Origin of the sequence: Cedecea sp. AS113 (genome assembly GCF_037152415.1) — a bacterium.
Lineage (GTDB): Bacteria > Pseudomonadota > Gammaproteobacteria > Enterobacterales > Enterobacteriaceae > Cedecea.
The window spans coordinates 224,021-281,691 of record NZ_JBBCMI010000006.1; the positions used below are offsets into that span (position 1 = coordinate 224,021).

At 55.0% G+C, this 57,671-nt stretch carries 51 protein-coding genes (2 of these 51 running past the window's edge); 30 read left to right on the forward strand and 21 right to left on the reverse strand.

From position 1 onward, the window contains the following. A protein-coding gene (gene fumC, locus WFN87_RS09730) for a class II fumarate hydratase (RefSeq protein WP_008456388.1) crosses the window boundary here: on the forward strand, window positions 1-252 show its 3' portion. It extends 1,146 nt beyond the left edge of the window; 252 of the gene's 1,398 nt are visible here — the last part of the coding sequence; its start codon lies beyond the left edge, outside the window; it ends in the stop codon at window positions 250-252. Window positions 253-255: 3 nt separating this feature from the next. Here the strand turns inward: fumC and tus are convergent, their stop codons facing one another. The 6 genes from tus to ydgH form a co-directional block, all read right to left on the reverse strand. Then, the gene (tus, locus tag WFN87_RS09735; protein ID WP_336982679.1) at window positions 256-1,185 is read right to left on the reverse strand and encodes a DNA replication terminus site-binding protein; all 930 of its coding nucleotides are present in this window, start codon (window positions 1,183-1,185) and stop codon (window positions 256-258) included. A gap of 128 nt (window positions 1,186-1,313) precedes the next feature. Further along, window positions 1,314-2,609: a two-component system sensor histidine kinase RstB gene (rstB, locus tag WFN87_RS09740; RefSeq protein WP_008456385.1), complete on the reverse strand. Its 1,296-nt coding sequence runs from the start codon at window positions 2,607-2,609 to the stop codon at window positions 1,314-1,316. A gap of 28 nt (window positions 2,610-2,637) precedes the next feature. Next, entirely contained in the window at window positions 2,638-3,366 is a 729-nt protein-coding gene (gene rstA, locus WFN87_RS09745; protein WP_008456384.1) for a two-component system response regulator RstA, read from the reverse strand. A 77-nt stretch (window positions 3,367-3,443) separates the two neighbouring features. Continuing rightward, the gene (gene folM, locus WFN87_RS09750) at window positions 3,444-4,175 is read right to left on the reverse strand and encodes a dihydromonapterin reductase (protein WP_336982733.1); all 732 of its coding nucleotides are present in this window, start codon (window positions 4,173-4,175) and stop codon (window positions 3,444-3,446) included. A gap of 24 nt (window positions 4,176-4,199) precedes the next feature. After that, window positions 4,200-5,582: an amino acid permease gene (locus WFN87_RS09755; protein ID WP_008456382.1), complete on the reverse strand. Its 1,383-nt coding sequence runs from the start codon at window positions 5,580-5,582 to the stop codon at window positions 4,200-4,202. Between the two features lie 188 nt (window positions 5,583-5,770). Continuing rightward, complete coding sequence (gene ydgH / locus WFN87_RS09760) at window positions 5,771-6,715, reverse strand: DUF1471 family protein YdgH (protein ID WP_008456381.1); 945 nt, start codon at window positions 6,713-6,715, stop codon at window positions 5,771-5,773. Window positions 6,716-7,259: 544 nt separating this feature from the next. On the opposite strand from ydgH, the gene pntA reads away from it, so the two are divergent. From pntA to potE, 4 genes are all read left to right on the forward strand, one after another. Beyond that, the gene (pntA, locus tag WFN87_RS09765) at window positions 7,260-8,789 is read left to right on the forward strand and encodes a Re/Si-specific NAD(P)(+) transhydrogenase subunit alpha (protein WP_336982682.1); all 1,530 of its coding nucleotides are present in this window, start codon (window positions 7,260-7,262) and stop codon (window positions 8,787-8,789) included. Window positions 8,790-8,799: 10 nt separating this feature from the next. Beyond that, on the forward strand, window positions 8,800-10,188 hold the full coding sequence (pntB, locus tag WFN87_RS09770; RefSeq protein WP_008456379.1) for a Re/Si-specific NAD(P)(+) transhydrogenase subunit beta: 1,389 nt from the start codon (window positions 8,800-8,802) through the stop codon (window positions 10,186-10,188). A gap of 499 nt (window positions 10,189-10,687) precedes the next feature. Beyond that, the gene (locus WFN87_RS09775; protein WP_336982684.1) at window positions 10,688-12,991 is read left to right on the forward strand and encodes an Orn/Lys/Arg decarboxylase N-terminal domain-containing protein; all 2,304 of its coding nucleotides are present in this window, start codon (window positions 10,688-10,690) and stop codon (window positions 12,989-12,991) included. 31 nt (window positions 12,992-13,022) lie between these two features. Then, window positions 13,023-14,447: a putrescine-ornithine antiporter gene (gene potE, locus WFN87_RS09780; protein WP_008456377.1), complete on the forward strand. Its 1,425-nt coding sequence runs from the start codon at window positions 13,023-13,025 to the stop codon at window positions 14,445-14,447. A gap of 111 nt (window positions 14,448-14,558) precedes the next feature. On the opposite strand, the gene uspE is transcribed toward potE, so the two are convergent. The 3 genes from uspE to ogt all read right to left on the reverse strand — a co-directional run bounded on the left by uspE (window position 14,559) and on the right by ogt (window position 17,103). Further along, on the reverse strand, window positions 14,559-15,509 hold the full coding sequence (uspE, locus tag WFN87_RS09785) for a universal stress protein UspE (protein WP_008456376.1): 951 nt from the start codon (window positions 15,507-15,509) through the stop codon (window positions 14,559-14,561). A 133-nt stretch (window positions 15,510-15,642) separates the two neighbouring features. After that, window positions 15,643-16,395: a fumarate/nitrate reduction transcriptional regulator Fnr gene (gene fnr, locus WFN87_RS09790; RefSeq protein ID WP_008456375.1), complete on the reverse strand. Its 753-nt coding sequence runs from the start codon at window positions 16,393-16,395 to the stop codon at window positions 15,643-15,645. Between the two features lie 192 nt (window positions 16,396-16,587). Continuing rightward, window positions 16,588-17,103 (reverse strand): methylated-DNA--[protein]-cysteine S-methyltransferase, encoded by a 516-nt coding sequence (gene ogt, locus WFN87_RS09795; protein WP_166874640.1) that lies wholly within the window; start codon window positions 17,101-17,103, stop codon window positions 16,588-16,590. 438 nt (window positions 17,104-17,541) lie between these two features. Here ogt and smrA point away from each other — a divergent pair, with 438 nt between their 5' ends. Continuing rightward, window positions 17,542-18,105 carry a DNA endonuclease SmrA gene (gene smrA, locus WFN87_RS09800; protein ID WP_336982686.1) on the forward strand — a complete coding sequence of 188 codons (564 nt, stop codon included), beginning with the start codon at window positions 17,542-17,544 and terminating at the stop codon, window positions 18,103-18,105. Window positions 18,106-18,129: 24 nt separating this feature from the next. On the opposite strand, the gene WFN87_RS09805 is transcribed toward smrA, so the two are convergent. After that, a complete protein-coding gene (locus WFN87_RS09805; RefSeq protein WP_039302512.1) occupies window positions 18,130-19,053 on the reverse strand; it encodes a LysR substrate-binding domain-containing protein in 924 nt (307 codons plus the stop codon). 378 nt (window positions 19,054-19,431) lie between these two features. On the opposite strand from WFN87_RS09805, the gene hglS reads away from it, so the two are divergent. Continuing rightward, window positions 19,432-20,775: a 2-oxoadipate dioxygenase/decarboxylase HglS gene (gene hglS / locus WFN87_RS09810; RefSeq protein ID WP_008456371.1), complete on the forward strand. Its 1,344-nt coding sequence runs from the start codon at window positions 19,432-19,434 to the stop codon at window positions 20,773-20,775. 41 nt (window positions 20,776-20,816) lie between these two features. Then, entirely contained in the window at window positions 20,817-22,319 is a 1,503-nt protein-coding gene (locus WFN87_RS09815) for a carboxylesterase family protein (protein WP_166994196.1), read from the forward strand. On the opposite strand, the gene WFN87_RS09820 is transcribed toward WFN87_RS09815, so the two are convergent. Further along, on the reverse strand, window positions 22,306-23,160 hold the full coding sequence (locus WFN87_RS09820; RefSeq protein ID WP_336982688.1) for a LysR family transcriptional regulator: 855 nt from the start codon (window positions 23,158-23,160) through the stop codon (window positions 22,306-22,308). The two genes, WFN87_RS09815 and WFN87_RS09820, sit on opposite strands and share 14 nt — an antisense overlap. Before the next feature lie 118 nt (window positions 23,161-23,278). Here WFN87_RS09820 and WFN87_RS09825 point away from each other — a divergent pair, with 118 nt between their 5' ends. From WFN87_RS09825 to rimL, 4 genes are all read left to right on the forward strand, one after another. Next, on the forward strand, window positions 23,279-24,448 hold the full coding sequence (locus tag WFN87_RS09825; RefSeq protein ID WP_336982690.1) for a pyridoxal phosphate-dependent aminotransferase: 1,170 nt from the start codon (window positions 23,279-23,281) through the stop codon (window positions 24,446-24,448). A 12-nt stretch (window positions 24,449-24,460) separates the two neighbouring features. Beyond that, entirely contained in the window at window positions 24,461-25,237 is a 777-nt protein-coding gene (locus WFN87_RS09830) for a transporter substrate-binding domain-containing protein (protein ID WP_166994236.1), read from the forward strand. Between the two features lie 254 nt (window positions 25,238-25,491). Beyond that, a complete protein-coding gene (locus WFN87_RS09835) occupies window positions 25,492-27,147 on the forward strand; it encodes a glucan biosynthesis protein D (RefSeq protein WP_336982692.1) in 1,656 nt (551 codons plus the stop codon). A 194-nt stretch (window positions 27,148-27,341) separates the two neighbouring features. Further along, window positions 27,342-27,896, forward strand: a complete 555-nt coding sequence (rimL, locus tag WFN87_RS09840; protein ID WP_336982693.1) for a 50S ribosomal protein L7/L12-serine acetyltransferase — start codon at window positions 27,342-27,344, stop codon at window positions 27,894-27,896. Here the strand turns inward: rimL and ydcK are convergent. Then, complete coding sequence (gene ydcK, locus WFN87_RS09845) at window positions 27,893-28,819, reverse strand: YdcK family protein (RefSeq protein WP_336982695.1); 927 nt, start codon at window positions 28,817-28,819, stop codon at window positions 27,893-27,895. The two genes, rimL and ydcK, sit on opposite strands and share 4 nt — an antisense overlap. Before the next feature lie 113 nt (window positions 28,820-28,932). On the opposite strand from ydcK, the gene tehA reads away from it, so the two are divergent. Next, entirely contained in the window at window positions 28,933-29,925 is a 993-nt protein-coding gene (gene tehA, locus WFN87_RS09850; RefSeq protein WP_336982696.1) for a dicarboxylate transporter/tellurite-resistance protein TehA, read from the forward strand. Next, window positions 29,922-30,515 carry a tellurite resistance methyltransferase TehB gene (tehB, locus tag WFN87_RS09855; RefSeq protein ID WP_336982698.1) on the forward strand — a complete coding sequence of 198 codons (594 nt, stop codon included), beginning with the start codon at window positions 29,922-29,924 and terminating at the stop codon, window positions 30,513-30,515. The genes tehA and tehB overlap by 4 nt, the downstream gene beginning before the upstream one ends. A gap of 173 nt (window positions 30,516-30,688) precedes the next feature. Here tehB and pepT read toward each other — a convergent pair whose 3' ends face one another. Further along, window positions 30,689-31,918: a peptidase T gene (gene pepT / locus WFN87_RS09860; RefSeq protein WP_336982700.1), complete on the reverse strand. Its 1,230-nt coding sequence runs from the start codon at window positions 31,916-31,918 to the stop codon at window positions 30,689-30,691. A gap of 119 nt (window positions 31,919-32,037) precedes the next feature. Between pepT and WFN87_RS09865 the strand changes: the two genes are divergently transcribed. Next, window positions 32,038-33,633: an ABC transporter substrate-binding protein gene (locus tag WFN87_RS09865; protein ID WP_172741887.1), complete on the forward strand. Its 1,596-nt coding sequence runs from the start codon at window positions 32,038-32,040 to the stop codon at window positions 33,631-33,633. A 658-nt stretch (window positions 33,634-34,291) separates the two neighbouring features. Here the strand turns inward: WFN87_RS09865 and celB are convergent. The 3 genes from celB to WFN87_RS09880 form a co-directional block, all read right to left on the reverse strand. Beyond that, window positions 34,292-35,659, reverse strand: a complete 1,368-nt coding sequence (celB, locus tag WFN87_RS09870; protein ID WP_008460739.1) for a PTS cellobiose transporter subunit IIC — start codon at window positions 35,657-35,659, stop codon at window positions 34,292-34,294. 91 nt (window positions 35,660-35,750) lie between these two features. Further along, window positions 35,751-37,052 (reverse strand): 6-phospho-beta-glucosidase, encoded by a 1,302-nt coding sequence (locus tag WFN87_RS09875; protein ID WP_336982703.1) that lies wholly within the window; start codon window positions 37,050-37,052, stop codon window positions 35,751-35,753. A 16-nt stretch (window positions 37,053-37,068) separates the two neighbouring features. Continuing rightward, window positions 37,069-37,374, reverse strand: a complete 306-nt coding sequence (locus WFN87_RS09880) for a PTS sugar transporter subunit IIB (RefSeq protein WP_008460736.1) — start codon at window positions 37,372-37,374, stop codon at window positions 37,069-37,071. Between the two features lie 249 nt (window positions 37,375-37,623). Between WFN87_RS09880 and WFN87_RS09885 the strand changes: the two genes are divergently transcribed. Both WFN87_RS09885 and WFN87_RS09890 read left to right on the forward strand, forming a co-directional pair. Further along, window positions 37,624-38,739 carry an SIS domain-containing protein gene (locus tag WFN87_RS09885; protein WP_166994216.1) on the forward strand — a complete coding sequence of 372 codons (1,116 nt, stop codon included), beginning with the start codon at window positions 37,624-37,626 and terminating at the stop codon, window positions 38,737-38,739. Between the two features lie 88 nt (window positions 38,740-38,827). After that, window positions 38,828-39,496, forward strand: a complete 669-nt coding sequence (locus WFN87_RS09890) for a DUF3313 domain-containing protein (RefSeq protein WP_336982705.1) — start codon at window positions 38,828-38,830, stop codon at window positions 39,494-39,496. 49 nt (window positions 39,497-39,545) lie between these two features. On the opposite strand, the gene WFN87_RS09895 is transcribed toward WFN87_RS09890, so the two are convergent. Next, entirely contained in the window at window positions 39,546-40,445 is a 900-nt protein-coding gene (locus WFN87_RS09895) for a DMT family transporter (RefSeq protein ID WP_336982707.1), read from the reverse strand. A 172-nt stretch (window positions 40,446-40,617) separates the two neighbouring features. Here WFN87_RS09895 and WFN87_RS09900 point away from each other — a divergent pair, with 172 nt between their 5' ends. Then, on the forward strand, window positions 40,618-41,490 hold the full coding sequence (locus tag WFN87_RS09900) for a helix-turn-helix domain-containing protein (protein WP_166994219.1): 873 nt from the start codon (window positions 40,618-40,620) through the stop codon (window positions 41,488-41,490). Here the strand turns inward: WFN87_RS09900 and WFN87_RS09905 are convergent. After that, window positions 41,470-42,636 (reverse strand): benzoate/H(+) symporter BenE family transporter, encoded by a 1,167-nt coding sequence (locus WFN87_RS09905; protein WP_336982708.1) that lies wholly within the window; start codon window positions 42,634-42,636, stop codon window positions 41,470-41,472. The two genes, WFN87_RS09900 and WFN87_RS09905, sit on opposite strands and share 21 nt — an antisense overlap. A gap of 94 nt (window positions 42,637-42,730) precedes the next feature. Here WFN87_RS09905 and WFN87_RS09910 point away from each other — a divergent pair, with 94 nt between their 5' ends. The 11 genes from WFN87_RS09910 (at window position 42,731) to WFN87_RS09960 (ending at window position 53,934) form a co-directional block, all read left to right on the forward strand. Next, window positions 42,731-43,270 (forward strand): helix-turn-helix domain-containing protein, encoded by a 540-nt coding sequence (locus tag WFN87_RS09910; protein ID WP_336982709.1) that lies wholly within the window; start codon window positions 42,731-42,733, stop codon window positions 43,268-43,270. A gap of 71 nt (window positions 43,271-43,341) precedes the next feature. Further along, window positions 43,342-45,306 (forward strand): peptidase U32 family protein, encoded by a 1,965-nt coding sequence (locus WFN87_RS09915; RefSeq protein ID WP_336982711.1) that lies wholly within the window; start codon window positions 43,342-43,344, stop codon window positions 45,304-45,306. 368 nt (window positions 45,307-45,674) lie between these two features. Beyond that, window positions 45,675-46,814 carry a UDP-4-amino-4-deoxy-L-arabinose aminotransferase gene (gene arnB, locus WFN87_RS09920; protein WP_008460726.1) on the forward strand — a complete coding sequence of 380 codons (1,140 nt, stop codon included), beginning with the start codon at window positions 45,675-45,677 and terminating at the stop codon, window positions 46,812-46,814. A 1-nt stretch (window position 46,815) separates the two neighbouring features. Beyond that, the gene (gene arnC, locus WFN87_RS09925) at window positions 46,816-47,796 is read left to right on the forward strand and encodes an undecaprenyl-phosphate 4-deoxy-4-formamido-L-arabinose transferase (protein WP_008460725.1); all 981 of its coding nucleotides are present in this window, start codon (window positions 46,816-46,818) and stop codon (window positions 47,794-47,796) included. Continuing rightward, window positions 47,796-49,778 (forward strand): bifunctional UDP-4-amino-4-deoxy-L-arabinose formyltransferase/UDP-glucuronic acid oxidase ArnA, encoded by a 1,983-nt coding sequence (gene arnA / locus WFN87_RS09930; protein ID WP_008460722.1) that lies wholly within the window; start codon window positions 47,796-47,798, stop codon window positions 49,776-49,778. Before arnC ends, arnA begins: the two co-directional genes overlap by 1 nt. Next, complete coding sequence (arnD, locus tag WFN87_RS09935; RefSeq protein ID WP_336982714.1) at window positions 49,775-50,671, forward strand: 4-deoxy-4-formamido-L-arabinose-phosphoundecaprenol deformylase; 897 nt, start codon at window positions 49,775-49,777, stop codon at window positions 50,669-50,671. Before arnA ends, arnD begins: the two co-directional genes overlap by 4 nt. 4 nt (window positions 50,672-50,675) lie before the next feature. Continuing rightward, the gene (gene arnT, locus WFN87_RS09940; protein ID WP_008460717.1) at window positions 50,676-52,337 is read left to right on the forward strand and encodes a lipid IV(A) 4-amino-4-deoxy-L-arabinosyltransferase; all 1,662 of its coding nucleotides are present in this window, start codon (window positions 50,676-50,678) and stop codon (window positions 52,335-52,337) included. Continuing rightward, window positions 52,334-52,657, forward strand: coding sequence for a 4-amino-4-deoxy-L-arabinose-phosphoundecaprenol flippase subunit ArnE (gene arnE / locus WFN87_RS09945; protein ID WP_008460715.1), 324 nt, complete (start codon window positions 52,334-52,336; stop codon window positions 52,655-52,657). Before arnT ends, arnE begins: the two co-directional genes overlap by 4 nt. Beyond that, window positions 52,657-53,052: a 4-amino-4-deoxy-L-arabinose-phosphoundecaprenol flippase subunit ArnF gene (gene arnF, locus WFN87_RS09950; RefSeq protein WP_008460713.1), complete on the forward strand. Its 396-nt coding sequence runs from the start codon at window positions 52,657-52,659 to the stop codon at window positions 53,050-53,052. Before arnE ends, arnF begins: the two co-directional genes overlap by 1 nt. Window positions 53,053-53,107: 55 nt before the next feature. Next, window positions 53,108-53,695, forward strand: a complete 588-nt coding sequence (locus tag WFN87_RS09955; protein WP_166994226.1) for a flavin reductase — start codon at window positions 53,108-53,110, stop codon at window positions 53,693-53,695. Next, window positions 53,692-53,934, forward strand: a complete 243-nt coding sequence (locus tag WFN87_RS09960; protein ID WP_008460710.1) for a DUF2164 domain-containing protein — start codon at window positions 53,692-53,694, stop codon at window positions 53,932-53,934. Before WFN87_RS09955 ends, WFN87_RS09960 begins: the two co-directional genes overlap by 4 nt. 62 nt (window positions 53,935-53,996) lie before the next feature. Here WFN87_RS09960 and WFN87_RS09965 read toward each other — a convergent pair whose 3' ends face one another. The 3 genes from WFN87_RS09965 to WFN87_RS09975 form a co-directional block, all read right to left on the reverse strand. After that, window positions 53,997-54,812 (reverse strand): MetQ/NlpA family ABC transporter substrate-binding protein, encoded by an 816-nt coding sequence (locus tag WFN87_RS09965; protein WP_008460708.1) that lies wholly within the window; start codon window positions 54,810-54,812, stop codon window positions 53,997-53,999. 95 nt (window positions 54,813-54,907) lie between these two features. Then, window positions 54,908-55,576, reverse strand: coding sequence for a methionine ABC transporter permease (locus tag WFN87_RS09970; RefSeq protein WP_336982716.1), 669 nt, complete (start codon window positions 55,574-55,576; stop codon window positions 54,908-54,910). After that, the gene (locus WFN87_RS09975; protein ID WP_336982718.1) at window positions 55,569-56,591 is read right to left on the reverse strand and encodes a methionine ABC transporter ATP-binding protein; all 1,023 of its coding nucleotides are present in this window, start codon (window positions 56,589-56,591) and stop codon (window positions 55,569-55,571) included. The genes WFN87_RS09970 and WFN87_RS09975 overlap by 8 nt, the downstream gene beginning before the upstream one ends. A 505-nt stretch (window positions 56,592-57,096) precedes the next feature. Between WFN87_RS09975 and WFN87_RS09980 the strand changes: the two genes are divergently transcribed. Next, a protein-coding gene (locus tag WFN87_RS09980) for a sensor histidine kinase (RefSeq protein WP_336982720.1) crosses the window boundary here: on the forward strand, window positions 57,097-57,671 show its beginning. 1,114 nt of this gene lie beyond the right edge of the window; 575 of the gene's 1,689 nt are visible here — the first part of the coding sequence; it begins with the start codon at window positions 57,097-57,099; its stop codon lies off the right edge, out of view.

Consider the following 57,671-nt stretch of genomic DNA (forward strand, 5'->3'; position numbering starts at 1 on the left):
TTCAACGAGCACTGCGCAGTGGGCATTGAGCCTAATCGCGATCGCATCAGCCAGTTGCTGAACGAGTCGCTGATGCTGGTGACCGCGCTCAATACCCATATTGGCTATGACAAGGCGGCAGAAATTGCCAAAAAGGCCCATAAAGAAGGGCTGACCCTTAAAGCATCGGCACTGAAGCTCGGTTATCTGACCGAGGATGAGTTTGACGCCTGGGTTCGCCCTGAGGATATGGTCGGCAGCATGAAATCGTAAGTTTTACGTTTCGCAGTACAGATGCAGCCGCGGGATAATCAGTCTCAGCGGCTGCGCTTGAGGCTTATAGCGGTGCTGAATGTTTTCGGCATCGTAATTCAGCAGTTCGCCTAAATCGGGCGAGGTTTCACCACTTTCCTGCTTACACAACACAATCAGCGGAGAAGGGCAGGCATACTGCACCTGTTTCTGCTGCGCCTGATACCACACGCGGGCCACGGGCTGAACCTTCACCGGGCGCTTGATTTTCAGCCGTGCGTTTTCCGGCAGCCTTTGCACTTCATCCATTTCCTGCCTCACGCGCTCGGACCACTGTTCCTTCGTCCACGGCGGCACGGCTCGACCGGCATTCAGGCTTTTTTCCAGCATCTCCAGCACCTGCTGGCGGCTAAGGTTTTTGACAATCTGTTTATTCGCCCAGCCAAAACGCACGGTGTCCGGCGTTTCAAGCAGGGTAATGGCGCGGTATGCGTTCAGGGTAAGCAGGCCGGGAATATGGCGGTGAACCCATTCAAAACGCTGGGCGGAGGGAAGCGCCGACTCGACGCTGATAATCTGCTCCAGAGCGTGTTTCAACTGATTGATGTTTTCCAGGAGCCCCGAAGTTTGCTGGTATTGCTCTTCGCTGACCGAATAACAGAGCGCGCCGGGTAGGCGCACGGCGGCCTTGGTGCTGATTTTTTCCGACTGCTGCTGGATAAACAGCCGCGTAAAGTGGGCGACGGCGGCGTGATGCGCCTCCAGCCCGACGCGCTGGGTGACTTCAATCTTAGAGAGCGGATCGTGCTCTTTGCTTTTTTCTATCTCCGGCAGCGTAAAGACCCGCCCGCTGAGCAGTCGAAGCTGACCGAGCTTTGCCCTGAGCACAGCCAGGTGCTGCTCCAGCTCCCGGCAGGTGGACGTTAAACGTTCAATAAGATCGTAGCGTGGCATAGCGACTCACATTAGTTACAACATACTTATGAACTGTAGCAACGGGAGACCGCATCAGCAACTATGAACGTGGCGCTTAACAGGGAAAAATCGCCCGGTAGGGGTTACCGGGCTGGCGAATTCAGGATTCAGGAAAGGTACGTGGTATTGACCGGCCATGAAAAGCGGAAGCTGGCGCCGCCCAAAGAGCTGCTTTCAATGGTGACGTGTCCACCCATCGCCACGGCAATAGAATGGACTATCGCCAGGCCAAGCCCGCAGCCGCCGGTTGCCCTGTCCCGACTGGGGTCGAGGCGAACAAAAGGCTCGAATACGCGGGCGCGCTCTTCCTCAGGAATGCCCGGGCCGTCATCTTCTACCTGCAAATGGGCGATATCATCTTCACGCCACAGGCTGACGCGCAGCTGTTGCTCACTGTAGCGCAGGGCGTTATTGATCAGGTTGTCCGTGACGCGTTCCATGAGGCGCAGATCCAGCGCGCCATAGTCAATGGCGGTGAGGGTATCTGTCTCCAGGCTAATCCGGCGCTGACGGTGAATGAGCTGTACGTCGGCAATATGCGTTTCCATCCAACTGGCAAATTTGACGTGCGCCAGATGAAGCTCGGTCTGCGGGCGGTCGAGGCGTGCGTAGGTCAGCAGTTCGTCAATCAGCGCTTCTAGCTGGCCAATATCCCGATTGAGCGCCAGAGATTCCTCTTCGCTGAGGTTGTCGCTCATTTCAAGACGGTAACGCAGGCGAACGAGCGGCGTACGCAGCTCGTGGGCAATGCCGTCAATCAGCTGCTTCTTGCTGGCAATCAGGGCGTTGATGTTATCGGCCATTTGGTTAAAGGCGATGCCCAACCGTTCAAAGCTTGAGGCGTTATCAAAATGGATGTGCTCATCCAGATGCCCTTTACCAAATCGCTGGGCGGCGCTTTCGAGTTTGAGCATGTCCTGCCAGTGCGGGCGCATCCAGATGAACACGGGGAAAGCGAGCGAAATGGCGATAAATGCGATCAGGCCAATATCCAGCAGCCGCATCTGATGCAGATAAAAGAGATACGGAATTGGGCCGACGGCCAGAACGTAGTGGCTGCGTGGAATGCGCTGGATGAATGTATATTCTTCGTCCAGCGCCACAATCTCGCCTTCTCGCAGGTGGCGAGCGGCAACGTCATCGAGTTTGAACTTGCTCATCGGCTCAATATTGAGCTTGAAGGAGAGGTTCAGGTCGAGATCGTTGATCGTTTTATTCCAGTCCCGCGGCGGAATTTCACGTAGCTCGCTGCGCATCAGGTACAGCGAACTTTTCATTAAGTCATCGAGCGACTGTCGTCCCGCCCGCTCGGCGGTGAACTTATACACCAGCCCGACCAGCATGGTCATCACCAGGAAGCAGACAAACAACAAAAGATAAAACTGTACAAACAGCTTTTTCATTTAGCGTTACCGTCAAATCCGTATTTCATTAAGCTTCGCTTTCCCAGGCGTGAGGGGCAAATAAATAGCCTTTGTTGCGCACGGTTTTGATACGGAAGGGCTCAGTCGCATTATCCAGCAGCTTTTTACGCAGGCGGGAGATGGCCACGTCCACGCTGCGATCCATGCCGTCATAGGTCACACCGCGCAGATTTTTTAATAAGGCATCACGGTCCATTATCTGGCCTGCGTGGGTGGCTAGCTCCCACAACAGATCGAAATCCGCAGTCGACAGCACAACGTTTTCATCCCCAAGCGTGACCTGGCGGTTCAGCGGGTCAATACACAGCGTGCCAAAACGTATAGCTTTATGCGGCTTGAGGTTACTGGCCGTTGTGTCTGCCGTTTGTTGGGCTGAAACACGTTGACGGAGGTGTAACCGTAAACGCGCCAGCAGCACCGCAGGCGGCGTTGTTTTTAAAATGTAGTCATTTGCGCCCATTTCCAGCGACAGAATATGGTTCATGTCGCTGTCCAGAGATGTCAGCAGAACAATCGGGCCGTCCCACTGTGGGCGAAGGTCGCGGCATAGCGTCATCCCGTCTTTCCCTGGCAGCATAATATCCAGCAAAACCAAATCCGGCTGCTGCTGCTGGATAACCGCTTCGGCGCGGTCACCGCGGGTTTCAACGATAACGTCAATGTCATGTTTCCCGAGATAGGCGGCTATCAGGCCGCCAACTTCCGGGTCGTCTTCCACGTAAACTATTTTGCTCATAATCCGCCGCGTCGGCTTTTAAAATTTGAACATACAATGATGCAATAGATTACACCATTAATGGTTGGTAAACAGTGTTAGCGTAGGTGCCGGCCACCGTCTACGGCATGGCTTCTGCCGGTGACATAGCGGCTGGTCAACAGATACTCAACCAGACGCACAATTTCCTGTTCACCCGGGGCGATTTTCATCAGCGATTTGTTAAGCGAGCGCTGGCGGTAGTCGGCATCGTCGTCGGTGTTAAACATGATCAGGGCAGGCGCGATGGCGTTGACCTTGACTTCCGGAGCCAGTTTAAGCGCAAAAGAGAGCGTCATATTTTCCAGTGCCGCTTTACTGGCGGCGTAAGCGATATGTTTGTCGCTGCCGCGCTCCGCCACGTAATCGGTCAGATGGATGATATCGCTGCCCGCCTGACCGTGTCCGCGCAGCAAACTCTCCAGCTCATGGTTAAGTAAGTAGGGCGTGGCAACATGAACCTGCATCATTGCCTGTAGCGTATCGCACAGGGCCGTGTCGCGGGTTTCTGGCTTCCATTCGCTGGCATTATGAATGATGGCGCGCAGTGCGGGCGTGAGTGACTTCACCCCTTCAGCGAATTCAAGGATACCTTCGTTCGTTGAAAAGTCGGCGTACAGGCAAGTGACACCGGCCTGTTCAAGTTTATCGACAGCGGGATGGCGAGTGCGATAGCTGACAATTACCGGCTGAGATTTAGCCAGAAAATGCTGAGCCAGTGCCAGGCCAATACGCTGGCCTGCACCGGTGATAAGAATAGGTCGGTTAATAGCTTGGCTCCCCTCATCCAGAATAGTTGCCGGGGAAAGGATTCGTTACCCCACCAGCATCCACGTTGCCGGAAATGCTGCCAGCAGCATCAGGCAAATCATCGTTCTTTCTTTTAAATTTAGCGACTTTTCGTGCGTATGGGTACGACGCGCGTAAATAAAGACTAATAATCCAGGCGCATACAATACGACCGAAAGCAGCAGATGCATCGGGCCTGACGCATAAAGCAGCCACAAACCGTAAAGGCAGGCTCCAAAACCAATCGCCTTGTGTAGAGGGCGGGTCGCGATTTTTAGCAGGTATGCACCCACCAGGAAATAAGGCACCAGAATCATTTCTGAGGCGATGGTTAGCAGCGTGTTGTAGTCCGACCCGGTCAGCCAGATCAGCACGAGGCACACCTGCACGCTAATATTCGTCAGCCAAAGAGAAGCCGACGGTGCGTTGTTTTTGTTCTGACGGGCAAACATTTTGGGGAAAGCTTTATGGGTTGCCGCCAGCAATGGCACTTCTGCAGCCATAATTGTCCAGCTCAGGTACGCGCCGCACACGGAAACAATCAATCCGGCAGCAATAATCACTTCCCCCCATGGGCCCATCATTTCGACCATCAGGCCAGCCATCGACGGATTGCGCATTGCAGCAAGCTCAGGGCGAGCAACTACGCCGAGTGAAAGTAGCGTGACCAGCAGGTAGACGCTGAGTGCGGCAATGACAGCCAGAAGCGTTGCTCTGCCAACGTCTTTTTTATTTCTTGCTCGTGCGGATACCACCACGGCCCCTTCCACGCCGATAAAGACCCAAAGGGTAATCAGCATGGTGTTTTTCACCTGTTCCCAGACGGGAACGCCGAGTTTAATACCGGTAAAATCGAGAGAGAAGGTGGATAGCTTAAAAGCAACTGCCGCCAGTACCACAAACATCCCCAAAGGCAGCAGCTTCGCAAGCGTTGCGACCAGGTTGATGCTGGCCGCCGTTTGTACGCCTCGCAGCACCAGCCAGTGCACCATCCATAACAGAACGGATGCGCCAACAATGGATTGCCAGGTATTGCCGTCGCCGAACAGACGCAGCTCAGGCGTGTCGGTAAAGAAGCTAAGGGCGGAGAAAACAATGACCAGGTAAGAAACGTTGGCGATCACCGCGCACAGCCAGTAACCCCAGGCCGAGAAAAAGCCGATAAGCTCCCCAAAGCCCTCACGCGCGTAGGTGAATATTCCGCCGTCCAGGTCGGGGCGGAGTCGGGTAAGCACCAGCATCGCCAAAGCCAGCAGGAGAATACCTACGCCAGTGATCGCCCAGCCGATCAGCAACGCAGCCGGACTCGCAACGCTTGCCATATTTTGCGGCAAGCTAAACACGCCTGCGCCGAGCATGGAGCTTAATACCAGCGCGGTGAGCGCTGCGAGGCCAAGTTTCTTTTCCATACGCATCCTGTTGAGGTCAGAAGTGTTCCAGCATAATTATTATGCTTTTTCGCATATAAATGGAGGATCACGCTAAGGCGCGGGATTTTACGGAGTGTGCACACTGCTTGCAATGCGTGTGGTGCGATAAAATGATTTGAGTGCAAAAAAAAGGGCAGCGGAAGCTGCCCTTTGATTGATGGTGTATCTTATTTAAACAGGTCTGCGCTGACGGTTAAGTTGTTACCTTGTTCCTGCCACTGGCGAGTGATGTGGTAGAACTTAGCCCCTTTATCAGCTGCACGCTTCGCAACCTGGTAGGAAACTTCGGTCATGCTGCTGAAGTTACCGGTGAACTTAATGCTGTCAAATGGCACCATTTGAGCAGCCGTTATCTTGTTGACTTCCTGTACTTTGGTGCCGTTTGGTAGCGTTACGGTATAACGTGAACCCTGAGATGACTGGGTTTCAAAGAAACGGCCAACGTCGGAAGACGGCGTTTCTGAAGAAGCAACACCTGGAATTTCCACATTTTTGGCAGCAGCGCCGCCCGCGGCTAGCGCGGCTTTACCTGCTTCGGAGTTTGCTGGCAGCAGGTCCGGACTTTGCACAACGCGTTTTTTAGCGTCAGCTTTATAGATAAACGCCGTTACGCGCTGGTTGCCGCCCTGGTTGGTATCGACCTGGCGCACGATAAAGAAGGAGGCAGCCCCTTTTTCGCGTGCAGCTTTAGTAATGGCATCATTAACGTCCGGTTGGGTACGGAAGAAACCCTGAACGGTGACGGTATCAAAGGGTTCCAGTCGATAAGCCTGGTCTTTCGGCAGCTCCATCACGCCATTGATGACGCGGTTCTTAGGCGCATCGGCTTTAGGTGCATCATTCTTATAAACATCAGCCACGACGCGGGAGTTGCCGCTTTCGCCCATTGCGCTGGTGTCCAGCACGTAGAAAGAAGCGGCCCCGATAGCATCTGCGCGGCGAGATACGGCGGCCACGGCATCGCCGATAGCATTAAAGCGGCCTGTGATAGTGATTCGATCGTACGGCTTAAGTGCGGCCGCCTGCTCTGGTGTCAGTTCGGTCGCCGCCTGAGCGGACAGCGAGGTGACGGAAATAAGAGCTGACGCCAGAAGGGTGTTCTTGAGATTCATAAAAATAATCCTTCGCCTTGCGCAAAATGAATACAGGTACTTCTCTGATTAGGACCGATTAGATGCCGATTATGGCTGGAAATAACGTCCTTGTCTGCGGCATTTTTCGCGCCTTGTGCCTTCCCGGCGATGAATAACCGCGACAAACGTTATTAAGTTAAAAAAAGAGGCATTCACCGCTAAAACTGATAAAGCTTATGACTTATTTGGTTAAAATGTTGTTAAAATTGGTTTTTGTTGCGGCGTAGAATCATGTCTTATCGTCTCGGTTAAGCGTATTATCAGGCCTCGGCGTGTAAATAAAGATTAAAACAACTGTCTGAGCGCCTGATGACTGAATTTTTGCGATAAAAATAGAAATACCAGGATGCGGATGTAGATCACAGTCGTTATTTTCAGTAGGTTATAAAAAGTTTGTTACAGATGTATTTTTTGTTGAAGTGGTAATGGAACAGATATCTGCCTGCGCGTGCGGGCGGATGCTTGCGTCTGGCCATGGCAAGGTCTGGCAAACCATCATCAAAAACAGATGGAAGGGAATACTATGCGTATTGGTGTACCAACAGAGCGGTTGGCCAATGAAACCCGTGTAGCCGCCACGCCGAAAACGGTAGAGCAGCTGATTAAACTGGGGTTCACTGTCGCCGTTGAAAGCGATGCGGGGAAACTGGCAAGTTTTGACGACGAAGCGTTTGAGCGCGCGGGGGCGATCGTTGCCAGCGGCGCGGATGTCTGGCAGTCGGACATTATCCTTAAAGTGAACGCCCCGCTGGATAACGAAATTGAGCTTGCTCGTGAAGGTTCGACGCTGGTCAGCTTTATCTGGCCGGCGCAAAACCCGGAGCTGCTTGAAAAACTGGCGGCGCGGAACATCACCGTTATGGCGATGGACTCAGTGCCGCGTATTTCACGTGCGCAGTCGCTGGACGCGCTTAGCTCCATGGCTAACATCGCCGGTTACCGTGCGATTGTCGAAGCCGCACATGAGTTTGGCAGGTTCTTCACCGGGCAAATCACCGCCGCAGGTAAAGTCCCGCCAGCTAAAGTGATGGTTATCGGCGCGGGTGTTGCGGGCCTGGCGGCGATTGGCGCGGCCAACAGCCTCGGGGCAATTGTTCGTGCGTTTGATACCCGGCCTGAAGTGAAAGAGCAGGTGCAAAGCATGGGCGCCGAATTCCTGGAGCTGGACTTCAAAGAAGAAGCCGGCAGCGGGGATGGCTATGCGAAGGTGATGTCCGAAGCCTTTATCAAAGCCGAAATGGCGCTGTTTGCGGCTCAGGCGAAAGAGGTGGATATCATCGTCACTACGGCGCTGATTCCGGGTAAACCTGCACCGAAGCTGATTACCCATGAAATGGTGGATTCCATGCAGCCGGGCAGCGTGATTGTCGATCTGGCGGCACAAAACGGCGGCAACTGCGAATACACCGTTGCGAACCAGGTCACCGTGACGCCTAACGGGGTGAAGGTCATTGGTTATACCGATCTGCCGGGTCGTTTGCCGACCCAGTCCTCCCAGCTTTACGGCACTAACCTCGTCAACCTGCTCAAGCTGCTGTGTAAGGAAAAAGACGGCAATATCACCGTTGATTTTGATGATGTGGTTGTGCGCGGCGTGACCGTTATTCGCGAAGGTGAAGTCACCTGGCCTGCGCCGCCGATTCAGGTTTCCGCTCAGCCGCAGGCCGCTGCAAAACCAGCTGCTGAGCCGGTCGAAGAGAAAAAACCAACGTCTCCGTGGTTTAAATATGGCCTGATGGCGCTGGCAATTATTCTGTTTGGCTGGTTCGCAAGTGTGGCGCCAAAAGAGTTCCTTGGTCACTTCACCGTCTTTGCGCTGGCCTGCGTGGTTGGCTACTACGTGGTATGGAACGTCTCCCATGCTTTGCATACGCCGCTCATGTCGGTGACGAATGCTATTTCAGGGATAATCGTGGTAGGTGCGCTGCTGCAGATTGGCCACGGTGGCTGGGTCAGCTTCCTGAGCTTCATTGCGGTACTGATCGCCAGTATCAATATTTTTGGTGGTTTCACCGTCACTCAGCGCATGCTGAAAATGTTCCGGAAGAACTAAGGGGTAACACATGTCTGGTGGATTAGTTACAGCTGCATACATTGTTGCCGCGATCCTGTTTATTTTTAGCCTGGCTGGCCTGTCGAAACACGAAACCTCAAAGCAGGGTAACCTGTTTGGTATCGCGGGGATGGCGATTGCGCTGGTGGCGACCATTTTTGGCCCGGAAACTGGCAATGTCGTATGGATTATCATCGCGATGGTGATCGGCGGGGCGATTGGTATTCACCTGGCGAAGAAAGTCGAAATGACCGAAATGCCGGAGCTGGTTGCCGTGCTGCACAGCTTTGTGGGCCTGGCGGCGGTGCTGGTTGGTTTTAACAGCTACCTCGATCACGGTCCGGGCCTTGAGCCGATCATGGAGAATATCCACTTAACGGAAGTCTTCATCGGGATCTTCATCGGGGCAGTGACTTTTACCGGCTCTATTGTCGCCTTTGGCAAGCTGCGCGGTAAAATTTCGTCTAAACCGCTGATGCTGCCAAATCGTCATAAGCTCAATCTGGCGGCGCTGGTGGTTTCCTTCGCGCTGCTGCTGGTGTTTGTGCGTACCGAAAGCGTTGGTATGCAGGTTCTGGCCGTGCTGGTGATGACTATCATTGCGCTGGCGTTTGGCTGGCACCTGGTGGCGTCCATCGGCGGGGCAGACATGCCGGTTGTGGTGTCGATGCTTAACTCTTACTCCGGCTGGGCCGCAGCGGCTGCGGGCTTTATGCTCAGCAATGACCTGCTTATTGTCACTGGTGCGCTGGTGGGGTCTTCTGGTGCCATCCTCTCCTACATTATGTGTAAGGCGATGAACCGCTCGTTTATCAGCGTGATTGCCGGCGGTTTTGGAACAGACGGTTCTTCAACCGGTGAAACGGAAGAAGCGGGTGAACACCGTGAAATCAGCGCGGAAGAAACGGCTGAAATGCTGAAGAACTCCACGTCGGTGATCATCACCCCAGGCTACGGCATGGCGGTGGCCCAGGCGCAGTATCCGGTGGCGGAAATTACCGAAAAACTGCGTGCCCGCGGAGTCAAAGTACGTTTTGGTATTCACCCTGTCGCGGGGCGTCTGCCGGGCCACATGAACGTACTGCTGGCTGAAGCGCGAGTGCCCTACGACGTCGTGCTGGAAATGGACGAGATCAATGACGACTTCGCCGACACCGACACCGTGCTGGTTATCGGGGCGAACGACACCGTTAACCCGGCTGCTCAGGACGATCCGCGCAGTCCAATCGCCGGTATGCCGGTGCTGGAAGTGTGGAAAGCGCAGAACGTGATTGTGTTTAAGCGCTCAATGAATACCGGTTACGCAGGCGTGCAGAACCCGCTGTTCTTTAAAGAGAACACCCAGATGCTGTTTGGTGATGCCAAAGCCAGCGTCGAAGCGATTCTGAAAGCGCTGTAAGCGTTAGCCGTCTTGTGAATGCCGCCCAAATGGGCGGCTTTTTTTTTGGGGACGGGACAGGAACGAAAACGCAGGTTCAGGCGAAATCAGAGCGAAGCCGCAGCGTGTGATATTTTACAAAACAAACAGATCTGGAGGACGAAGGTATTGAGAGGATCTCAAGAAGATATTTTTAGTTTTAGAAATAAACAATCACGCCATTTGTCATCATCCTGTAAAAATATTGATTTCAGCGAATTGGGTTATCGTCGGGAAAAATTGTCTGTATATCCTGAAAGCCACTAAGTTTATTCAGGCCTTTCTACGAGGCTGTTAAACATCCCATAGCTGTAGATGTGAAAATACGCAAGAAATGATTTGAGCATTTCTGTTAACGCTATCTGATCCAGCATGGTCTATATTGGAGAGTGGTATACGATAAAGGTGATTCAACATTTCATTTTGAATATAAATTGTCTGTTTTTATTGAAAATAAAATCGCACAATCCCGGAGGTTACTATGGATATTCGCAGTGAAAGGATAATATCGCTAAAGGCGTTAATTGTTCATAATTCTGCCTGTCATGTTAGCGTAGTCAATGATTCTATTTCTAATCTTATTAATGCGTTAAACAGTAAGGATGTCGCCACTGTTTTTGCCGATTCTGCTGATGACGCCGCCGCGGTTTTAAATAATGATGAAACCATTGAGCTCGTACTCCTCGATTGGGTAATGAGTGACAGTGAGCAGAATAATGAATCGGCAAAGAGAGTAATACAATCTCTTCGACGTAAAAATCAGTCCATCCCTTTATTTCTATTATTAGATAATCGACAGGCTGAGAATTTAAATCATGAAATAATGCGTGAAACTGATGAGTTAATTTGGGTTCAAGAAGACACGCCTTTTTTCCTGGCAGGTAGGATTCATTCGGCTATTTTAGCTTATCGGGATAAAATTGTTCCGCCGCTGACTCGTGCAATTTTTGAGTTTGCGGAAAAATATGAATATTCATGGCATACCCCAGGCCATGCCGGGGGGACGGCATTCATGAAATCGGCCGTTGGCCGGGCATTCCATGATTATTTTGGGGAAAATCTTTTGCGCTCCGATCTTTCTATTTCCGTCGGAGAATTAGGGTCTCTGCTGGATCATAGCGGTCCGATTGGTGATAGCGAAAAATTCTGTGCCCGGGTATTTGGCGCGGACAGGGCCTATACCGTTACCAATGGATCTTCTATGTCCAACAGGGTCATTATGATGTCTTCCGTAGCCCGTGACGACTATGCCCTGTGCGACCGCAACGCCCATAAATCTACGGAACAGGCCCTGACGATGACGGGGGTCATCCCAACGTATTTAATGCCTTCGAGAAACTACCTCGGCATTATTGGGCCGGTATATGCCCGTCAACTGAGTGGTGATGCAGTGAAAGAAGCTATCGCCTCAAACCCTCTCGCCACAGATAAGAATAAAAAACCGCTGCACAGCATTATCACAAATTCGACCTATGATGGCCTGACCTACCATGTGCCTACGGTTATTAAGCAGCTCAATAGCAGCGTCGATCGTATTCATTTTGATGAGGCATGGTACGGCTATGCGCGATTTAACCCCCTCTACGCAGAACGTTTTGGCATGTATGGAGAACCCGATGATTATCCAAGGGATCTGCCGACAATTTTCACTACAACCTCAACGCACAAGCTGTTAGCTGCACTTTCGCAGGCATCGCTGATTGGGGTGCGGGATGGACGAAATTCGGTTCCTCATGAACGCTTCAACGAAGCTTATATGATGCATGCCTCGACGTCGCCGCTGTATCCGATAATTATGGCTAACGAAGTTTCGGCTGAAATGATGCGGGAGCAAAGTGGTCAGCACCTTACCACAGAATCAATTACTGAAGCGGTTCGTTTTCGCCAGGCCGTCAGGCGTATTCGAAGAGAACTTCAGGAAAATGATGACTGGTTTTTCTCCACCTGGAATGCAGACTTCGTTCCCGACCCGGAGTCCGGAAAGAAAATTTCTTTTGAAGATGCGCCCCTGTCTCTTTTAGTTACCGACCCTCGTTGCTGGGAATTGCGAGAGGGTGATATATGGCACGGTTTTAAGGGAATCGAAGACAGCTACTGTATGCTGGATCCGATAAAAGTGTCCGTCGTGATGCCTGGCGTGGCGACGGATGGCTCACTTGAGAACGCCGGCATTCCTGCTGCACTGGTGACGGCTTTTCTTAGCCAGAAAGGCATTCAAGTTGAAAAGACCACTGATTTTACCATTCTGTTTCTTTTCTCCCTTGGTATTACCAAAGGGAAATACGGAACATTGATCAATGCATTACTCAAATTTAAAGATGCATACGATAACAATATTCCGGTCAAACACCTCCTTTATGCACATGAAAACGAATGCCCTGAGGCGTTCAAAAATAAAGGATTGAAAGATCTTGCTAATGAAATGTTCCTCTTTTTCAAAGAAACAGATCTCATAAAGGTTCAGGAGAAAGCGTTCACCATATTACCGAAACCGGTACTCACTCCAGCCGAGGCTTATATCAGGCTCGTACACAACGATATTGAAACAGTTAGCGTGGATGATCTTTACAACCGCACTCTTGCGACCGGTGTTGTTCCTTATCCGCCTGGAATTCCAATGATCATGCCAGGCGAGAACGCGGGAGATAAAGATAGCCCATACATCAAATATTTGCAGATTCTGCAATTATGGGATCGGCGATTCCCTGGTTTTGGCCATGATATCCATGGTGTAGAGAATAAAAATGGGGTTTATTACGTTCAATGCCTAAAAGAAAGCATCTAACGGTAACCCAGTTAGCTGCAGGAGAGTGAATATGGCAATTAAGAAAATGAGTGTCACTCAGCTAACAATGTTGACTGCCATCAACATGTTAGGATCGGGAATAATATTACTACCCACTAAGCTGGCTCAAGTCGGGAATATTTCGATAGTATCCTGGGTGATTACTGCCGTGGGTTCAATGGCGCTGGCCTGGGCTTTTGCCTGCTGCGGTACGATGAGTAATAAGCTTGGTGGCATGGGCGGTTACGCTGAGTATGCCTTTGGTAAGGCGGGGAATTACATTGCAAACTACACCTATGGCGTTGCGATCGTCATTGGTAACGTCGCGATCTCCATCACTGCCGTGGGTTATATTATTGGGCTATTCAATATTAATCCTAATCCTCTGCAAATTGGATTAATGACGATAGGACTTTTATGGTTAACCACGTTTGCTAATTTTGGTGGAGCCAGCATAACCGGTAAAATTGGTGGCGTCACTGTTTGGGGGGTGATCGCGCCGGTCGTGGTGGTATCGACGGTGGGATGGTTCTGGTTTAAACCCGAAATATATGCCGCAGGCTGGAACCCTCATAACAGCACGCTACTTGATGCCGCAGGCTCTTCCGTAGCAATCACGCTGTGGGCCTTTCTTGGGCTCGAATCGGCCTGCGCGAACAGTGATGCGGTGGATAATCCTAAAAAGAATGTACCCATCGCCGTGCTCTTCGGGACATTGGGCTCTGCGGTTATCTATATCGTGTCGACCAACGTCATTGGCGGAATTATTCCAAACGCTGAACTTGCCAGTTCAAACGCGCCGTTTGGCCTGGTCTTCGCCACGATGTTTACTCCCATGGTAGGGAATATCATCACGGGCCTGATGATTATCGCCTGCATCGGTTCCTTACTGGGCTGGCAGTTCACTACTGCACAAGTCTTCAAGAGTTCTGCGGAAGTGGGCTATTTTGTGCGAATTTTCGCTAAATGTAATAAGAGTGGCACCCCCATCGCAGGAATGCTGATTCTGTTGGGGATTCAAACCATTCTGGGTTGGTTTTCAATTCCCGCCAGCCCTGACGGGACTCGCTACGGCTGGATTCATCATGTAGCCACTGGTAATCTGGGTGTCTCTGACCAATTTTCAACCGTAGTTGACCTGTCGGTCGTCACGAATCTTATTCCCTACATCCTGTCTATGGCAGCCCTGGTAACAATTCAGGAAATCAACCGGGTACCCAGCCATAAGGCTCTGTTGAATAACGCAATCGCTGGGGTTGGGGCTGCGTACAGCTACTTTGCGTTAGTGAATTCTGGTGATAAGGCTTTGATGTACGGGGGCGTAGCCACCATTCTTGGCTTTACATTGTTTGGCGCCGTCAGTGCCAGATTTGTGAAGGGGGAACAACTCGTACATCCTGACCGGGTTATCACTGGGGAAGAGGATGTGCCGGCTATCCCGTACCGGGATAAGTAAAAGGCCCGTGCTCGGGCAGAATAGCTGGAACGTATTCGGCTCCAGCCACTGACCAATAAAAACCCCGCAGGTAAATGGACTGCGGGGTTTTTGCCTGAATGGATGGCGACATCAGTCGTCTTCCGGGTCGTCCATCTCAACCGGCGTCTGGTAATCGTCCGGTTTTATCACCAATAAATCACAGCGCAAATGGTCGATAACCTGTTCCGCGGTGTTGCCCAGAAACGCTGCGGAAAGTCCCGTTCGCCCGACGGTGCCGAGTACCACAATCCCGGCCTGAAGATGCTCGGCCAGGTCAGGGATCACCTCTTCCGGCAGGCCTTTCTCGACGTGCGTCATTTTTTCGTCAATGCCGTATTTCTGACGCAGCGCCTTCATGGCCACCAGATGCTGGCCGCGAATGGCGTCGTTATACACGCTCGGGTCAAAATCAGGCAGCTCAATGGCAATGTTGATGGGGGTAACCGGATACGCGCCAATCAGGTGAACCTCGGTGTGGTTGACATCATCCGCCAGCTTCAGCGTCTCTCTCACCAGTTTTTCATTCAGCGCGTTGTGGTAAAGCTCTTCGCTGGCAAGGTTCACCGCCACCAGCGCCTTGCCGCCTTCCGGCCACGGCTGGTCTTTGACCATCCACACCGGGCAGGGGCATTTACGCAGCAAATGCCAGTCGGTTGGAGTGAAAATCACGGCTTCCAGCTTGTCATGCTGGTGCGCCATTTTTAGCAGCAGATCGTGCCCGCCGGCGATCACTTCCTGGATGATGGCTTCGAACGGTCGGTTATGCCACACCACCTTGATATCAATAGGAATACCGGCTTCGATATAGTACTGCGCCTGTTGCTTAATCCAGGCCGTGCGCTGGCTGATAACCCCTTTGCGCATTGCGGTGCGTTCATCGGGGGACAGAAGCGTGGTCATTTCGTAGGAAAAATCATAGATAGGCAGGAAGGCTTTGATCCTGCCGCCAATCCGTTGATGCAAATAAACAGCTCGCCGCAGGGCAGGCTGATCGTCCTGATTAGGATCAATCGCGACTAGCATGTTTTGGTAGTTTGCCATACAGGTCTCCTTACAACTGCTTAACCACAGTCTGTGAAGTAAGATTAACCCATAAGAAAGGAATGAAACAGGTGAAGAGCCCTTGCCGGATCAATAAAAGGGATAAAAGCCGATCCGGCAAAGGGGAGGGTTATCAGGCAACGCTGCGCGACTGGCCCGCGAGGTCGGATAACAGATCGATATTCTCGATAGTGATGTACTTGCCTTTCACCGCCAGCATACCGTTTTTCTGGAAGCGACCCAGCAGGCGGCTGATGGTTTCTACCGTCAGACCCAGGTAGTTACCGATATCGCCACGGGTCATGGTTAGGCGGAACTCACGCGGTGAGAAACCGCGCTGCGCAAAGCGGCGAGAAAGATTGTAGATAAAAGCCGCCAGGCGCTCTTCGGCATTCTTTTTGGACAACAGCAAAATCATGTCCTGATCGCCTTTAATTTCGCCGCTCATCAGGCGCATCATCTGCTGGCGCAGGCTCGGCATTTTACCGGACAAATCGTCGAGCGTTTCAAAAGGGATTTCACAAACCATCGACGTTTCGAGTGCCTGAGCAAAGCTCGGGTGATGGCCAGTGCCGATGGCGTCGAAGCCGACCAGGTCGCCCGCGAGGTGGAAACCGGTGATTTGCTCATCGCCTTGCTCGGTAATGGTGTAGCTTTTGATGGTGCCAGAGCGAATAGCGTACAGCGATTTCAGTTCATCACCTGCTTTAAACAGGGTTTGACCCTTTTGAATCGGCTTTTTACGCTCGATGATATTATCAAGCTGATCGAGTTCATGCTCATTAAGCGTGAAGGGAATGCATAATTGACTGATGCTGCAATCCTGGCAATGGATAGCACAACCGCCAGACTGAATTCGTCGAATAATACGCTTTTCAGGGATCATAGATATGCTCGGACCGTAATTGATATTGGTCAATTTTAACATCTTTTTCGCGATCAGGTAAGTCTGGCAGAACGTTATTCGGACAATAATAAAGGGAGGGGGTTAAAAAAGGGTCTTCATCTTGTTGAATTCCCTGAAACATTAAAATGCAGCTACTCTTTTTTGGAATAAATAGCCGCACTTTTGGCACCATCACAGTAATAAATAACCTTCATGGCGCAGCAGCCACTCTTTCCGCGCCACGCCGCCTGCATACCCGGTCATCGTGCCGTTTCGACCAATGACGCGATGGCACGGCACCACAATGCTCACCGGGTTTGAGCCGTTCGCGGCGCCGACAGCGCGAGCGGCCCCGGCGCGGCCTAGCTGTTCTGCCAGTTCGCCATAATGCATCACTCGTCCACAGGGGATATCGCGCAAAGCCTGCCAAACCTGACGCTGGAAATCCGTGCCAGCCGTCGCCGTGGGCAGAGTATCGATCACCGCCAGATCGCCAGCAAAATAGTCACGCAGCTTGTCACTAAGGCCCCCAGGGTTACGACTGCTGACGCGTTGAAATCCTTGTTTCCCATAGTGAATATTCAACAGCTGCTCCATGCGGTCGCTGTGTTCTTCCCATTCCACGGCCCGAAGCCTGAATTGTTCGTCGCACAAGATCCACAGCGGCCCAAGCGGGGTGTCAATCTTATCTTCCAGTATTGTCAGCACGGTATTACTCCGTTTTTTGTCAGGCCTGAACGAATGCGCGGCCCATTTTGAGGCTGAAAAGATAACATGCCCCCAGCGGCGTCAGCCAGACCTCAAAAGGATTATCACCGCATCTAAATTTCCAGGCGAAGACGGAAAATAATGGCCGGAAGTAGAGAAAAAAATTTGATAACTTCCCTGACTTATCGCCCGAAATAGTTAGCGACTGACCGTCTGATTACGGCGGTGATTATTTCCCCGGTGAAGGGAATAATAATTTCTTTTACGGTTATTTGATTTACTTTTTTTTAACGTAAATGCAAACTTTATATTTTCATTTTAAAGATCCGGTGACATAAATAATTTGCCAACTATTCTGAAATATCTCCCACGGCTGTCCCGTTGAGCCTCAGGCAGGGCGAGGTTATAGTAGCGGCAGCTAACTCAGGAGGATTGACCGTGAACCTTGACGACAAATCGCTGTTTCTTGACGCCATGGAGGATGTCAAACCGCTGAAAAACTGCGCGGACAGCCAGTGGATCAAACCTCAGAAAGAGCACATTGGCGTGAAGCCAGACCCCATCCAACTGGACAACTTTCTCACCACCGACTTTTTGGACATCATTCCCCTCGACACGCCGCTGGAGTACAAGCGAGAGGGTCTGCAGAGCGGCGTCCTGGATAAGCTCCGGCTCGGAAAATACGGCCAGCAGGCAAGCCTTAATCTGATCCGCCAGCCCGTGGAGCGCTGCCGGCAGATGTTGTTTGCCTATATTATGCAGGCTAAACAGGATGGTCTGCGTAATGTGCTCATCGTGCACGGCAAAGGACGAGAAGATAAATCCCATGCCAACGTGGTGCGTAGCTTCCTTGGGCGCTGGCTGGCCGAGTTTGACGAAGTGCAGGCTTTTTGCGTGGCGATGCCGCACCACGGCGGAAGCGGGGCCTGCTATGTTGCTTTAAAAAAATCAGAGCAGGCCAAACTGGAAACCTGGGAGAAACACGCCAAACGAAGCCGCTGAGCGGCGGGATGGCGGCGAGCTCCCTCAGGACGGCATTGATTTACGAATCGACGACAGCAGAATTTGCGCAGCCGTTGAGAGCTGAGTGTCCACCCGCGTAAGGATCCCGATAGGTTCCCCGACGCCCGGAATCGGGACAGGAAGCGCGGTCAGCGTGCCCTGGCGCAAATCGTCCTTCACCGCGCCAGAAGGCACAAACCAGACATAGTTGTAGTCGACGGTCAGCTGGCGGGAGAGCGAAGCCGACAGCGTTTCGATGCAGGTTGAAGGCAGCTTGCAGCCCTGTGACGCGAGCAGAGATTCCGCGTTATCGCGTGGCACCGTGCCCTGAGGGGAGACCACCGCGGGCCATTCCATCACCCGGCTAAGGGTAATATTTTCATGCAGCAGCGGGTGGTTAGGGCGAACAACCAGCTTGAGAGACTCAAGGAACAGCAGTTCATAGTTCAGGCCCGTCATTAGCTCAGGATCGGACATGCGCCCGATGCCTAAATCCAGTTCCCCGGACTTCAATCCCGCCAGCAGCATGGTGTTATTCATGGTGCCAACCTGCAGGGTGACGTCGCTCTGCTGCCTATGAAACTCGCCGATCACCGCCGGTAAAATACCCAGCGCGGCGGTAGGCAGCGCGCCAATCCGTATCACATCAGAAGGCCGGTCTTCCCGACGTACAAACGACTGCCCGGCATGATTCAGGGCATCAAGCACTTTTACCGCATGGGTTAAAAACTGCTCGCCGGTGAGCGTTAGCTGAGCGCCTAACCGCCCGCGTTCGAACAGACGTGTGCCGGTAAGCTGCTCCAGCTCATTGAGGGTTTTGGAGAGCGCCGGCTGGCTCAGGTTAAGAGTTTCAGCCGCGCGACCTAGTGTTCCCTGCTGAGCGACGGCCACGAAAGTATGTAAATGGCGCAAGCGAATGCGCTGACTGAAGAGACCATTTTTTTCCATGAGCAATGTTAAAAACAGTCCGGCTTCGCTGACAAGCCTCGGTGTTGAATTTTGATAACTTCATTGCAAAATATTATTAACATTTTGTTATGACCAGGCACATAACCACTTTAAATCAGAGAAGATTTTTTCGACAAAAGGGCGCTATTTTGCTGAAAAGTGATGCCGATCTGCAGATTTTAACGCGGCCTGTTTTAGTTAATTTTTTGTTAATTTATACTCTTTATGGCAGGCATTCTGCATAACGCTGCGTTATGTAATGTGCTGAAAAAATTACTTTTTAGGTGCTGCAAAGCAGATCACAAAATGGAAATTCTTCCTGATAAGTGATCCACCAGGTTCTACGCTTTCAGCACTATCCACTGGAGGCATGACATCATGGCGAACACCCTCACGGCCGATGAGATTCGGGACAAATTTTCGCAAGCTATGTCGGCGATGTACCAGCAAGAAGTTCCGCAGTACGGCACGCTGTTAGAACTGGTGGCGGATGTAAACCTGGCCGTGCTGGAACACGATCCTGAGCTGCACCAGCAGCTCGAAAATGCTGACGAGCTGGCAAGGTTAAACGTAGAGCGCCACGGCGCGATTCGCGTAGGTAAGGCCGAAGAGCTGGCGGTGCTGAAGCGAATTTTCGCGGTGATGGGCATGCATCCGGTGGGTTACTACGATCTTTCCCAGGCCGGGGTACCGGTACATTCCACCGCTTTCCGCCCGATCGACGACCAGGCGCTGGCACGAAATCCCTTCCGCGTGTTTACCTCTTTATTGCGTCTGGAGCTTATCGACAACCCGACGCTAAGGGCTCGCGCTGCCGCAATCCTCGATAAACGCGACATTTTCACTCCCCGCTGCCGCGAAATGCTCGATCTCCACGACAGGCAGGGCGGATTCAGCGAGGCAGAGGCGAACACCTTTGTGGCCGAAGCTCTGGAAACCTTCCGCTGGCATCAGCATGCCACGGTTGACGCCGACACTTACCGCGCCCTGCACGACGAACATCGCCTGATCGCCGATGTGGTTTGCTTCCGTGGCTGCCACATTAACCATCTCACGCCGCGCACGCTGGATATCGACCGCGTTCAGGCGATGATGCCGGAGCGGGGCATCTCGCCCAAAGCCATTATTGAAGGCCCACCTCGCCGTGAACGCCCCATTTTGCTGCGTCAGACCAGTTTTAAAGCGCTGGAAGAGCCTATTTTGTTTGCCGGTGAGCACCACGGCACGCACACCGCCCGATTTGGTGAGATTGAGCAGCGCGGCGTGGCGCTGACGCCTAAAGGCCGCGCGCTGTATGATGAATTATTGCTCGAAGCGGGAAACGGCACGGACAACCTAAGCCATCAGCAGCATTTGCAGGAGGTGTTCAGCCGCTTCCCGGACAGCGATGCGCTGCTTCGTCGCCAGGGGCTGGCCTATTTTCGCTACCGCCTGACGCCGGTGGGCGACATGCATCGCCAGTCCATCAAACCAGGCGACGATCCGCAGTTGTTGATTGAGCGCGGCTGGCTCATCGCCCAGCCTATCATCTATGAAGATTTCCTGCCGGTTAGCGCCGCGGGCATCTTCCAGTCAAATTTAGGCAGCGACGGTGGCCAGCGGCAGCACGGGCACTCCAGCCGCAGCGAGTTCGAAATGGCGCTGGGTGCGGCGGTGGCCGATGAATTCAGCCTTTATCAACAGGCGGAGGATCGCAGCAAACGCCGTTGCGGTTTACTGTAAACGCGTTACCCTGCTGGGATGTCAGCTACAAGGAACAGCAGATGGAACACGTTGTTAACGTTGCTCAGGGTCAACTGAGCGGCGTCCTTCAGGGGGATATTGCGGTGTATCGCGGTATTCCCTTTGCCATGCCTCCCACTGGAAACCTGCGCTGGCGAGCGCCTCAGCCGCCAGAAAACTGGCAAGGTATTCGCATCGCCGATACCTTCGCTCCGGCCTGTTGGCAAAGCCTGGAATACTGCAAAGCCGTCGGCGGCGGCGATCCGGGCCAGTTTTCAGAAGACTGCCTTTACCTCAATATCTGGACTCCCGCCCGGCGGACGGGCAAACCCTTGCCGGTGATGGTCTGGCTGCACGGGGGCGGCTACACTATTGGAGCCGGTTCTTTACCTCCGTATGATGGCGCCGCGCTGGCCTCGCGGGGCGTGGTGTTAGTGACGGTGAACTACCGGCTTGGGCATCTGGGCTTTTTTGCTCATCCCGCATTGGATGAAGAAAATCCGGCTGGGCCGATCCACAACTTTGCCTTGCTCGATCAGATTGCCGCGCTGAAGTGGGTGCAGGCCAACATCGCTGCTTTTGGCGGAGACGCCAGCAACGTCACGCTGTTTGGCGAGTCAGCAGGCGCCCGCAGCGTGCTTTCTCTGCTGGCATCGCCTTTAGCCAGCGGCCTGTTCCACAAGGGGATTATACAAAGCGCCTACACGCTGCCGGATGTCGATCGCCGTAAAGCGTTGAAGCGCGGCGTGGCGGTGGCAGAACATTTTGGGCTGAAGAATGCGAACGCTGAAGCGCTGCGTTCCCTTCCCGCCAGTGAATTATGGGCGCTGGAAGCCCCGCTAAACATCGGGCCGACGCCCATCAGCGGCGATATTGTTTTGCCTGAACCCATGCTGGACACGTTTTTTGCCGCACGACAGCACCGGATGCCGCTGATGGTGGGCAGCAACAGCGATGAGGCGAGCGTGCTGAGCTACTTCGGGATAGATCCCGCCGGGCAGGTTGCGCTTCTGCGCCGGGAAAAGCGTCTCGGTCTGGGGCTTATCAAATTGCTGTATCCCGGCGTTAAGGGTGACGCTGAGCTGGGCCGTCAGGTGTGCCGGGACATGGCCTTTACCACGCTGGGGTTTGTGGTGATGCAGGCGCAACAGCGCGCAGGCCAGCCCTGCTGGCGGTATTATTTTGACTACGTGGCGGAGGCCGAGCGTGAAACCTACGCCAACGGCACCTGGCACGGCAACGAAGTGGCTTATGTCTTTAACACGCTGCAGCTTTCTCCGCCTGCCAGTGAATACGTGACTGAACGCGACCTGCAGTTTGCCGCTCAGATTGGCGATTATTGGGTCAGCTTCGCCCGCAGCGCCAGGGCGCACAGCAAAGCGTTACCAGGGCCGTTGAGCTGGCCTGCCAGCACCAAAGGGCGGGACCGCACGCTGCGGCTGGGCGTTCATCTGCGGGCGCAGTTTAAGGTCGAGAATCGCTTTATGCGGCTGAGAATGCAGTTATTTAAGCGAGTGATGAAACACCACGTCAGCCTGGACTGAGCAACGCATTGCAAAAGGCCTCCAGCCCGGCGGCGCCTTCGCTGCCGGGCTTCACCGCCAGCCTGTAACTGGCCCCGGTTTTTACGCTCCCGGTAAAAGGCCGCACTAACCGCCCGGTACGAAGATCTTCGGCCACCAGCGTTTCGTCTGCGATGGCTATCCCAAACCCCTGAATAGCGGCGCTGATCGCCAGATCCATGGTGTCGAAATGCTGATTTTTCTGCATCGCCAGCCAAGGCGGTGAAGGGTTCTTTCCAAGCCATAATGACCAGTCGGTACGATCGCGAGTCGGGTGCAAAAAGGTCAGCCGCTCCCAGTTGCTCGTCTCCGGCGGAAGCAACGCCTGACTGATAACCGGCGTCAGACGCTCTTCAAACAGCAGCGCGCCGCTTTTGGCCTGTTGACCAAACACAATGGCGGCATCAAACGGTTCGTTTTTGAAATTGACGCCGTGCTCCACGGTCGTGGTTAACGCAACCAGGATCTCCGGCATACGCTGCTCAAGCTGAATCAGCTTCGGCACCAGCCAGCGCATGGCGCAGGTGGGGGCCTTAAGACGAATAATCTCAGGCTTATGGCAGGCCCGGTCGGCCACGTCCAGCAGCGTGTTGAAGGCGTTCTGGAGATCGGGCAGCAGGGCGCTGCCCTGTGGCGTGAGGCGTAATCCGCGTGCATGGCGCTCAAAAAGCGCGAACCCCAGCCACTGCTCCAGCGCCGCAATTTTACGGCTGACGGCGCCCTGGGTCAGGCAAAGCTCTTTTGCCGCCCGGGTGAGGTTCAGGTGCCTGGCCGTGACCAGAAAAGCATCGAGAGTATTTAGGGGAAAATTACGCCGGGTCATGATGCTCTCCGCTGAGCTATGCATTTTTTGCATGGCTATTATGACAACAATTCGATTGTCGTGGCAATGGCGGCGATATTGAATAGTTATGCAAATCGCATCACGTTCAGGAGCCGCTATGGCCATACAAACCCCGGTACAACAACGTTCAAAATTGCCGGACGTCGGAACCACGATTTTTACGGTGATCGGCCAGCTTTCCGCGCAGCACAAGGCGATAAATCTTTCTCAGGGGGCACCCAACTTCCCCTGCGACCCGAAACTGATCGCTGGCGTCACCAAAGCCATGCAGGAAGGGCATAACCAGTACGCCCCGATGACCGGTCTGGCGTCCCTGAAACAGCTGATTGCCGACAAAGTGGCGAGCCTTTACGGGGCCGTGTATGACCCCGCAGAGGAGGTGCTGGTCACCGCCAGCGCCAGCGAAGGGCTTTATTCTGCGATCGGCGGTCTGGTACATCCCGGCGATGAAGTTATCTACTTTGAGCCTTCTTTCGACAGCTACGCGCCGATTGTCCGCCTGCAGGGCGCCAAACCGGTGGCGCTCAAGCTGAGCCTGCCTGATTTTACCGTTGACTGGGACGAAGTGCGGGCGGCGATTACGCCACGCACGCGGATGATCATCGTGAACACGCCGCATAACCCAAGCGGGCAGGTATTTAGCGCCCATGATCTGGAAATGCTGGCGGCGGTAACCCGCGACACCGACATTGTGCTCCTGTCCGATGAAGTGTATGAACACATCGTCTTTGACGGCAAAAAGCACCACGGCATGGCGACGCACCCGCAGCTTGCCGAGCGCAGCGTGATTGTGTCGTCGTTCGGTAAAACCTTCCACGTCACGGGCTGGCGGGTCGGGTATTGCCTGGCCCCGGCGGCGCTGATGGATGAGATCTGCAAGGTGCATCAGTTCCTGATGTTCTCCGCCGACACGCCGATGCAGTATGCGTTCGCCGACTATATGAGCGATCCGCAAACTTATCTTTCACTGGCGGCATTTTATCAGCGCAAGCGTGATTTAATGCAGTCTTTGCTGGCTGATTCGCCGTTTGAACTGCTGCCGAGCGGTGGGTCATTCTTCCTGCTGGCCCGCTTCGGGCACTTCAGCGATGAGTCCGACAGCGAGATGGTGAAGCGGTTAATCACTGATTACGGCGTGGCGACCATTCCGCTCTCCGCGTTTTATACCGACGGTACTGACAATAAAATTATCCGGCTCTCATTTGCCAAAGATGAAGCCACACTTCGGGCGGGCGCTGAAGCGCTGTGCCGGGTTAAGCCACGCTGATAAGGGGTCATGATGAAAAAAATGTATGCGTTAAGTTTGCTGCTCGGGCTGTGTTCTTCGTTTTCTGCGCTGGCCGCCGGCGAGCTGCGCTATGGCCTCGAAGCGGAGTATCCCCCGTTTGAAAGCCGCAACAGCGCGGGCGAGCTGGAAGGGTTTGACGTCGAGCTGGGGAAAGCCATTTGCCAGGCGGCCAGCCTGAAATGTACCTGGGTTGAAACGTCGTTTGATTCGCTGATCCCGGGGCTGGTGGCGAAGAAGTTTGACGCCATCAACTCGGCAATGAACATCACCGAGCAGCGTCGTAAAAGCATCGACTTTACCCAGCCAATCTACCGTATTCCGTCTCAGCTGGTGGGCAAAGAAGGCAGCGGCCTTGAAGCCACGGCGGAAGGGCTGAAAGGCAAAACCATCGGCGTGCTCCAGGGCTCCATTCAGGAAACCTATGCCAAAGAGCACTGGGAAAAGCAGGGCGTGAACGTTGTGTCTTACAAAGACCAGAACATGGCCTGGGCTGACTTGCTGAACGGCCGTATTGATGCCTCTCTGGTGATGTCCGCGGCAGGTCAGGCGGGCTTCCTCAGCACGCCGCAGGGCAAGGGCTTTGGCTTTATCGGCAAGCCGGTGAGCGACGACACCATTCTCGGCAGCGGGATTGGTTTTGGTCTGCGTAAAGGTGACGCTGTCACGAAAAAAGAGCTGGATGCGGCCATCGATAAGGTGAAAGCCGACGGCACCGTGACTAAGCTCGCGCAGAAGTTCTTCCCCGGCATCGACGTCAGCGTGAAGTAACGTTGACCAGGGCTCGTCGGCACACAGGCTGACGGGCCTTTAGCGTTTTTTTCGCCAGGCAATGGCGAATTTTTCGGTGATATCTGGTTTCCTGAAAAAAAACTTTCGTTCCTCCCCCAAACGCCTTCTCCGCCCATTGGATTCACTGTGAATTTTGTCTAGAGTGTGCGGTCGTACAGGTAGCAGTCTCTTGCCGCTGTTCTTCCCGTCGGGAGGAACAAAACACATCGACACATAAGGACGATTTCTCAGGCATGAATCGCAGACGTTTTATCCAGGCCTCTATGGCTCTCGCCGCTGCCTGCGGCACGCCAACCCTTGCCACGCTATTCTCCCGAAGCGCCTTTGCTGCCGAATCAGGCATCGCTGACGGGCACTCCACTGCCTTCGATTTTGCGGTGCTTCAGGGCATGGCGCACGACCTGTCGAAAAAACCATGGGGCGGGGCACCGCGCGCGCTGCCCAACACGCTGGCTAACCTGACGCCTCAGGCTTATAACGCCATTCAGTACGACGCCGATCATTCGCTGTGGAACAACATCGAAAACCGCCAGCTTGACGTGCAGTTCTTCCACGTCGGCATGGGGTTCCGCCGCCGCGTCAGAATGTTCTCGCTGGATTCCGCCACCCATCAGGCGCGCGAAATCCACTTCCGCCCGGAATTGTTTAACTACAACAATGCTGGCGTAGACACCAGGCAGCTCGAAGGCCAGACGGATCTCGGCTTTGCCGGCCTGAAAGTCTTCAAGGCACCGGAGCTGGCGCGCCGTGACGTCGTCTCCTTCCTCGGCGCGAGCTATTTCCGTGCCGTAGACAGCACGTACCAGTATGGGCTGTCCGCCCGTGGCCTCGCGGTGGACACCTTCACCGACACGCCGGAAGAGTTCCCGGACTTCACCTCGTTCTGGTTTGAAACGCCGAAAGCCACCGACACGACTTTTGTGGTCTATGCCTTACTCGACAGCCCAAGCGTGACCGGCGCGTACAAATTTATTATCAGCTGTGAAGCCGAGCGCGTGGTGATGGAGGTGGACAATCACCTTTATGCCCGGAAAGACGTCAAGCAGCTGGGTATCGCGCCGATGACCAGCATGTTTGCCTGCGGCACCAACGAACGCCGGACCTGCGACACCATTCACCCGCAAATTCATGACTCCGACCGCCTGGCCATGTGGCGCGGTAACGGCGAGTGGATTTGCCGCCCGCTGAATAACCCGCAGAAACTTCAGTTCAACGCCTTTATGGACGAGAACCCGAAAGGCTTTGGCCTGCTGCAGCTGGATCACGACTTTGCCAGCTACCAGGACATCATGGGCTGGTACAACAAGCGTCCAAGCCTGTGGGTAGAGCCGCGTAACAAGTGGGGCAAAGGCACCGTTGGCCTGATGGAAATCCCGACCACCGGCGAAACGCTCGACAATATTGTCTGCTTCTGGCAGCCGGAAAAACCGGTCAAAGCCGGGGACGAATTCGAGTTCAAATATCGCCTCTACTGGAGCGGTTTGCCGCCGGTGACGACGGATCTGGCCCGCGTTTACGCCACCCGCACCGGGATGGGCAGCTTCCCGGAAGGCTGGGCGCCGGGTGAACACTTCCCGGAAAAATGGTCCCGCCGCTTTGCTATCGACTTTATCGGGGGCGATTTGAAAGCCGCCGCGCCGAAGGGGATTGAGCCGGTGATTACGCTCTCCAACGGCGAAGCGAAGCAGATTGAGATCCTCTACGTCGAACCGTTTGACGGTTACCGCATTCTGTTTGACTGGTATCCGACCAACGACGCCACTGACGCTGTCGAGATGCGCATGTTCCTGCGTTGCCAGGGCAAAGCGATCAGTGAAACCTGGCTGTACCAGTATTTCCCACCACCGCCGGATAAACGTAAATACGTTGACGACCGCGAAATGCGTTAATCATCCAGCCCCGCCGCGTAAAAGCCGCGGGGCTTTTTTATGCCCGTTTCACCACCTCGTCCTCTTATTGCATAAATACTCTTTCATAATGAATTTCTATATGTTCACTTTTGGCGGTGTTTTAAATCTCGTGCGTTGCCACAAAAAAGTGACATAAGATAACTGTCACCTTCTAACAAAAGCAGGAGTCACGAGTGGAACAACAGCAGGCCTGGCAGGATGAAGTGATTGCGGTTAATGATGATATCGAACTGCATTCGGTGAACGAGCGGTTCGTGAAGGACGTTTTTGCCCTGGTGCAGCGCAATAAAAGCTGGCTGCAAAAGGCGATGAACTGGCCGCAGTATGTTGTTTCCGAGGACGACACCCGCAAAACGCTGCAGGGGAACTATGTTCTCCACCATAAAGGCTACGCGAAGATGTTTATGATCCTCTATCGCGGCGAGCTGGCGGGCGTCTTTTCCTTTAACCAGATAGTCCCGACCGACAAAACGGCCTACATCGGCTACTGGCTAAGCGAGGATCGGCAGGGCAAAGGGATCATTTCCGCCGTGATTGAGGCCGCGATCGGCAAGTACGCGGTGGAAGGGACGGTGCGCCGGTTTGTCATCAAATGCATCGTCACTAACCAGGCCAGCAACCGGGTGGCCCAACGCAACGGCTTTGCCCTTGAAGGTTGCCTGAGGCAAGCCGAGTTTCTGAACGACGAGTTCCACGATCAGAATATTTACGGGCGCATTGCTGATTAAAAAATGCCGTAAAACGGCGTGCGGGTAATTCGCTGTGCGCCGTTAATATCCTTCATGCCGCGAAGATGAATCAGTTCGCCGCCAAAGCCTTCCACCGCCGCCTCATCATAAATCTGCACGTTGTTTTCGATGAGCACGTTACCCATCACTTTCGCCTCGCCATACACCTGTACATTGTTGTCCAGCAGAACCGGGCCGCCGATAAGCGCCGCATTACCGTAAACCTGGACGCGGTGCCTGAGCACGCAATCCCCTTCAATAAGGGCGTTGCCGTAGACTTTAGATGAGTAGCGGATGGTCGGGATCTGGCTGTCGCCGCTGCCGGCAATAATACGTGCGTTACCGGACACCTGCGCGCAATCACAAACCCAGACATTGTTCTCTGCATTGCCTTCAATAACGGCGTTATCAAAAATGGCTGAGCGGTGTTCGACAAAGGCGTTGTTCACGCGCGCGTGACCATAGATTTGTGCCTGATGGACGATGCGTGAGGCCAGCACCGTGGCGTTCCCGTAGATTTGCAGCCGCATTTCTGTATCTTCGGTCAGCCCCAGCACGGCAATCACCTGGCTCTGCTGCAACACGCGGGCAGAGCCCGAGATAAAACATTCGCCGCTGATGCGGGAATCCTCGACCAGCACCTTGCCGCCCACTTTTGCGTGATGGCAAATTTCAGACTCGCCGAGGATTTTTGCGTCATCTTCAACCGTCGCACCGTTCCAGATCAGGGCATCAGGCTCAAGCCAGCAGGTTCCCTCGTGGCTCAGGTTCGCTTCTTCCTCAATCCAGCCGCCGCCTTGCCCGGCCACGACGTTGCCAAAAGCGCAAAGCGCTTCAATTTGCCAGAGTCGAACTTGCCGCTGTTCGCCATCATGCTGATAATCATGAAGCCTCGAAACATCGGTGATCCGGTATTTTTTCATGGTGATTTCTCGCTGTGCACTGCTGATAAACGTAGCAGGTAATTCACCGGCGTAGCGTTTGGCGGCGTAATCGCATAAAATGCATTTAAAATACATTTTAAAAAATAAACAAAATGAATAAACCAATCCCCGGTAGCTTTATCAATCTCCCCGCAGGCTACTTTGGCATGGTGCTGGGCACCATCGGCATGGGGTTTGCCTGGCGCTATGCCGCCACGATTTGGCCGGTGCCGTCGGTTGTTGGTGAGGCTCTTGTGGCGCTTGCCGCCGGCATCTGGCTGCTGCTGGCGTTAGCGTTCCTGACGCGGCTGGCGCGCTACCCGCACAGCGTGCTGGCAGAAATTCATCACCCTTTAATGAGCAGCTTCGTTAGCCTGTTCCCGGCGACGACCATGCTGGTGGCCATCGGCGTGGCACCTTATCTGCGCCCGCTCGCCGCAGTGATGTTTGGCTTTGGCGCCGTGGTGCAGCTTTGTTATGCCGCCTGGCAGTCCGCCGGATTATGGCGGGGCACGCACCCGCAGGATGCCACGACGCCGGGGCTGTATTTGCCCACCGTCGCCAATAATTTTATCAGCGCGATGGCCTGCGGCGCGTTGGGTTATCACGACCTTGGGATCTTGTTCCTTGGGGCCGGTGTTTTTTCCTGGCTCAGCCTGGAACCGGCGATTTTGCACCGTATGCGCAGCGCCGGAGAACTGCCCACGCAGGTACGCACCTCGCTTGGCATTCAGCTTGCCCCTGCGCTGGTGGCCTGTAGCGCTTACCTTGCCGTGAACGGCGGCGTGACGGATTTCTTTGCCAAAATGCTGTTTGGTTACGGTCTGCTGCAATTGCTCTTCATGCTGCGCTTAATGCCCTGGTACCTGGCGCAGCCGTTCAATGCCTCCTTCTGGAGTTTCTCATTCGGTATTTCTGCGCTGGCAACCACGGCGCTCCATCTGAGCGCGGGCAGCGGGGACGGGCTGTTTCACGTCATTGCCGTGCCGCTGTTTATTTTTACTAATGTGATTATCGGCCTGCTGCTGGCGCGCACTTTTATCCTGCTGATGCAGGGGAAATTGATTCTGCGCACCGCGCGGCCTGAAAATAAGGATCTGTCATGACCGAGAAGTCTGAAAGCTACTACAGCGAAAAATACGGCTTAACTGCCACACATTCTGACGTGCTGAACGCCGTGAAGTACGTTGCCCCCGGTAAAACGCTGGATCTTGGCTGCGGCGGCGGGCGCAACAGCCTGTACCTGAACCAGAAAGGGTTCGATGTTACCGCCTGGGATAAAAACCCGATGAGCATTGCCAGGCTGAATCAGATTATCGAGACGGAAGGGCTGAAAGATATTGCCACCGCTGAGGTTGACCTGAACCAACTGAGCTTTGACGGCGAGTACGATTTTATTCTCTCCGCCGTGGTGATGATGTTCCTCGAGCGCAGCACGATCCCAGGACTTATCGCCAATATGCAGCGCTGCACCAAACCCGGCGGCTACAACCTGATTGTGGCGGCCATGGATACCGAGGATTTTCCGTGCACGGTCGGTTTCCCGTTTGCCTTTAAAGAGGGTGAACTGCGGAACTACTATGAAGGTTGGGAACTGATTAAATACAACGAAGATGTGGGGCAGTTGCACAAAACCGATGAGCACGGCAACCGCATCAAGCTGCGTTTTGCCACGATGCTGGCGCGTAAGAACTAAATGTAAAAATTAACCCTCACCCCGGCGCTCTCCCTGAAAGGGAGAGCGGTAAATCAGAGCTATACAAGAAAATTGTGCTGTTTCTTTCACCGCAAATCGCGGGAGTGAAGCTAAGTGGGATTTCTGTCCTGATACCCTCTCCCTTAGGGGAGAGGATTAGGGTGAGGGGCAAACTACTTCGCCGCCAGCAGGCAAAGCTTTAGCGCCACATTGTAAGAGGCCTCAAACGCCCGCAGCGGTAAAAACTCAAAGCGAGAATGGAAATTGTGCGCGCCGGTAAAGAAGTTCGGCGTCAGCAAGCCTTTAGCCGACAGCGCCGCGCCATCCGTGCCGCCGCGCATGGGGATCACCTTCGGCTCAATCCCCAGCTCATCCAGAGCGGCAAAAATCAAATCAATGGCCCGGCGGTCATCGGTAATGGCGTTACTGATGTTGCTGTAGGTATCGCTGAGGCTGAACTCCACGCGTGCGGTCGGGTACAGCGCGGCAATCTTCTGCGCCACTTCGCCAATTTGCTGTTTGCGGCGTTCAAAGTTGGCCAAATCGAAGTCGCGAATATTGGCCTTCAGCAGCGCTTCGCTTTGTGAAGCCTGCATCCCGTTAAACCAGACATAGCCTTCGCGCCCTTCGGTGTGTTCAGGCGTTTGTTGGCGGTCAAAATGGCTAATGTAGTCCATCGCCATCAGCAGCGGGTTAACCAGTACGCCTTTGGAGGACATCGGATGGCTGGTCACGCCGGTGAATTTCAGCTCCGCGTGGGCGGCGTTGAAGTTTTCATACACCACTTCGCCCAGCTCGCAGCAGTCAATGGTCCACGCGAAGTCCACGTCAAAACGTGCCAAATCCAGCGCTTTGGCGCCACACAGGCCAATTTCTTCATCCGGGACGAAGGCCACCACGATGTCACCGTGCCGGTGCTCTGGCGTCAGGTTTTCCAGCAGCGTCATCACCACCGTGACGGCGGCTTTGTTGTCCGCGCCCAGCACGCTGGTGCCGTCGCTGAAGATAATCTCTTCGCCAGGATAGGCGTTGATTTCCGGGTGCTCCGCCGTGCGCAGCCAGATGTTCTCTTTGGCGTTCAGGCATAAATCTTCGCCGGTGAAGCGCAGGATCTGCGGATGAATGTCCGGGGAAAGGCCAACGTCAACGGTATCAATGTGCGTAATAAACCCCACACGCGGTGCGCCAGCGACGTTGCCTTTCTTCACGGCGGTTACCGTGGCGTGCTCATCAATCACAATATTTTCAAGGCCCAGAGTGCGCAGTTCTTCCGCGAGCAGGCGGGCCATTTCGTGTTGTCCTGGGGTACTGGGCAAGCTGCTGACGCGCGGATCGCTTTGGCTGGTCACCGCCAGATAACGAAAGAAGCGCCGGGTGAGCTGCTCGCTGAGCGACGAAGACATAGTGTTTCCTTATTGTTCGATGTTGTTTGTTGGCAATGTAAATTTAATGTTATTTATTAAGGCGCTTTGCACAAGCTTTATTCATTCAGGGTCAGGACAAACACCACAGGAAGACAGCGATGAAAACAAAGATTACAACGCTTGCACTTGCCGTAGCGGCGCTCTCCATCAGTACCAGCGTGGCGGCCAGCACGCTGGTTTATTGCTCCGAAGGCTCACCGGAAAACTTCAACCCGCAGCTTTACACCTCGGGCACCAGCGTGGATGCCAGCGCGGTGCCGGTTTATAACCGACTGGTGGATTTTAAAGTTGGCACCACCGAACTGCAGCCCAGCCTGGCGGAGAGCTGGGACGTCAGCGAGGACGGCAAAGTCTATACCTTCCATCTGCGTAAAGGCGTTAAGTTTCAGAGCAACAAATACTTTAAGCCCACCAGAGACTTCAACGCGGACGATGTCATTTTCTCGTTTATGCGCCAGAAAGATCCTAAGCATCCGTACCACAACGTTTCCAACGGCAATTACTCCAACTTTGAAAGCCTGGAGTTTGGCAAGCTGATCACAGCGATTGATAAAGTGGATGACAACACCGTGCGCTTCACGCTGGCGCACCCGGAAGCGCCGTTTGTCGCGGATTTAGGCTGGTATTTTGCCTCGATTCTCTCTGCCGAATACGCCGATGTCATGATGAAGGCCGGCACGCCGGAACGCGTCGATTCCGACCCCATCGGCACCGGGCCGTTTGAGCTGAAGCAGTACCAGAAAGATTCCCGCATTCTCTATACCGCTTTCCCTGATTACTGGCAGGGCAAATCAAAAATCGACCGTTTAGTGTTCTCGATCACGCCGGATGCGTCGATCCGCTACGCCAAACTTGAGAAAAATGAATGCCAGGTTATGCCGTTCCCGAACCCGGCGGATTTGCCGCGCATGAAGGAAAACAAAGACATCACGCTGATGCAAAAAGCGGGTCTGAATACTGGTTTTCTGGCATTTAACACCCAGAAACCGCCGCTCGATAACGTGAAAGTGCGCCAGGCGCTGGCAATGGCGATTAACAAACCGGCCATTATCGAAGCGGTGTTCCACGGCACGGGCATCGAGGCAAAAAACCTACTGCCGCCGGGCGTGTGGAGCGCGGACGATAAGCTCAAGGATTACGATTACGATCCTGAAAAAGCAAAGGCGCTGCTCAAAGAAGCCGGGTTTGCCAACGGCATGAGCATTGACCTGTGGGCAATGCCGGTTCAGCGTCCGTATAACCCGAACGCTAAACGTATGGCAGAGATGATTCAGGCCGACTGGGCGAAAGTTGGCGTGACGGCGAAAATTGTCACCTACGAATGGGGCGAATACCTCAAGCGAGTGAAGGGCGGTGAGCACCAGGCGGCGCTGATGGGCTGGACGACGGCCACCGGCGACCCGGACAACTTCTTCGGGCCGCTGTTTACCTGCACGTCGGCCAACGGTGGGTCTAACTCATCCAAATGGTGCTATCAGCCGTTTGATAAACTGATTCTCGAAGCCCGTGCCGAGGGGAACCACGATAAGCGAGTTGAGCTCTACAAAGAAGCGCAGCAAATGATGCACGACCAGATGCCTGCGGTGATGATTGCCCACTCCACGATTTTCGAGCCGGTGCGTAAAGAGGTGACCGGGTATGAAATTGATCCGTTCGGGAAGCATATCTTTTATCAGGTGGATGTGAAGAAGTAACTGAACTGGCGCAGGGAGAGAGCAGGCGATCTGAGAATACATTCTTTGTAAGTTTGGATATTTTCCGTTCACATATTGATCTATTGTCCATGCAAGTTCAGAGACAGTGAACGTGTCAGGGGGCATTACGCCATGCCCCCTGACAACCCCCGGCGCCCGGCGAGCTCATCGCCGCTGAAGCGGTAAACCCAGCGGCTATCACCCAAACATTCGGGGTCGTTCGCGATTCGTTCCCGACGATCGCTCTCTTTCGCTGTTCCCGACAGCTCAACCCCGCCTGAGTTGGGTCATAGCCGGGGGCGCTGAGAGCCGGGAACAAGGGCGTGGCTGTGGAACTTTCAGCAACGTTAACGTTCCGTGTGGCTGCGGGTATAAAGCGAGGCACGGTTCCGGCTTAAATCGCCTCCGTTTTCTCTCCGACTGGCCAGGGTCCGGCCGTCGGGAACGGCCGGAGGCTGAGAGCGTCGGGAACGCATCTCAGCCGACCCAGGACTGGGAGATAAAACGGAGGTTTGCCGCTTCAGCGGTCGATTTATTTGGCCGGGAGTCCGGGTTCTTAGGGGAGTGACGGTGGCTCCCCTAAGACGTTCACTGGTGCGGTGGCTGAGGTCGAAGCTGTACTTGAGGTGAACGGAACATCCTGAACACCAATCAACCGCTACACCGTACTACGCTCGCTCACCGCCTCCACTGGCGCAGTTGCCGTCGCCTGATTCGCCTGTTGCTCCTCGCGGAATTTCAGGTTATCCCAGACCCGGAAGAACGGGTAATACATCACCAGCGAGATAGCCAGGTTCACAATCTGCAGAATCGAGCCGGAAACATGGCCGCCTGTCGCTAAATAACCGCTGACGATAATCGGCGTGGTGAACGGCAGCGCAATCCCCGCAGGCGGCGCTACCAGACCTGTTGCCATCGCCGTGTAGGAGACAATCACCAGCACCACCGGGGTCAAAATAAACGGCACCACCAGGTACGGGTTCATCACCAGCGGAATGCCAAACACCATCGGTTCGCTGATGTTAAACAGGCTGCCCGGCGCGGCAATTTTACCCAGCTGCTTCATTTGCACACTGCGGCTGCGGATCAGCATAAAGATCACCAGACCTAACAGCGCCCCGGTGCCGCCAGGGGCGATCCACAGGTCATAGAACTGCTGGGTAATGATGTGCGGGATAGGCAGGCCGTTCTGGAATGCCGCCAGGTTCTCGGACATATTGGTCAGCCAGACCGGGCGGATAAACACCAGCACGATGGTGTCGCCGTGCAGGCCGAGTGTCCACAGAATACCAATCAGGATCACCGACACGATCATTCCCGGTAACGAGCCGCCAATGTGGCTCATCGGAATGCCGACCAGATCGGTGATCATGGTGTTGATGTCACCAAACGGCGTGGCTTCCACCAGCAGGCGAAGTGCCAGCACCACGGCCAACACGCAAAAACCCGGCACCAGCGCGAGGAACGATTTTGCTACCGCAGGCGGCACGCCCTCCGGCATGCGGATCACCAGATTACGGTTGCTGATAAACCGGTAAATTTCGGTAGAAAGCAGGGCGATCAGAATGGCGACAAACAGCCCCTGGCTACCAATTTGCCCCATGGGCAGCACGCCCTTCACAAACTCAGCGGGCCCCCCGGACGGCGGAGTGAACATAATGTTCTGCGGGATGGTCATGATAAAGGCTACCAGCGACACCGCCCCGGCGGTGAGCGGGTCGATGGTGCGGTATTTTTCGGCCAGACGATAGGCGATCCCGAAACTCGAAATAATCGCCATGATGTCATAGGTCGCTTTGACCGGATAAAGCAGCTTGGTCTGCCACGTGGCACCAAACAGATCGGTCATTAGCTGGGGGTAACCCGGCACCGGCAGATAGGCGAAAATCAGGAAGAACGAGCCAATCAGCATGAACGGCATGTTCAGGATGATCCCGTCGCGGACGGAAAGCACGTGCTTTTGCCCGGCGATTTTCAGCGCCACGGGCAGCACATATTTTTCAAGAAACGATTTCTTTGCGGACACGGTTACCCCTGTCCCGGCGCATGGCCGGGCATTATTGTTATTGATTTCTGTTGTGGGGTGGGCGTAAAGCATCGCCCACCGGTAAGCGGCGCTAATTAAACTGCGGCAGCCACGCCTTGTTGCTTGCAAGCACTTCATCGAGCAACGCCTGAGCGATATTCACGTCAGCCACCAGCGGATTCGCTATCAGGGCCAGGAGCGCCTGCTGCTTATCGCCGTGGACCGCCGCTTCAATCGTCAGTCGTTCAAAGTCTTTCACCTGCTGGGTCAGGCCATTCATCAGGGGAGGAAGTTTGCCGAAGGCCAGCGGATGGGCTCCCAGCGCGTCGATCACGCAGTTGGTTTCAATCACCGCGTCGTCCGGCAGCCCCTGAATAGCGCCGTTGTTGGCGGTATTCACCACCATCTGCTTGCCGAGGTTATTGTGCAGGGCGTCGATAAGCTCCAGGGCCACTTCGGAATAAAACGAGCCGCCGCGCTGGCTCAACTGCTCCGGCTTTTTGTCGAGCTGTGGGTTGGCGTACAGCTCAAACAGCTCGGCCTCGACTTTCATTACCTGTTCGGCGCGGGTGCCTTTCCCGTTCGCCGCATCCGCCAGCTCGTCTTTGAGCATGGTGCGGGTTTGCCAGAAATAGCGGTGGTACGGGCAAGGGATCGCTTTCAGGGCTCGCAGCAGGGCTGGCGGCCACGGAATCGCTTTGATGTTGTTCATCGACAACTGCTCGCCATCGCACAACATCTCAATCACCTCGGCGGTCGCGTCCCGCCCATTGGCAATCACCTCGTGCACCCACACCATGTGGTTGAGCCCGGCGAAGCGCAGCGTGACTTTGTCGTAAGGCAGTTGGAGCATGTCAGCGATGGTGTGGTGCATGGTCACCGGCACGTTGCACAGGCCAACAATGTTGGCGGCGCTGTAGCGGGAAACTGCCTCGGTGACGATCCCCGCCGGGTTGGTGAAATTAATAATCCACGCATTCGGGGCCAGGCGCTCCACGCGTTTAGCAATGTCCAACATCACCGGAATAGTACGCAGTGCTTTTGCAAAACCACCGACACCGGTGGTCTCCTGGCCTAGCAATTCGTGGCTGAGGCCCAGGCGTTCGTCGGCGGCGCGAGCGGGCAGTTGCCCCACGCGAAGCTGGGTCAGCACAAAGCTGGAACCCACAATCGCAGCGTCTGGTTCGTAATGCACCGTCACTTTGACCTGTTCCAAACCTTTGCTGTCGAACATGCGGCGAGCCAGCGCGGCGATGATTTCAACCTTCTGGCGGCCCGCTTTTACATCCACCAGCGCCAGCTCCGTCATCGGCAGGGCGGCATGGCGCAGAATCAGGCCTTCAATCAGTTCCGGGGTGTAGCTGCTGCCCCCGCCCACAACGGTAATTTTCATTGGTTTCTCCCGGTTATCAGGCCATCAGAGTTATGGCTTTATCCAGCACGCGGTCGCCGCGCATGGTGCCGTAATCCATCATGTCGATCACCGCCACGGGTTTGCCGAGAGGAGCCGAAAGCTCGGAAAGGCGGGCCAGTTCGAACTGCACCTGAGGGCCGAGCAGCACCACGTCGGCGCTCTGCAGGTGACTTTCAATTTCGGCCACAGACACCGCGTCAATTTGAATGTCCAGGGCGCGTTTTGTGGCCTCGGCACGCATTTTTTGCACCAGCATGCTGGTGGACATCCCTGCGGCACAACACAACATGATCTTTTTCATTACCTTTATCCTTCAAATTGAAAACGCGTTTCAAACAACAGCGCGTTTATTCAGCATGTATGAAAATTATTTTCATGACCGTGATCTGCGTTGGATTATTGGTTTCCCGAATGTTAAAGGAATAACAAGACTTTTACGGAGGAGGGTGAAACGGCGGCAAGGCATCGCGGCAAAGTTAATTGAAAAATAATTTCAACGCATTATGATGATTTATCCGCCTGTGACGCAGACACAAGGAACCTTTCAGCGATGGATATTGTTTATCACCTGGTCCATGGGTTAGCCGACTCTTCTCCCCAGGAAACGCGGCTGGCCCGCTTTTTTCTGGAGAATTTCTTCCAGCTACCGGATGCCACCATGGAGCAGCTGGCGGCGCGCGCGGGTGTCAGTCAGGCTACGCTCCAGCAGTTCGCGCGTACCATCGGCTGCAGCGATATGAATGATTTCCTCGGCCAGGTTCGCCACCAGCAGCACGACAGCCGGGTACAGGATTTGCTGGCAGCGCCGTCTCAACTGCTGGGGGATGCCGCCTGGGTGGATAATGACACGCTGCAGTTTCTGGCCAACCGGGGCGGCGTGGCGAAAGACGTGCTGGAGCGCTTTTCTCATTCCATAGGGCGGGATGCTGAGGGCGACATTATCAGCCGGATCCGCCAGCGGCTGGCGGAGTTCAGCCAGCAGGAAGCCAGAGTTGCGCAGGCTATTTTGCACGATCCGGGCTTTGCGTCGTCGGCGACAATCGACCAGCTTGCCCAGGCGGCGGGCGTCAGTCCGGCCACTATCACGCGCTTTGCCAGAGCCGCAGGCTGCGACGATATTCGTGATCTACGCATGAAGCTGGCGCAGGCCAGCACCGCCATACCGGGTAGCGAGCTACCGGCTTCCTGGCAACAGCGGTTGAGCGGCATCCAGCAGGCGCTAACTCAGCAACTGGAAACGCTTCCGGAAGCTAATGTTTCGCGCGCCGTTTTGCTGCTGAAGCAAGCGAAAGCGATTCATATTTTCAGCGCAGGCGCGGCAGACACGCCTTTTGCCAGCCTTTTGCAGTACCGCCTGCTGACGCAGGGCCAGCCCGCCAGCGTCTGTTATGATCCTGCCCTGATGAGCTTCACCGCCTCAATGCTGAATCGCGAGCAGGCGATGATCGTCTTTGCCAGCTCGACGCCGGACAGCACCTTGTTAGCGGCCGTGCAGCAGGCCAGGCGGCAGGGCGCAGCCATCGTTATGGTGACGAAAGATCCCGCCAGCGCGGGGCAGGCCGGTGACGTCTGGCTGCCTCCCGGGGAAGGGCATTACGGCGCATTATTGATTGTTGACCTGCTTTGCGATGGGCTTGCCGCCCCCGGCGATGAGCGCGCGATCTGAGTTTTGACGTCAAGGCCGCTTAACCCCCACACAAAGTGTCGTTTTTTGCTATACCTGAAAGGCTTATACCCACAAACAGGATCAAACGATGCGGAGCAAAACGTATTTTAAAGTGGCTTGTCTGGCAGGTTTATTAGCGCTGGCGGGGTGTGCTTCAAAAACCACCGCGCCAGAAAAATACTCTGGGTTTCTAAAAGATTACTCCGGTCTTCAGGAGACAAAATCAGCTACCGGTAAAACCGTTATGCGCTGGGTTGACCCGAACTTCAAACCCGGCAACTACGACAGCCTGGTCTACAATCCGGTGATCTACTACCCGACGCCAAGGCCCACGACCCAAATAGGCCAGAACACGCTGGATGGTCTGCTGACGTACACCAACACCAAATTAAAAGCCGCGGCGGCGCAGCGGAAACCGCTGGTCACGACGCCAGGCCCGCACAGCCTTATTTTCCGGGGCGCGATCACCGGCGTGGACAGCAGCAAAGAAGGGCTGCAGTTCTATGAGGTGATCCCGATTGCGATGGTTGTCGCAGGCACGCAAATGGCCACCGGGCACCGCACCATGAATACCGATCTCTATTTCGAAGGCGAACTGATTGATGCGGCAACCAATAAGCCCGTTTTACGCGTGGTCCGTAAGGGCGAAGGGAAAACGCTCAGCAACGAAAATGCCAAAGTCACCGTCGATACCCTGAAACAGGTTGTGGATGATTTGGCCACCGATGCCACGATGTTTGACGTGCCGAATAAATAACCTTTTTTGCAAACAAAAACCGCAGCCCTGAACAAGCTGCGGTTTTTTATTACGCCAGCTTTCTCCGCCACGGCAGCCACTGTTCCGGCTTAGCAAACATCACCAGGTTACCCAGCAGGATCATCACCAGCCCAAGCACGGCGTTCGCGTGCCAGACGTACCCTTCGTAAAGCGTCGACAGCGTCAGCGCCACCAGCGGGAAGAGCAGCGTACTGTAGGCGGCCTGGCTCGCCCCGATGCGGCCTACCAGGGTGAAATAGGCGCCAAAGGCTATCACCGAACCAAAAATCGCCAGATAAAGCAGCGAGCCAAGGTAGCGCACGGTGAAATCCGGCATAAACGATTCGCCGCTCGCCAGCGCCACGACGCCCATAATTGCCGTGCCGTAAAACATCGCATAGGTATTGGTGGACAGCGTTTCCAGGCCCCGGCCTTGATGGCGGGCACTGATCATATTCCCCAGCGAAAAACCAAAGGTGCCGAGCGCGCTAAGGCCGATGCCGATCAGCAGCGAAGGCGCCAGTTGAGTGGCTGCAAGATCGTGCCAGAACAGGGCCACGATGCCGGCAATGCCCAGCGCGGCGGCGGGCAATACGCGGGGAGACGGTTTCTTGCGGAAGAACAGAAAATTGTTGAAGGCGTTGAACAGCACCGCCATTGAGAAGATCACCGACTCCAGACCGGAGCTGATATAGGCCGCCGCGTGGTAGAAGCAGAAGAAGTTGAAGCCGAACACGCACGTGCCCTGCAGGACGCAAAACAGGTGGTCTTTGAGCCCGATACGCTTCAGGCGGCCCAGCGCGAGCAGCACAACAAGCATCACCACGGCCGCCACGGCAAAGCGCCAGAAAATAGACACGGGAACTGAAACGACCCCCTGTTGCATATAAATGGCAATCCAGGTCGTTCCCCAAATCACCACCACCAGAATATAAAGCAAAGCGTTCATTGTTGTTCTCGTCAGTCAAAACCAGATGACGAGTCTCCTTTTTTTTCCGCTCTGCGACTTTCATCCGGGCCAGCGACTTGCATATTCTTGCGGTTTTTTTTCACGGCGGCAGTGGCGACGGCGGCGCGCAGTCCTTACACTAGCCATTATGTTCCAGAAGCCGACTCCCGCTATGACCGCGCCATACCACGCCTTTGAAAACCTGCAGCAGCACAAAGCCCGCCTGAACGGCAGCGTTCAGCTTGGCTCAGGGATTCAGCTGGCCGCCTGGTCCAACGGAAATGACTGCATTACCCAGCGCTGCGATCACCACACGCTGAGCCTGTACGTGACCGAAGGGTACGAAACGTATCAAAAAACGAGCTCAGGCTGGCGCAACGGCGGCGGCCCGGATCGCTTCTGCATTATGCCGGAAGACAGTGAGTCAACCTGGGACGTGCGGGATGACTTCTCGTTTGTGCACCTGTACTGCACCGACGAGCATTTGAAAGAGATTGCCGCGCAGATTTGGGACCGCAGCCCGGCGGCCATCAACCTTGATGAAAAAACCTTTGCCGACGACCCGCGCATAACCCAGCTTTATCGTCACTTTCTGCTGAGCAGCGACTGGCAGCAGCGGGCTAATCACCTGACGCTAAGCACCGCCTCTACGCTGCTGTTGACGCATCTCGTGCAGCATTACAGCAGCGTGCAGTGGAAACTGCCGACGGTGCGCGGCGGGCTGGCGCCGGCGGTACTGCGCAATGCCCAGGCGTATATCGAGCAGAACCTGAGTGAAGCGCTGACCCTGGGTGAACTTGCCCGGCTGGCGGATCTCAGCGAATACCACTTTGCACGTATGTTTAAACAGTCCACCGGCCTGGCGCCACATCAGTACGTGATGCAGCGCAGAATGGCAAAGGCGGAAATACTGGTTCGTCAGGGAAAACTGACGTTGACGGAGATCGCAATGGCCTGCGGGTTTAGTTCGCCCAGCCACTTCAGCACCCGCTTTAAAAGCGTCTTTGGCGCAACGCCCTCGCAGCTACGCGCGCTTCAGCCTTGAAAGCGCGGTGTAGCAAATCCCCCCGGCGATCACCCCCCAAAATGCAGAGCTGACGCCCAGCAGATTGACGCCTGAGGCGGTCACCAGAAACGTCACGACGGCGGCGTCTCTGTCGCGCTCGTGGTTCAGCGCCTGATGCAGGCTTCCGGCAATGGTGCCCAGCAGAGCCAGCCCGGCAAGGGTATGGACCCAGGCGAGCGGCAGGGCCGTCAGCAGCGTCGAGATCGCCCCGCCAAACAGGCCGGCCAATAAGTAAAATACCCCAGCAGCAGCGGCGGCAAGCCAGCGTTTGTCTTTGTCGGGATGGGCTTCAGCGCTCTGGCAAATGGCGGCGGTGATGGCGGCGATGCAAACCGAAAATACCCCGAATGGTGCCAGCAGCAGGGCTATTAACGCCGTTACGACAATCAGCGGTGAAACCGGGACTTTGTAGCCGGAGGCCGCCAGCGTGGCGACGCCGGGGGCGTTTTGCGAGGCCATGGTCACCAGGAAGAAGGGTACGCCGATGCCCAGCAGGCTGGCGAGGCTAAATGAGGGGGCGATGAATTCCGGCACCACGACAGAAACCGGGACGCTCCCGGCGTGAAGCTCGCCGCTGATAAAGCAAATCAGCAGACCAACCAGCATGGCGACAACCACGGCATAGCGCGGGGCAAACACCTTCGCCAACAGCCAGCCGGCCAGCATACTGATGCACAGTAAGAAGTGACCCTGTAACGATGTGAAGGTGTCGAGGCCAAACCGCAGTAAAACCCCGGCCAGCATGGCGGCGGAGAGCGTAGGCGGGATCAGGCGCATCAGCCTGGCGAACAGCCCGGTGAGGCCGCAGATCAGGATCAGCCCAGAGGCGAAAATAAAAATGCCCACCGCCTCGTTCAGGCTGTAGCCCGGCAGGCTGGTGGCCAGCAGCGCCGCGCCCGGCGTGGACCAGGCTGTGAGTATTGGCGCGCGATACCATAGCGTTAACCCCAGCGTGCTGATGCCCATCGCCAGGCCCAGCATTGTCAGCCAGCCAGCGATTTGGTGTGGGCTGGCACCTGCGGCATCTGCCGCCTGCCAGATAATGGCGGCGGAGCTGGCATAGCCGACCAGGACGGCAACAAAACCGGCCAGAACGGTGGGAAACGGGGGCAGAGAAAGGCGCATGGTTGGCTCGCTGTGCGTTATAACGTCCGGGGAATATAGCATCGTGCGTTATAGCGCACAAGGCGCTATACTGCGCCCTTAACGGGAGGAGAGAATGGATATAGCGCAACATCTGGCAAACACCCTGAAAGGCCTGCGTCAGGCCAGAGGCTGGAGCCTGACCTTCGCGGCGGAACAAACCGGCGTGTCGAAAGCGATGCTCGGGCAGATCGAGCGCAACGAATCCAGCCCGACCGTCGCCACATTATGGAAGATTGCCACCGGCTTTAACGTGCCGTTTTCGGTTTTCCTCGAAGTCGGTTCCGCGCCCGTTCGCCCGGTCTTTGACCCGCAGCACCGGGAAATGGTGGTGGTGCCGATTTTTCCTTACGATCCGCACCTGCGTTTTGACCACTTTTCTATTCGCCTCGCCCCCGGCGCGCTCAGCGAGTCGTCGGCGCACGACAGCGGCGTTATCGAGCATGTGGTGGTGATAAGCGGCGTGTTGGATATGAATGTTGACGGAGAATGGCAGACGTTGCAGGCCGGAGATGGCTTAAAATTCTACGGCGATAGCCCTCACGCGTACCGTAATTCAGGTGCCGATGAGACGCATTTTCACTCGCTGATTCACTATCCGGTGACGACGGCATAATCCCTCTGTTTTTGCGCGGGGGAAGTGACTACAATAGCCGCCTTTCGCCATTACAGAACACGACAAATTTTATGCGCCTGCACGCAAATCAACTTGAATTACTCAGCCCTGCCCGTGATACCGCCATCGCCCGCGAAGCCATTCTCCATGGCGCGGATGCGGTTTACATCGGTGGGCCTGGCTTTGGCGCTCGCCACAACGCCGGTAACAGCTTGCAAGACCTGGCCGAACTGGTGCCGTTTGCCCACCGCTACGGGGCGAAAATTTTTGTTACCCTGAACACCATTCTGCATGATGACGAACTGGAGCCTGCGCGCTCGATGATCGTCGACCTGTACGAAGCCGGGGTTGATGCGCTGATCGTGCAGGATATGGGCGTGCTGGAAATGGATCTGCCGCCGATCGAGCTGCACGCCAGTACCCAGTGCGACATTCGTAGCGTGGAAAAAGCGAAGTTTCTGTCCGATGCAGGTTTCTCGCAAATCGTGCTGGCGCGCGAGCTGAACCTGCAGCAAATTGCCGCCATTCACCAGAATGTTGACGCGACGATTGAATTCTTCATTCACGGCGCGCTGTGCGTGGCGTATTCCGGGCAGTGTAATATTTCCCACGCCCAGACCGGGCGCAGCGCCAACCGCGGCGACTGCTCGCAGGCCTGCCGCCTGCCGTACACCCTGAAAGACGATCAGGGCCGCGTCGTAGCCTACGAAAAACACCTGCTGTCGATGAAAGACAACGATCAGAGCGCCAACCTGGCGGCGCTGGTCGAGGCGGGCGTGCGCTCCTTCAAAATTGAAGGGCGTTACAAAGACATGAGCTACGTGAAAAACATCACCGCGTACTACCGCCAACTGCTGGACGAGCTGATGGAAGGGCGCAGCGACCTGACCCGTGCGTCTTCCGGCGTGACATCGCACTACTTTATTCCGTCCCCGGACAAAACGTTCCACCGCGGCAGCACTGACTACTTCGTGAACGAGCGCAAAATCGACATCGGTGCGTTCGACTCGCCAAAATTTATTGGCCTGCCGGTGGGCGAAGTGCTGAAAGTGAGCAAAGACCACCTCGACGTGACCACTACCGATACGTTGACTAACGGCGATGGCCTGAACGTGCTGATCAAGCGTGAAATCGTCGGCTTCCGCGCTAATACGGTGGAAAAAACCGGAAAAAATCAGTATCGCGTCTGGCCAAAAGAAATGCCGGAAACGCTGAAAAAAGTGCGCCCGAACCACCCGCTGAACCGTAACCTGGACCACAACTGGCAGCAGGCGCTGCTGAAAACCTCCAGCGAGCGCCGCGTGGCGGTGGATATCGAACTGAGCGGCAGCCAGCAGCAGTTGGTGATGAAAGCCACCAGCGAAGAGGGCGTCAGCGTCAGTCAAACGCTCGTCGGCCAGTTTGACGTCGCCAATAACCCGCAGAAAGCGTTCGACAGCCTGCGTGGCGGCCTGACCAAGCTGGGCCAGACCATGTACTCCGCGCGGAAAGTGAACATCTTGCTGGAAGAAGCTTTATTTGTGCCAAACGCCCAGCTTAACCAGCTGCGCCGTGATGCCATTGAAGCGCTGACCGAAGCGCGGCTGCAAAACTACCAGCGAGGCACCCGTAAAGCGGTGAGCGTGCCGCCGCCGGTCTACCCGGACAGCCATTTAAGCTTCCTGGCGAACGTGTATAACCATAAAGCGCGTGAGTTTTATCACCGCTATGGCGTGCAGCTGATTGACGCTGCCTATGAAGCACATGAAGAGAAGGGCGAAGTGCCGGTGATGATCACCAAGCACTGCCTGCGCTTTGCGTTTAACCTTTGCCCGAAACAGGCAAAAGGGAACATCAAGAGCTGGAAAGCGACCCCAATGCAGCTGGTGCACGGCGATGAAGTGCTGACGCTGAAATTTGACTGCCGCCCGTGCGAAATGCACGTGATCGGCAAGATGAAGAACCACATCCTGAAGATGCCGCTGCCGGGGAGCGTGGTGGCATCCATTAGCCCGGACGATTTGATGAAAACGCTGCCGGGGAAAGCGAAGCGTTAATTTCATTGCTTATTATTTAAAACCGCCTGCTTCAGGCGGTTTTTTTAACCACGCAGGGAGGATGCATTATTATTTGTCACTTACGGAATTATTCCGCTATTCAACAAACATGCCTTAATCATGATATTCAGATGACAAGCAGGGGTTGTGAAGGGCATAGGCTCGCCAGCCGACGCTTAACGTCACGATTTTTCGTTATATCTCATTTTCTTAATACTGTTCTAAGATTTCTTTGTTAAATTCTTTTCATTGATAAGATGTTTAGCTAAACAGGCCGTACTTCCCTAGTGTTGTGCTTTTATTTAATTAGCCTGATTCATTATCCCGTCAGCTTTTGGCGTTTAGCGATTTAATAAGGAATCCACGTAATGAGTGATTTTCTGCCTTTTTCACGCCCGGCGTTAGGTGCGGAAGAAATTGCAGCGGTAACGGAAGTCATGCAATCCGGCTGGATCACAACCGGGCCGAAAAACCAGGCGCTTGAGAAAGCATTTTGCGACTTAACCGGCAATAAACATGCCATTGCGGTAAGCTCGGCCACCGGCGGGATGCACGTTACCCTGATGGCGCTTGGGCTGCAGGCAGGTGACGAGGTGATTACTCCCTCGCTGACCTGGGTCTCCACGCTCAACATGATTGTGCTGCTGGGCGCCGAACCGGTGATGATCGACGTCGATCGCGACACGCTGATGGTTACGCCAGAAGCCATTGAAGCGGCCATTACTCCACGCACTAAAGCGATCATTCCCGTGCACTACGCGGGCGCGCCTGCCGACATCGACGCTATTCGCGCCATCGGGGAACGTCACGGCATTCCGGTGATTGAAGATGCTGCGCACGCCGCGGGCACCGAGTACAAAGGCAAGCACGTTGGCGGCAAGGGCACGGCTATCTTCTCTTTCCACGCCATCAAAAACATGACCTGCGCCGAAGGCGGCCTGATCGTCACCGACGACGACCAGTTTGCTAACCGCATTCGTAGCCTGAAATTCCACGGTCTGGGCGTAGATGCCTTTGACCGTCAGACGCATGGCCGCGCGCCGCAGGCTGAAGTTATCTCCCCGGGGTTCAAATACAACCTTGCGGACATTAACGCGGCTATCGCGCTGGTGCAGCTGGGCAAGCTGGAGCAAATCAACGTCCGTCGGCAGGAAATCGCCGAACGCTACCTCAAAGAGCTGGCCGACACGCCATTCCTGCCGTTGGCCACCCCGACCTGGCAGCATCGCCATGCCTGGCATCTGTTTATCATCCGCGTGGATGAAGCCACCTGCGGCATTTCCCGCAGCGGCCTGATGGAAGCGCTGAAAGAGCGCGGCATCGGCACCGGCCTGCACTTCCGCGCGGCGCACACCCAGAAGTATTACCGCGAGCGCTATCCGCAGCTTCAACTGCCGAACAGCGACTGGAACAGCGAGCGCATTTGCTCTATTCCACTGTTCCCAACCATGACCGACGATGACACTTCCCGCGTCATTACCGCTTTACGTGAAATAGCAGGACTCTAAGATGACGACCCCGGAACCGATCAAGAAAGTTTCCGTTGTGATCCCGGTGTACAACGAACAGGACAGCCTGCCTGAACTGCTGCGTCGTACCACTGAAGCTTGTCAAAAGCTGAACCGTGATTACGAAATTCTCCTTATTGATGATGGCAGCAGCGATGACTCTGCCGCCATGCTGACCCGCGCGGCAGAAGCCCCGGACAGCCACATCGTCGCGGTGCTGCTGAACCGTAACTATGGCCAGCACTCGGCCATTATGGCGGGCTTTAGCCACGTCACCGGCGATCTTATCGTCACCCTGGATGCTGACCTGCAGAACCCGCCGGAAGAGATCCCGCGCCTGGTTGAGAAAGCCGACGAAGGCTATGACGTGGTGGGCACAGTGCGCCAGAACCGTCAGGACAGTTGGTTCCGCAAGCGTGCGTCAAAAATGATCAACCACCTGATCCAGCGCACCACCGGTAAAGCGATGGGCGACTACGGCTGTATGCTGCGCGCCTACCGCCGCCATATCATTGACGCGATGCTGCACTGCCACGAACGCAGTACCTTTATCCCGATTCTGGCCAACACCTTTGCCCGTCGCGCCATCGAAATCCCGGTGCACCACGACGAGCGTCAGTTTGGCGACTCGAAGTACAGCTTCATGCGCCTGATCAACCTGATGTATGACCTGATCACCTGCCTGACCACAACGCCGCTGCGTTTACTTAGCGTCGTCGGCAGCATTATCGCACTGTCCGGTTTTGCCCTCGCGGTACTGCTGGTGGTGTTACGTCTTGCTCTTGGCCCGCAGTGGGCGGCGGACGGAGTGTTTATGCTCTTCGCCGTTCTGTTCACCTTTATTGGCGCCCAGTTCATCGGAATGGGGCTGCTGGGTGAGTACATTGGCCGTATCTATAACGACGTGCGTGCTCGCCCTCGTTACTTTATTCAACGCGTAGTTAGCAGTGAAACCGCTTTATCTTCAGAGGAAAATCAATAATGAAAGCAGTTGTTTTCGCCTATCACGATATGGGCTGTGTGGGTGTTCGTGCCCTGGTTGAAGCAGGCTATGACATTGCAGCAATTTATACTCACCCGGATAACGCCGCTGAGAATAACTTCTTCGGTTCTGTGGCCCGCACGGCGGCAGAATTCGGCATCCCGGTTTTTGCTCCTGAAGATGTGAACCACCCGCTGTGGGTCGACCGCATTAAAGACGCACAGCCTGAAGTGATTTTCTCCTTCTACTACCGCAACCTGCTGAGCGAAGAGATTCTGGACTGCGCTTCCGTCGGGGCATTTAACCTCCACGGCTCCCTGCTGCCTAAATTCCGTGGCCGCGCGCCGCTGAACTGGGTGCTGGTGAAAGGTGAAACCGAAACGGGCGTTACCCTGCATCGCATGGTGAAACGCGCGGACGCGGGCGACATCGTTGCTCAGGAACGCGTGGCGATTGCCGCAGAAGATACTGCCCTGACCCTGCACCACAAACTGTGCGAAACCGCGAAATCCCTGCTGGCGAAAAGCCTGCCGGTGATCAAAACCGGTCACTTCCCGCAGACCGCTCAGGACGAATCCAAAGCGACCTATTTCGGCGGCCGTTCGCCTAAAGATGGCGCGATCAGCTGGGAAGGCTCTGCAGCAGAAGCTAACAACCTGGTGCGTGCGGTGACCGAACCGTGGCCAGGCGCGTTCAGCTACGTGGGCGGCGGCAAATTCATCATCTGGAAAAGCCGCGTGCTGGAAAGCAACAATGGCGCGAAAGCCGGGACAGTTATCTCCGTTAACCCGCTGGTGATTGCCTGCGGCACCGGTGCTCTGGAAGTCGTGACCGGCCAGGCTGAAAACGGCGTGTACATGCAGGGTTCCCAGCTGGCACAGTCTCTGGGCCTGGTTAGCGGCGCGATTCTGAGCAGCAAACCTGTTTCCGCTATCAAACGTCGTACCCGCGTACTGATTCTGGGCGTGAACGGCTTTATCGGTAATCACCTGACCGAACGTCTGCTGCGTGATGACAACTTCGAAATCTTCGGCCTGGACATCGGTTCCGACGCGATTTCTCGCTTCATCGGCAACGAGCGTTTCCACTTTGTGGAAGGTGACATCAGCATTCACTCCGAGTGGATCGAATACCACATTAAGAAGTGTGACGTTGTTCTGCCGCTGGTAGCCATCGCGACGCCAATCGAATACACCCGTAACCCGCTGCGAGTGTTCGAACTCGACTTCGAAGAGAACCTGAAGATCATCCGCGACTGCGTGAAATACAAAAAACGCATTATCTTCCCGTCCACCTCCGAAGTGTACGGCATGTGCACCGACAAGTCGTTTGACGAAGATAACTCCCCGCTGATCGTTGGGCCAATCAACAAACAGCGCTGGATCTACTCCGTGTCCAAACAGCTGCTTGACCGTGTTATCTGGGCATACGGCGAAAAAGAAGGGCTGCGCTTCACGCTGTTCCGTCCGTTTAACTGGATGGGCCCGCGTCTGGACAACCTGAACGCCGCGCGTATCGGTAGCTCCCGTGCCATTACCCAGCTGATCCTGAACCTGGTCGAAGGTTCTCCGATCAAGCTTATCGACGGCGGCAAGCAGAAGCGCTGCTTCACCGACATCGGCGACGGCATCGAAGCGCTGTTCCGCATTATTGAAAACAAAAACAATAACTGTGACGGCCAGATCATCAACATCGGTAACCCGGACAACGAAGCGAGCATCAAACAGCTGGCAGAAATGCTGCTGGAAAGCTTCGAACGTCATCCGCTGCGTAGCCAGTTCCCACCGTTCGCCGGTTTCCGCGAAGTGGAAAGCAGCGCCTACTACGGCAAAGGTTATCAGGACGTTGAGCACCGTAAGCCAAGCATCCGCAACGCCCAGCGCCTGCTGGAGTGGACGCCTGAAGTGCACATGGAAAAAACCATCGACGAGACGCTGGACTTCTTCCTGAAAACCGTTGAGCTGACGGACCCTGCTTCATGAGAAAAGTCGGCCTGCGTATTGATGTCGACACCTGGCGAGGCACCCGTGAAGGGGTGCCAAACCTTCTGGAGACGCTAAGTTTACACTCGACTCAGGCAACCTTTTTCTTCAGCGTTGGGCCAGACAACATGGGGCGCCACTTGTGGCGCCTGATCAAGCCTAAATTCCTGTGGAAGATGCTGCGCTCCAACGCAGCATCGCTGTATGGCTGGGACATTCTGCTGGCGGGTACCGCGTGGCCGGGGCGCGTGATTGGCGCAGGCAACGCAGAGGTTATCGCGGCGGCGGCGGACCACCATGAGGTGGGCCTCCATGCCTGGGATCACCATGCCTGGCAGGCCTGGGCGGGCGTCTGGGAACAGGACAAGCTCGAACAGCAAATTCGCCGTGGGCTGGATGCGCTGCAGAAAATTGTCGGGCAGCCTGTAAACTGCTCGGCCGTGGCGGGCTGGCGTGCTGACCAGCGCGTGGTGAAAGCGAAAGCCGCTTTCCCGTTCCAGTACAACAGCGACTGCCGTGGTACTACGCCGTTTATCCCCGTTCTGTCTAACGGTAGCGAGGCTGCGGTGCAAATTCCCGTGACGCTGCCAACGTGGGACGAGGTGATTGGTACCGAAGTCAGTAAAGAGAACTTTAACCGCTTTATCCTGGATAAAATTCACCAGGACAGCGGCACACCGGTTTACACCATTCATGCCGAAGTCGAAGGGATGGTGATGCGAGATTCCTTTAGTGAATTGCTGGCGATGGCTGCCGCCGAGGGGGTTCAGTTCTGCCCGCTTAGCGAGCTTCTGCCGGACGATTTATCCACGCTGCCGAGAGGCAAAATTGTGCGCGGGACAATTCCAGGCCGCGAAGGCTGGCTGGGTTGCCAACAACTTATAGAGTCGTGAACCGATGAAATCTGCAAAATATGGAATGACCCTTCTGGTCTGTTTTGCCTTGCTTTACCTTGTCCCTCTGGAGTTTCGTCACCTGTGGCAGCCGGATGAGACGCGCTATGCGGAAATCAGCCGTGAAATGCTGCTGTCTGGCAACTGGATCGTTCCTCATTTCCTTGATCTGCGCTATTTCGAAAAGCCGGTGGCGGGGTACTGGATCAACAACATCAGCCAATTCATCTTCGGTCATAACAATTTTGCCGTGCGTTTTGGTTCCGTGTTTTCGGTGACCCTGAGCGCGCTGCTGACCTACTGGCTGGCGTTCCGCCTGTGGCGCGATAAAACGATCGCGGTGCTGGCCGGGGTTATTTTCCTCACCTGCCTGCTGGTCTACGGCATCGGCACGTATTCCGTGCTCGACCCGATGATCACCCTGTGGCTGACGGCGGCGATGTGCAGCTTCTGGCTGGCCAGTACCGCACAAACCACCGGCGGCAAGATGGGTGGCTACGTGCTGCTGGGCCTGGCCTGCGGCATGGGCGTGATGACCAAAGGGTTCCTGGCGCTTGCGGTGCCGGTGATTGGCGTTCTGCCGTGGGTGATTGCACAGAAACGCTGGAAAGAGGTGTTGTTGTTCGGGCCGCTGGCGGTGCTGAGCGCCGTGCTAATTACGCTGCCGTGGGCGATTGCGATCGCCAAAGCCGAGCCTGACTTCTGGCACTACTTCTTCTGGGTGGAGCACATTCAGCGCTTCGCTGAGAAAGACGCGCAGCATAAAGCCCCGTTCTGGTACTACATTCCGTTCCTGATTGCAGGCTCTCTGCCATGGCTTGCTCTGCTGCCGGGCGCGCTGAAAAGCGGCTGGAAAAGCCGAGGCGAGCAGGGCGGTGCGTTCTACCTGCTGGGCTGGGTTGTGATGCCGTTGCTGTTCTTTAGCATCGCCAAAGGCAAACTGCCGACCTACATTCTGCCGTGCTTTGCACCGCTGGCTATCCTGATGGCGCGTCATGCCGTTGAGCTGGCGAAAAGCGGCTCCGCTATTTTACGCGTCAACGGCTGGATTAACCTGCTGTTTGGGGCGGCCTGCGTGATCACGGTCGCCTTCTTCCTGGCACCGTGGGGGCTGGCAAGACATCCGGTGTATGCCGCCAATGAAACGCTGAAAGTTGTACTGGCGTGCGTGGCCTTTGCCGTCTGGGGGCTGTTCGGTCTTTTGACCCTGAGCCAGACCGCTAAACGCTGGTACTGGGCGGCGCTGTGCCCGCTGGGTCTGGCGCTGCTGGTGGGTGTGGTGATTCCATCGAAAGTGGAAAATTCCAAGCAGCCGCAGGCGTTCATTCATGAAATGCGTCCGCAGCTGGAAGACAGTCGCTACATCTTCACCAACAACGTCGGCATTGCCGCCGGAGTGGCGTGGGAGCTGAAGCGGAGCGATATCAATCTTTATAATCAGGCGGGCGAGCTGCGCTACGGCCTTGATTATCCGGATGTATCTAACCGCTTTGTTTACGGTGATGAGTTCGCATCCTGGCTGGCGGAACACCGCAAGCTGGGCAAAGTGTCGCTGATGCTGCTGGTGTCGAATAACACCGATCTCAATGACCTGAAGCTGCCGGAGCCGGATCACCGGGCCAACAGCGGGCGCTTTGTGCTGTTTGAGTACGACGCGCAACCATGAATATTGCGCTGATTATTCTGGCCAGTTTGCTTAGCTGCGGCGGGCAGCTGTGCCAGAAGCAGGCGGCTCAGGGGGCGGGGCGCCGCCACCTGATGCTGTGGCTTGGGCTGAGCGTTCTGTTATTAGGGCTGGGGATGCTCGTCTGGCTGCTGGTGCTCCAGCACGTCGAGGTGAGCATCGCTTACCCCATGCTGAGCCTGAACTTTATTTTTGTCACCCTTGCCGCGCGCTGGATCTGGAAAGAGAAAATTTCGGCGCACCACTGGCTGGGCGTGATGCTGATCATTCTGGGGATTATCGCGCTGGGAGGGCACGCCTGATGGGCTATATCTGGGCGTTAATGAGCGTGCTGCTGGTCAGCGGGGCGCAGCTCAGCATGAAATGGGCGATGGTTCAGTTTCCTCCCGCTGCAGCGAGCCTTGAGTTTATTCAGGCCGTGTTGTTTGGCGGTTACGGGCTGCTGGCGCTGATCGGTGGGCTCGCGGCCTACGCGTTTTCCATGGGCTGCTGGTATATGGCGTTGAAACGCATTCCGCTCAGTAAAGCGTATCCGCTTTTAAGCCTGAGCTATGTGCTGGTGTGGTTCGCGGCTATTAATCTGCCGTGGCTTAACGAAGCGTTCAGTCCGGGCAAACTTCTCGGCGTGGCGGCGATTTTCGTCGGTCTGGTGCTGATTTGTCTGCCTCATCAGCTACGCCACAAAAAGGAAAAGTAATGCGCTAGTTGTTCAGGCAAACTGACGGCAACCTGATGAAAACTGGATGCGAAGTATGAACCCACATATCATTGAAGTGCCGTTAGAAAAGTCTTATCGCCTGATCAACCACGGCCCAACCGTGCTGGTGTCTGCCCACCACAATGGCGTGGACGACGTGATGACCGCCGCCTGGGCCTGTGCGCTGGATTTTACCCCATCCAAGCTGATGGTGGTGCTGGATAAAATCACCGCCACCCGCACGCTTATCGAAAACAGCGGCACCTTTGTGATTCAGGTGCCCTGTGCCGCCCAGCTCAAAATGACCCATTTTCTGGGTACCCACAGCCTGAAAGAGATGCCCGACAAGCTCGAACAATCCGGCGTGGAGCTGTTCCGCGCCCCTGGCCACAGCGTACCGCTGGTCGCGGGCTGCACGGCCTGGATGGTCTGCAGGCTTATCCCCGAACCGCATAACCATCAGGCCCACGACCTGTTTATCGGCGAAGTTATCGGTGCCTGGGCTGACGACCGGGTGTTCCAGAACGGTCACTGGTCGTTTGAAACCTCCCCGCCGGAATACCGCAGCCTGCACTATATTGCCGGCGGCCAGTTCTACGCCATCGGCGAATCGCTGGTGGTACCGGGCGTGGAGGCGTCATGAAGAAGATTGAATTACCCGCCGAAGACTACCGCAAGCTGAGCGACTTTATCAGCGACTGGCTGGACGACAAGCACGACCTGCAAATAGGGCAGTTTGAAGCCGAATTCTTCCTTGACGAGCTGGTGAAAAAAATGGCACCTGCGCTCTACAACAAAGGACTGGACGATGCGCTGGCGGTAGCCCAAAGCAACATGCTGACGCTGGAAGAGTTGCTGGATCTGGAAAAAATCGTCGATTAGTTTTGCCTGCGATCTTGCCATTATTGAATGACTAAAGGGGCGCATTGCGCCCCTTTTTCGTATTACTGATTAACCGGCACAACCGCACCGTGATATTTCTCGTTGATCCAGTCCTGAATCTGCTTAGAGTGCAGGACTTTCACCAGCTCGACGATGTCATGTTTCTTCACGTCGGCGCGGTGCACGGTAATGATATTGGCATACGGGTTGCCTTCGGCGCTTTCGACGGCAATCGGATCTTTAATCGGGTTCAGGCCCGCATCCAGCGCGTAGTTGGCGTTGATCACCACCGCATCGCCTTCGTTGTTGGCGTACATCTGCGGCAGCAGGGCGGCTTCAATATCCGCTTTGAACTGCAGGTTTTTCGGGTTGCTGGCAATGTCGCTGATGCGCGCGTTAACCGGCTTCACGCCAGGTTTCAGGGTGATCACGCCTTCGCGCTGGAAGATAGCCAGAATACGACCTTCTTCGGCCACCGAGTCACGCAGAATGATTTTGCCGTTCTGCGGCAGATCCTTCAGGCTTTTATATTTCTTCGAATAGATGCCGATCGGCTCTACGTGGATTGCCCCGGCGCTGACGAAATCGTAGTTTTTATCGCCTTTATGATCCTGTAGCACCGAATCCAGATAGGGCTGATGCTGGAAGTAGTTGGCGTCAATCTCATGCTCGGCCAGCGCGGTATTCGGCAGGATATAGTCCTGGAAGGTTTTGATCTCAAGATCGATGCCTTCTTTCGCCAGAATCGGCTTCGCCTGCTCGAGAATTTCCGCATGCGGGACGTTGGAGGCGCCCACAATCAGTTTTTCAGCGGCGTTGGCGTGAAGACTTAACGCGGTTAAAGAAGCCAGAGCTAACATCATAAACTGTTTTTTCATTATTTCGTCCAGTCGTGATTAGTGATTAAAAGTGCATTGCCGTGGAATTCCAGGCGGCAGTGTGTGCTTCTGTCGCCCGAAAGGTGTGAAAGCCGTTAGCGTTTATCGAGCAGGTGTGTGATGCGGTCGCCGATAAACTGAATAATAAAAACGATCGCCAGAATAGTGGCCGTGGCCACCAGCGTGACGTCATTATGGTTACGCTGGAAACCTTCCAGATAGGCGAGGTTGCCTAAGCCGCCAGCACCGATAACCCCAGCCATGGCGCTGTAGCTCACCAGCGCAATCAGAGTGACAGTCATCCCGGACACCAGCGCCGGAGAGGATTCAGGCAGCAGCACGCGGAAGATCAGCGTGTGGGTTTTGGCCCCCATTGAACGCGTGGCTTCAATAACGCCTTTATCGACTTCGCGCAGTGCAATTTCCACCAGGCGGGCGTAGAAGGGGGCCGCCCCGACGATCAGCGCCGGCAGCGCGGCGTTGGTGCCGAGAATGGTGCCAACCAGCGTTTTCGTGAAGGGGATCAGCAGGACGATCAGAATGATGAACGGGATCGAGCGGAAGACGTTGACCAGCACGGTCACCACCGAGTAAACCAGTCGATTCTGCAACAGTTGACCGCGAGAAGTGAGAAACAGCAGCACGCCGAGGGCGATGCCAAACACGAACGTTGCCACTCCCGACCAGGCCGTCATGTAGAGCGTTTCGCCTGTGGCGGCCCACAGTTTGTCCAGTTTTAAATGCGGGAAGTATTGCTCAAGCATGTCGAATAACCTCAGTCTCTACCCGCTTTTGATTCAGGTATTGCACAATATTTTCTAGCTGGCTGGCGTCATCCATATGGACGTACAGCTCGCCAAACGCGCCGTCTACCGTCTGGGTAATGTTGCCGTGCAGGATATTCAGCGCGACGTTAAAATGCTGAATGACATCGGCAATCACCGGCTGCTGGGCTTCTCCGCCAGGGAAAATCAGCTTCAGAATGCTGCCGCCAATGCCCTGAACCCAGAGCGGATTGAAGGGTTCTCTGGGCGTATTTTGCCCCGCAATCTGACGCACAAAAGTTTGCGTGATGGGCTGCTTCGGGTGGGTGAAAATATCCAGCACCGGGCCTTCTTCAACGATTCTGCCGTTTTCCATCACCGCTACGCGCTGACAAACTTTGCGCACCACATGCATTTCATGGGTGATGAGCACGATGGTTAAGTTGAGCTGGCGGTTAATGTCGAGCAGCAGATCGAGAATTGCGTCGGTCGTTTGCGGATCCAGCGCCGAAGTGGCTTCGTCGCACAGTAAAACATCCGGGTTATTGGCCAGCGCGCGAGCAATGCCGACTCGCTGCTTTTGGCCACCGCTTAGCTGAGCGGGCCAGGCGTTTTCGCGCCCCTCCAGCCCCACAAGCTTAATCAGCTCGTTAACACGCTGCTGAATCTGGCTTTTATTAACACCGGCAATTTGCAGGGGAAAGGCAATATTCTCGGCAACGGTCCGGGACCACAGCAGATTAAAGTGCTGAAAGACCATGCTGACTTTTAGGCGAGCCTGACGGAGCTGTTCGCCTCTGGCCTGGGCAATATCCTGCCCGGCGACAATGATCGATCCTGACGTGGGTTTCTCCAGCCCATTTAATAACCTTATTAATGTGCTTTTACCCGCGCCGCTGTAGCCAATAATGCCGTAAATCTGGCCTTTATTGACGTTGATATTAATATTATCTACGGCGGTAATGGCGCCATGTCTGCTGGCAAATATTTTTGATACGCCCGAGAGAACGATCATTATCCTGGTCCTTACCTGCTGAAATTTTCCGCAATGCAACAGCATGATATGCTGCCAATTAGCGCACGAATGCCGTGTTATGGGCGTTGAATCGTTGTTATTTGGCTGATACTACCTGCTAATACCGTTGCTCAGAAGAATATAAAGATATGACTTATAGCCATAAGAAATATAAATCCATGATGGTTCTTTCCTGACCGGGATTAATACGCTTTAGCAAAAACATGGCATTGCTTATCGTTAAATTGATTAACTGCGTTTGTTTAAATAATAATCAGCGGAGTGTGGGGGGGATAAATAATGAACGGGCTGTTAATCGATTTTATTAACGATATGTTATTGGTCGATGATTGTTCTGCCTGGTTTTTTTAGTTTTATATTGGTTCTCCCTGGTGCCGTTTTCGCTGTTATTTTCGTACCAAATTTAACAAATCTGCGCCATGCCCCGGAAATTCTAGTCTCATCAAGGTATCTTTCCCGCCTCGAGAGCGGAGATTGTCTGAAGATGTACGAATCCAATTTAGTCCTGCTGCTTCTGCAGCAGATGTGCGTGTTCCTGGTCATTGCCTGGTTAATGAGTAAAACCCGGCTGTTTATCCCCCTGATGCAGGTGACCGTGCGCTTACCCCACAAGCTGCTGTGCTACATCACCTTCTCGGTTTTCTGCATTATGGGCACCTATTTTGGTCTTCACATTGAAGGCTCCATTGCCAACACGCGCGCCATTGGCGCCGTGATGGGCGGCCTGTTAGGCGGGCCGGTGGTGGGCGGGCTGGTGGGGCTAACCGGCGGGCTGCATCGCTATTCTCTCGGTGGAATGACGGCGCTGAGCTGCATGATCTCCACCATAGCGGAAGGACTGATTGGCGGGTTAATCCACAGCGTTTTAATCCGCCGGGGCAGGACGGACAAACTGTTTAGCCCGCTGGTCGCCGGAGCGACGAGCTTTGTCGCCGAACTGGTGCAGATGATCATTATCTTGCTTATCGCACGGCCCTTTGAGGATGCACTCCACCTGGTGGAAAGCATCGCTGCGCCGATGATGGTCACCAACACGCTGGGTGCCGCCATGTTTATGCG

Bases quoted from the DNA above. Each gene is read 5' to 3' on its own strand.
- tus (WP_336982679.1), bottom strand. From the start codon at position 1,185: ATGCCACGCTACGATCTTATTGAACGTTTAACGTCCACCTGCCGGGAG.
- rstB (WP_008456385.1), bottom strand. From the start codon at position 2,609: ATGAAAAAGCTGTTTGTACAGTTTTATCTTTTGTTGTTTGTCTGCTTC.
- rstA (WP_008456384.1), bottom strand. From the start codon at position 3,366: ATGAGCAAAATAGTTTACGTGGAAGACGACCCGGAAGTTGGCGGCCTG.
- WFN87_RS09755 (WP_008456382.1), bottom strand. From the start codon at position 5,582: ATGGAAAAGAAACTTGGCCTCGCAGCGCTCACCGCGCTGGTATTAAGC.
- ydgH (WP_008456381.1), bottom strand. From the start codon at position 6,715: ATGAATCTCAAGAACACCCTTCTGGCGTCAGCTCTTATTTCCGTCACC.
- pntA (WP_336982682.1), top strand. From the start codon at position 7,260: ATGCGTATTGGTGTACCAACAGAGCGGTTGGCCAATGAAACCCGTGTA.
- pntB (WP_008456379.1), top strand. From the start codon at position 8,800: ATGTCTGGTGGATTAGTTACAGCTGCATACATTGTTGCCGCGATCCTG.
- WFN87_RS09775 (WP_336982684.1), top strand. From the start codon at position 10,688: ATGGATATTCGCAGTGAAAGGATAATATCGCTAAAGGCGTTAATTGTT.
- potE (WP_008456377.1), top strand. From the start codon at position 13,023: ATGGCAATTAAGAAAATGAGTGTCACTCAGCTAACAATGTTGACTGCC.
- uspE (WP_008456376.1), bottom strand. From the start codon at position 15,509: ATGGCAAACTACCAAAACATGCTAGTCGCGATTGATCCTAATCAGGAC.
- fnr (WP_008456375.1), bottom strand. From the start codon at position 16,395: ATGATCCCTGAAAAGCGTATTATTCGACGAATTCAGTCTGGCGGTTGT.
- WFN87_RS09805 (WP_039302512.1), bottom strand. From the start codon at position 19,053: ATGGAAAAAAATGGTCTCTTCAGTCAGCGCATTCGCTTGCGCCATTTA.
- hglS (WP_008456371.1), top strand. From the start codon at position 19,432: ATGGCGAACACCCTCACGGCCGATGAGATTCGGGACAAATTTTCGCAA.
- WFN87_RS09815 (WP_166994196.1), top strand. From the start codon at position 20,817: ATGGAACACGTTGTTAACGTTGCTCAGGGTCAACTGAGCGGCGTCCTT.
- WFN87_RS09820 (WP_336982688.1), bottom strand. From the start codon at position 23,160: ATGACCCGGCGTAATTTTCCCCTAAATACTCTCGATGCTTTTCTGGTC.
- WFN87_RS09825 (WP_336982690.1), top strand. From the start codon at position 23,279: ATGGCCATACAAACCCCGGTACAACAACGTTCAAAATTGCCGGACGTC.
- WFN87_RS09830 (WP_166994236.1), top strand. From the start codon at position 24,461: ATGAAAAAAATGTATGCGTTAAGTTTGCTGCTCGGGCTGTGTTCTTCG.
- WFN87_RS09835 (WP_336982692.1), top strand. From the start codon at position 25,492: ATGAATCGCAGACGTTTTATCCAGGCCTCTATGGCTCTCGCCGCTGCC.
- ydcK (WP_336982695.1), bottom strand. From the start codon at position 28,819: ATGAAAAAATACCGGATCACCGATGTTTCGAGGCTTCATGATTATCAG.
- tehA (WP_336982696.1), top strand. From the start codon at position 28,933: ATGAATAAACCAATCCCCGGTAGCTTTATCAATCTCCCCGCAGGCTAC.
- tehB (WP_336982698.1), top strand. From the start codon at position 29,922: ATGACCGAGAAGTCTGAAAGCTACTACAGCGAAAAATACGGCTTAACT.
- pepT (WP_336982700.1), bottom strand. From the start codon at position 31,918: ATGTCTTCGTCGCTCAGCGAGCAGCTCACCCGGCGCTTCTTTCGTTAT.
- WFN87_RS09865 (WP_172741887.1), top strand. From the start codon at position 32,038: ATGAAAACAAAGATTACAACGCTTGCACTTGCCGTAGCGGCGCTCTCC.
- WFN87_RS09875 (WP_336982703.1), bottom strand. From the start codon at position 37,052: ATGAAAATTACCGTTGTGGGCGGGGGCAGCAGCTACACCCCGGAACTG.
- WFN87_RS09880 (WP_008460736.1), bottom strand. From the start codon at position 37,374: ATGAAAAAGATCATGTTGTGTTGTGCCGCAGGGATGTCCACCAGCATG.
- WFN87_RS09885 (WP_166994216.1), top strand. From the start codon at position 37,624: ATGGATATTGTTTATCACCTGGTCCATGGGTTAGCCGACTCTTCTCCC.
- WFN87_RS09890 (WP_336982705.1), top strand. From the start codon at position 38,828: ATGCGGAGCAAAACGTATTTTAAAGTGGCTTGTCTGGCAGGTTTATTA.
- WFN87_RS09895 (WP_336982707.1), bottom strand. From the start codon at position 40,445: ATGAACGCTTTGCTTTATATTCTGGTGGTGGTGATTTGGGGAACGACC.
- WFN87_RS09900 (WP_166994219.1), top strand. From the start codon at position 40,618: ATGACCGCGCCATACCACGCCTTTGAAAACCTGCAGCAGCACAAAGCC.
- WFN87_RS09905 (WP_336982708.1), bottom strand. From the start codon at position 42,636: ATGCGCCTTTCTCTGCCCCCGTTTCCCACCGTTCTGGCCGGTTTTGTT.
- WFN87_RS09910 (WP_336982709.1), top strand. From the start codon at position 42,731: ATGGATATAGCGCAACATCTGGCAAACACCCTGAAAGGCCTGCGTCAG.
- WFN87_RS09915 (WP_336982711.1), top strand. From the start codon at position 43,342: ATGCGCCTGCACGCAAATCAACTTGAATTACTCAGCCCTGCCCGTGAT.
- arnB (WP_008460726.1), top strand. From the start codon at position 45,675: ATGAGTGATTTTCTGCCTTTTTCACGCCCGGCGTTAGGTGCGGAAGAA.
- arnC (WP_008460725.1), top strand. From the start codon at position 46,816: ATGACGACCCCGGAACCGATCAAGAAAGTTTCCGTTGTGATCCCGGTG.
- arnA (WP_008460722.1), top strand. From the start codon at position 47,796: ATGAAAGCAGTTGTTTTCGCCTATCACGATATGGGCTGTGTGGGTGTT.
- arnD (WP_336982714.1), top strand. From the start codon at position 49,775: ATGAGAAAAGTCGGCCTGCGTATTGATGTCGACACCTGGCGAGGCACC.
- arnT (WP_008460717.1), top strand. From the start codon at position 50,676: ATGAAATCTGCAAAATATGGAATGACCCTTCTGGTCTGTTTTGCCTTG.
- arnE (WP_008460715.1), top strand. From the start codon at position 52,334: ATGAATATTGCGCTGATTATTCTGGCCAGTTTGCTTAGCTGCGGCGGG.
- arnF (WP_008460713.1), top strand. From the start codon at position 52,657: ATGGGCTATATCTGGGCGTTAATGAGCGTGCTGCTGGTCAGCGGGGCG.
- WFN87_RS09955 (WP_166994226.1), top strand. From the start codon at position 53,108: ATGAACCCACATATCATTGAAGTGCCGTTAGAAAAGTCTTATCGCCTG.
- WFN87_RS09960 (WP_008460710.1), top strand. From the start codon at position 53,692: ATGAAGAAGATTGAATTACCCGCCGAAGACTACCGCAAGCTGAGCGAC.
- WFN87_RS09965 (WP_008460708.1), bottom strand. From the start codon at position 54,812: ATGAAAAAACAGTTTATGATGTTAGCTCTGGCTTCTTTAACCGCGTTA.
- WFN87_RS09970 (WP_336982716.1), bottom strand. From the start codon at position 55,576: ATGCTTGAGCAATACTTCCCGCATTTAAAACTGGACAAACTGTGGGCC.
- WFN87_RS09975 (WP_336982718.1), bottom strand. From the start codon at position 56,591: ATGATCGTTCTCTCGGGCGTATCAAAAATATTTGCCAGCAGACATGGC.